The organism is Pseudomonas sp. BF-RE-21, assembly GCF_019947305.1.
GTDB lineage: Bacteria > Pseudomonadota > Gammaproteobacteria > Pseudomonadales > Pseudomonadaceae > Aquipseudomonas > Aquipseudomonas migulae.
This window is the reverse complement of the sequence record NZ_JAGYGF010000004.1, coordinates 172,663-230,333: the sequence shown is the minus strand read 5'-3', so window position 1 is coordinate 230,333 and position 57,671 is coordinate 172,663. Positions and strand designations below refer to the sequence as shown.

Genomic DNA, 57,671 nt, shown 5'->3' with positions numbered 1-57,671 from the left:
CTTAGCCAAAGGCTCTGAAATTCCAATGTCCGATCAATTCGAAATCTTCCTCACTTGCCCCAAAGGCCTCGAAGGCCTGCTCATCGAGGAAGCCGTCGGGCTTGGCCTTGAAGAAGCGCGTGAGCACACCTCTGCCGTGCGCGGCATGGCGACCATGGAAACCGCTTATCGCCTGTGCCTGTGGTCGCGTCTGGCGAACCGGGTGCTGCTGGTGCTCAAGCGTTTCCCGATGAAGGACGCCGAAGACCTGTATCACGGCGTGCTCGATATCGAGTGGCAAGACCACATGCTCAACGACGGCACCCTGGCCGTCGAGTTCAGCGGTCACGGTTCGGGCATCGATAACACGCACTTCGGCGCCCTGAAAGTCAAAGACGCCATCGTCGACAAACTGCGTACCCCGCAGGGCGACCGTCCGTCCATCGACAAACTCAACCCGGACCTGCGCATTCACCTGCGCCTGGACCGTGGCGAAGCGATCCTGTCCCTCGACCTCTCCGGCCACAGCCTGCACCAGCGCGGTTACCGCCTGCAGCAAGGCGCGGCGCCGCTGAAGGAAAACCTCGCGGCTGCCATCCTGATCCGTTCCGGCTGGCCGCGCATTGCTGCCGACGGCGGCGCGCTGGCTGACCCGATGTGCGGTGTCGGTACGTTCCTCGTCGAAGCGGCGATGATCGCCGCCGATATGGCACCGAACCTGCGTCGCGAGCAGTGGGGTTTCACCGCGTGGCTTGGCCACGTGCCGGCGCTGTGGAAAAAGCTTCACGAAGAAGCCACCGAGCGCGCTGCGGCCGGTCTGGCCAAGCCACCGCTGTGGATTCGTGGCTACGAAGCCGACCCGCGCCTGATTCAACCGGGCCGCAACAACGTCGAGCGTGCCGGCCTGAGCGAGTGGATCAAGATCTACCAGGGCGAAGTCGGTACCTTCGAGCCGCGTCCGGACCAGAACCAGAAAGGCCTGGTGATCTGCAACCCACCGTACGGCGAGCGTCTGGGCGACGAGGCGAGCTTGCTCTACCTCTACCAGAACCTCGGCGAGCGTCTGCGTCAGGCCTGCCTGAACTGGGAAGCGGCGGTGTTCACCGGCGCGCCGGACCTGGGCAAGCGCATGGGCATCCGCAGCCACAAACAGTATTCGTTCTGGAACGGCGCGCTGCCGTGCAAGCTGCTGCTGATCAAGGTCACGCCGGATCAGTTCGTCACCGGCGAGCGCCGCACCCCGGAGCAGCGTCAGGTCGAGCGCGAACAGGCGGAATACGATCAGGCACCGAACGAGCCGCAGGAACGCCAGTACAACAAAAACGGTAACCCGATCAAACCGGCCGCGGCACCCGCTCCGGTGATCGAGCAACCGCGTTTGAGCGAAGGCGGGCAGATGTTTGCCAACCGTCTGCAAAAGAACCTCAAGGCGCTGGGCAAGTGGGTCAAGCGTGAAGGCATCGACTGCTACCGCGTCTACGATGCCGACATGCCGGAATACTCGATGGCCATCGACCTGTATCAGGATTGGGTCCACGTCCAGGAATACGCCGCGCCGAAATCCATCGACCCGGAAAAAGCCTCGGCGCGTATGTTCGATGCACTGGCAGCGATTCCCCAGGCGTTGAACATCGACAAGAACCGCGTAGTGGTCAAGCGTCGCGAGCGTCAGAGCGGCACCAAGCAGTACGAACGCCAGGCGGCGCAAGGCAAATTCGTCGAGGTCAACGAAGGCGGCGTGAAGCTGCTGGTGAACCTCACCGACTACCTCGACACCGGGCTGTTCCTCGACCACCGACCAATGCGCATGCGCATCCAGAAAGAGGCGGCCGGCAAGCGCTTCCTCAATCTGTATTGCTACACCGCGACGGCCAGCGTCCACGCAGCCAAGGGCGGCGCGCGCAGCACCACCAGCGTCGACTTGTCGAAAACCTACCTCGACTGGGCGCGTCGCAACCTGTCGCTGAACGGTTTCTCCGACAAGAACCGTCTGGAGCAGAGCGACGTGATGGTCTGGCTGGATGCCTGCCGTGACGAGTTCGACCTGATCTTCATCGACCCGCCGACCTTCTCCAACTCCAAGCGCATGGAAGGGATCTTCGACGTGCAGCGCGATCAGGTGCAGTTGATCGACCTGGCCATGGCGCGACTGGCGCCGGGTGGCGTGTTGTACTTCTCCAACAACTTCCGCAAGTTCGCGCTCGAGGAAAACCTCACCGAGCGTTACGCGGTCGAGGAGATCACGACCCAGACCATCGATCCGGACTTCGCCCGCAACGGCAAGATCCACCGGGCCTGGAAAATCACTGCGCGTTGACAGTTTTTTGCATTGGATCCACAGAGCCTTGATTTTTAAAGGCTCTTGGCTTCTTTCAGTGCTGGTCAAATTGATGGCTAATAGCTATAACTCATCGCATGGCCAATGGGCTTTTCCGGCACCTGGCGTTTTGAGTTGCCTCTATGTCGTTGCACGCCGTGCGCCCAAAGATCCTGGGTTTTATCAGTGAAGACGTCTCGGCCTGGCTGGTCGCGCTGTTTGTATTGGTCGTCGGCGGGGTTCTCACCGGGTTGCTCGCCTGGTCTACCCTGAATCTGTTTCACCAACAATTACGGCAACGTTTCCAACTGCTGGCCAGTGAACGTTATAGCCGTATCGAAGAACGCTTCGAAGATCAGGAGCAGCGCCTCGATGGCCTGCGCCGGTTCTTTGTCAATTCCGATTCGGTTGCCCGCGAGGAATTCGACGGTTACACCCAACCTTTGCTGCACCGGACTCAGGCCTATTCGTTCGCCCTGCGGGTCAGTCGTGCCGAGCGGGCGGAGTTTGAGCGTCGGGTGCGGAAAGAGGGGGTACCCGATTTCAACATTCGTGAGCTCAATGCCGACGGTCAGCTGCAATTGGCGGCGGAGCGCGATGAGTATGTCGCGGTGCTGTACAGCCAGACCCAGAGCAAGCTCGGCTCACCGTTGGGTTACGACCTTGCCGCGCAGCCCCTGCGCCGTGCCACCCTGGACCGGGCGGACCAGCATGGCCAGATGGCGGTGTCGCAGCCGATGCATCTTGTCGCTATCGAGCCGGCTTATGCGCGGGGCGTGTTGTTGGTGGCGCCGGTCATGCCACGCAAAAGTCCAGACACGAAACCTTACGGTTATGTGATGGCGGTGATCAGCATGCGGCAGTTGCTGGCCGATGGCTTGCCGGAAGCGGGTCGTGATTATCTGTCAGTGCGAATCCTCGACCTGTCCATCGAAGAACAGCACGAAGTGCTTTACGAATCGCCCAACGGCCCTGCCGTCAGTGAGTTGTCCGCGACCCGGCTGCTGCGGCTGGCCGACCATGACTATCAGGTCGACATCCAGCCCAGCGAGGCTTTCCTGCAAGCCAACCACTCTTCGGTCAGCAGCCTGGTGGTGCTGGGTGGTTTGCTCAGTCTGCTGCTCAGCTCGCTGCTTTATGTGTTGGTCAGTCAGCGGCAACGCGCGCTGAAAATGGTCGAGCAGCGGACCCAGGAGTTGCGTGCCCGAGAGCAGGAGCTGCGCGGTACCCATGGTCAACTGCGTGGCGTATTGAATGCCGCGACCCAGGTGGCGATCATCGCCACCGACCTGCGCGGCGTCATCAGCACGTTCAACGCCGGGGCGGAGCAGATGCTCGGCTACTCAAGCGTGGAAGTGGTGGGGCACATGACCCTGGAAAACCTGCACCTGCCCCGGGAACTTGCCGCGCGTTCGGCCGAGTTGAGTGCACGTTATGGCAAACCGATTCCGACCTGCCAGGCGATGTTGGTCGAGGGCGGCGAGGAGGGCGGTCACGAGGCGCGGGAGTGGACGCTGGTGCGTGGCGATGGCAGCCATTTGACGGTGAACATGCTGGCGACCCCGGTGCTCGACGAGCAAGGTTTGTGGGTCGGGCACCTGGCGATCTGCATCGACGTCACCGAGCGCAAGCGCGTGTACGAAGCGCTTGCAGCACGGGATTTGCTCTTGAAGAAACTCAGCGCCCATGTGCCCGGCGGGATTTACCAGTTCAAGATGGAATTCGACGGGCGCTTCAGTGTGATCTACGCCAGCGACGGCATCCGCGATATCTACGAGCTCGAGCCGGACGTCTTGTTGCTCAACGCCGAAGCGATTTTCACCCGGATTCACCCCCAGGACACCACCCGGGTCCGCGCCTCGATCCGGGCGTCGGCGGACACGCTCAGCCCTTGGCGCGAAGAATACCGTGTGCAGTTGCCAGCGCGGGGGGTGCGCTGGGTTCGTGGCGAAGCGACCCCGGAGGAACTGCCCGGCGGCGGCGTGCTCTGGCATGGTTACATCTCGGACATCTCCGACCTCAAGCGCGTCGAAGAAGAGCTGCGGGCGCTGTCGATCACCGACTCGCTGACCGGGATCCACAACCGGCGCTACTTCCAGGAACGCCTGACCACCGAGATGGTTCGTGTGGAGCGCGGTGGCGGCGAGTTGTCGGTGATCATGCTCGACATCGACCATTTCAAACGCATCAATGACCAGCATGGTCATGCCGTGGGCGATCGGGTGTTGCAGGCGGTGTGCGAGCGCATCGGCAATCGCCTGCGTCGCACCGATGTGTTCTGTCGCCTGGGCGGTGAAGAGTTCATGGTGCTCTGCCCGGACATCGATGGCGAACAAGCCTATGGGCTGGCGCTGGAGTTGTGGCAGGGCTTGCGCAGTTCACCGATCGACGATGTCGGGGTCGTCACAGCGAGTTTCGGCATTGCCAGTTGGCGTGTCGACGAGGGCGCGGATGCGCTGCTGCTGCGGGCGGACTCGGGGGTGTATGCGGCGAAACAGGCGGGACGGGATCGGGTTCAGGGCGAGTTGGGTTAAGTCGGGGCTACACACAACCCCCTGTGGGAGCTAGCAGGCTAGCTCCCACATTGGATTTGAGGTGTGCTTACAACACTGAAGCGGTATCCGGCAGTTTCGGCTGGCGATACAGGTCCAGCAGCACCTGATCCAGCACCGACGATGCGCCAAACGGGGCCTTGTCGTTGAGGATCGCCACCACCGCCCAGGTGTTGCCATTGACGTCGCGGCTGAAGCCGGAGATCGCGCGCACGGTGTTCAGGGTGCCGGTCTTGACGTGGGCTTCGCCGCGCATCGCGGTGGTCTTCAGGCGTTTGCGCATGGTGCCGTCGGTGCCGGCAATCGGCATCGAACTGATGAACTCGGCAGCGTACGGGCTATGCCACGCGGCTTGCAGCATCGCCGCCATTTCACGGGCGCTCACGCGTTCTGCGCGGGACAGGCCGGAACCGTTTTCCATCACCAGGTGCGGCGCGGTAATGCCTTTCTTCGCCAGCCACTGACGCACCACGCGCTGGGCCGCTTTGGCGTCATCGGCGTCGGCGTCGGTGCGGAATTTCTGGCCCAGGCTCAGGAACAGCTGCTGCGCCATGGTGTTGTTACTGTATTTATTGATGTCGCGGATGACTTCCGCCAGGTCCGGCGAGAAGGCGCGAGCCAGGACCTTGGCGTCTTTCGGCGTGGCCGCCAGAACGTCCTTGCCCTGAATGCTGCCGCCCAGTTCCTTCCAGATCGCCCGGACGGCACCGGCGGTGTACGTTGCGTGGTCGAGCAGCGACAGGTAAGTCTGCGAGCTGCAGCCTTCGCCCAACTGCCCGCCGACGGTCACGGTGACGCTGCCGTCGGCCTGGGTCACCGGGTTGTAACGCACGCCACCGGTGCATTGCTTGCCGTTGACGGCCTTGACCTGGTTTTCGATGCGGATGCTGGCAATCGGCGGCTCTACCGAGATCAGCACCCGGCCGTTGTCGTTGCGCGCGACGAAGCGCAGGGCCTTGAGGTTGACCAGCAGCGAATCGGGTTTGACCAGGAACGGTTTGTTCTCGTCATTGCCGTCATCGTTGAACTCCGGCAGTTGCGGTTGCACGAAGAAGCCACGATCCAGCACCAGGTCGCCGGTGACTTGCGTCACGCCGTTGGCCCGCAGATCGCGCATCAGCAGCCAGAGTTTTTCCATGTTCAGCTTCGGATCGCCGCCACCCTTGAGGTAGAGGTTGCCGTTGAGAATGCCGCCACTGAGGGTGCCGTCGGTGTAGAACTCGGTTTTCCACTGGTGGTTCGGGCCGAGCATTTCCAGCGCTGCATAGGTGGTCACCAGTTTCATGGTGGACGCCGGGTTGACCGAGACGTCAGCGTTGAAAATGGTCGGGGTGCCAGGGCCGTTGAGCGGGATCATCACCAGCGACAGGGCGTTGTCCTGCAGCTTGCTGGCCTTGAGGGCTTTTTCGACGTTGGGCGACAGCGCGGTGTTGATGGTGGCGGCGGAAACGGGGAGGGCCAGCGGGAGAAGAAGACTGGCCAGCAGCAGTGGACGCAAAGATTTGATCATCTGAAATAAAACCCTACAGCCGAGGGGAAAAAAGACGAGGGCATGAAGATAATTTCCCTCAGTGGTCATGAAAGTGTCGGCATTATGCCCCAAGGTGTAGCGGCTTGTGCCGTGCCCGCGCCTTCTAATCCGCTATTTTTTTACCGGCGGTAACGCGTTGCGCCCAGAGAGTCGGGCAATTGGCGGCTTAAACTGCTAAAGTGCCGCCCGTTATTACTTATGAGGATTGTTCCAATGGCGACTAACCGTTCCCAGCGTCTGCGCAAAAAACTGTGCGTCGATGAATTTCAAGTTTTGCTGATTAGCACAAGATAATCAGAAAGTTGTCAAAAACTAATCCTCCGTTCTGCCCTTCGTTTCTAGTCCGCTAGCCCCCTCTCAGCATTTCTCGCTACCTGCTCAGAATTGTCCTATCCCTCTGCCTGTAGCAATCGCACCTGATACTCATCGTCATGTCTCCAAGCTGCCCGCCCCTCATGGCTACTTGCGTCGATTTTGCCAACAAACGAAGGGCCACACGTCTAGCCGCCCTGGTTGGAATTACTAATGTAGGTCTGGTATTGAAGGTGATAATACAAAGGCGAGGTGCCGATTACTTGTGACCAAGCAATGGTGATGGCGGGATAATTAGAAGCGGCCCGAGTCTTCGTGTTGAAGCTTCGTGTTATTGGATTCGTTGTGTGCTGATCGTAGGTTGCGAGAGCGGAATGTTGACGAGTCGCGGTGGCTTGGTATTTCGGCGTGAGCATATGTATCACACCGATCACATGCAATATTGGGTGGTCGTAGAAACTGAGACCAACTCAAGGGCAGTTAATATCGAAGGCGCGGCGACTAAAACAGAGGCGAGATGTAGGGGGAGTTCAATATGACAATGAGAACGTTCGCCTTGAGCTAGAAACAAAAAGGCCATCACGATGGATGGCCCTTTGAACATCAAGCTACCGGATTGATCGGTTTTTCCGGGTACCAGACGTCAAGCAGCGGGCTGACTTCAACGCTGGTTAACTCGGTGCGGCCTTTGAGCCAGGTTTCAACGGCAGCGCGCTGGTCAGCGCTGACAGAGCCACGCTTCTGCAGGCAAACCAGGCCGTAGTCGTCACCGCCTACATAGCCCAGACCGTTGGCTTCCATGGCTTCCTTCAGGAATGCATCGAGGAATGCATCGATTGCCTCGTCAGCCAAATTTTCCTTGAAATCGAGGTTCAGCTCGAAGCCCAATTCCTGGAACTCGTCTACACAGAGCTTTTTGCGCAGACGCTGGGAGCGGTTAGTGGCCATGAAGCAATCCTCTTAAGTAATAACGCGGCGCATCTTACCAGCTAAGCGGCATGCTAGGTCGTTTCAATTTCGGCAATTGATGCTCGCCTAGTTTGTTTAACGAGCGGCTACCTGCTGGCGTGTCTGTCACATGAGCAGATGGAGCATACAAATACGCCTGGAAATGGATGCTGTGATTTCTATCCTCCTCTTGTGAACAGAATCTACACGCAGAATACACACGATGATTTCTCTGACAGGACAGACTACTTCAGGCTCTCAAGCTCCTTGATGACCCTAGCTACAAGCTGATCTGAGGTTTCCGGTCCCATGTTGCTGTATACCGCCGCAAGAAGTGTCAGCGGATGGATCCCCAGACTCTTTGCTATCGCAGCCATTTTGGGCAGGGTAGGTGTTTTCTGGCCATTTTCGAGTTCGCTGATGTATCCCTGATTGATGCCAACAGCAATTTGGGGAAGCCCTTTGCTGCGACGAAGCGTCTTTACGGTAATCCCGAAGGATTCTTTGAGATCCATTTGCTGACCCGCAAAAGGCACGATAAAGCCTTGCTGCGGGATAAAGAGCTATACGCTATAGCAATATTTGCATTTTTCTCACGTTGAAATGGTTTTAGGAGCGAGTGAATAGTGCTCACCGCACCCATAGCGGGGCAAGCATTTGCGGGTACTTGTCCTCTAACAGAGTGTCGGAAGCTTTCGGTAAATGCTGTTCGAGGTGGCGAGCGGAGAACAGTATTTCTGATCGCTTTCTCTTTCGAAGATCCAGTTCGCCGAGCTTGTAGCTCGCGACCGCAGTTCGATACAGAACTGCGCTTTGATCGATGTCAACCCCGGTGAAAACCATGATGCTTTCAAGCTCTTCTAAAGCCCAGGCGCTACGCCCGCTTATAGAAGGGGGACACATCATGTGGACGTGCCTGACCACGACGTCCTTAGCTGTTAAAAGGTAGTGTCGCAGTTCATATGCACACTCGACCACGGCCGCGCGGTTTTGTTGCCCCGTTCTCATCGACGTGATGGTTGCAATGAAGCAGAGCCCTTCTATTTCACAATGTGTCCAAGTTCGTACCTCATTATGCTTACGGTCGAAAAGGAAAATCACTGAGCGCTCCGATGTGGTGCCCGAAAGGGTCCAATATTGCTGAAGGGGAAAGAGATATATGCTATAGCAATATTTCGGGTCCTGCATTTCCTTTGGTCGTCATACCGTTGGTGGGTCTATCTATCTTTCCGGTTCGCCTTGCTTTGACGGAGCCTTGTAGCTGTCTGGCAGGTGACGGTGTAAAGGCGCGGCGCAGTCAATCCAAGATGGCTACCTGCTATTAGGAGGGGTATGAGCCCGAAATCGATCCGCTGCTTCCTCAGTACATGTGGGAAATAGGCGTTTGTGACTGAAACCGAGAACCGCTATGAAAGGTAAACACAAAATCAAAACAAAAAAGTGGCAGATCGCTGAGCATTTCAAGTCTGAAGCTCAGATGGTTTTAAAGGAGCGCTCCGCACGCGCGAATCGATTCTTAGACTTAGCGCTTTCCACCGAGGGCGTTCTAGAGCCCATTGGAGCACTGGCGGGTACGCGGTCTTCCATTCTGGCGGAGCACGATTGATGTGACGTGTTGGCAAATCCACCTTCAACGCCTCTTTGAAATGCCGGATGCTGCATGGCTGGCCGAACTGTGGAGGCGACTCATGTTGGCGGAAGTGATGCGCGAGAGTGCTTACCGTGCCTATCGAGCCCGGTTTGGCGTGTTTCTCCCCATTCCCCTCGGCGCTTCAGATCAGGACATCCACGAGCTGATAGAGGCGGGCTTCTTGGCCGCTAGCGTCAAGGTGCTTAGTGATCGGGGCAAACTCAGTGTTGTCGGGCGCGACCAGATCATTCCGCTGAAAACCCTCAAAAAGCGATTGGCAAACGGTCAGCGGCTGACTGTGAATCAGAGTGATCGGCTGTTTCGTGTCGTACATATCACCGCCATGGCCGAGGTGCTCTTTGAAAACGACGAGAAGGCCAGGCGCTGGCTGTCCAAACCCAAGACACGGTTCTCAGGTAAAAGTCCCATAGCGATGCTCTCGACCAGCCCAGGCACCCGCCAAGTTGAAGAGGTGCTGATTCAGTTTGCAGAAGGGTTGGTTTTTTGATTCTGGAGCGCCAGATAGGTGCGCGACTAATGACTGCGGGTGGTGCTGATGAAAATCAAAGAAAAGCAAGCGGTGGAGGTCGTCCACGACCTCCTGTGCGATGTCTGCCTCGAAAGCACTCGCGTCGAGGGTGGTAGCCTCCAATACGCTGTGCTTCAGGCACACTGGGGATACGGTTCAGCCCACGATGGAGAGCGCTATAAGATACATTTATGTGAACGCTGCTTTTTCCAGGCCGTGGCCAGTCTTAAGCAGGAAAGGCGTATTCAAACGATGTTCAGTGCGAACGACAACGTCAGATTGACCGACAATTTCGGCTTGCTCGCAACGGACGACTACTTCAACGACGGCGGCAGCTTCGACAAATAATTCATGAATCAGACAACTCAACTGACTCCTTGATTCGGGTGCTCGCGACGGGATGGTTTGGCTGAAAACGGTCGGTCGAGAAATCTGGACTGGGCAGCGTCTTATAGTTATCCGCACTTTCCGGGAGAAGGCATAAACCATCGCCGTGAGGTCGTTACCCTTTCGTTCAAGCACTACTCCTGACATGGTCAATGGCGGCAACCTCAGCGGATTGTCATCCCTAGACGACCCCGGACACTTCTTCCTTAGCCGCTGAGAGCACGCCCGAGGGATTGGCCAAGAACACTTCCTTGGGCCGCTTGCCGCCGAGGAAGGTATTGGGCGAGGCAAACCAGAACGCCATTGCCCATCCATCCTTCATCGTGGTCAACGTCGAAATGACACTCTCCAGCACGGTAAATGGCCGAAAGCCTTGTGATGGGTCGAGTCCGTAGATCGGGAAATAATCGACGCCTTCATGGCGCAAAGCAAAAATCTTTCCCGCATGCTTCCATTTGTTGGGTTGCGAGCTGGGATTGCGCGAGCTGAACTGGGCGAGATGCGAGATCTCGTTGGCCGTCACCCAGTCATTACTTTGAAGGATCTCGGTTTTCGACTTTGCCAGCATTCGGGCCTCGCGCAGTAACGTCGACGGCACCGGCTGCTTAGGAACCATCAGGGCGACGATGGTTGAAATCGTATCGGCAGGGAGGGGGTGAAGGTGGGCGCGGAATACCTGGGTGAGCATATCCACGGAACGTACATAGGCATCGACCATTTCCTGTGATTTCGCATTTACGGTAATGACAATCTTGTGCCTAGAACCCTCCGCGTCCTGAGGTGTGGCTTCAACCTCAATCACAGGTGATTCGCGAACGAATCCAACGGTAACAGTACTGAAAGTCATACCAACCACCTCAAAGTTGTCGGTTCGATCGAAACTGCCAATGAGCAATCTATTCCCCAAGGTTGGTTGTCGCAATCACCGCCTGGCGGCTGTTACGCGAGCCTCCCCGGCTTGGCTCGGAGGAGGCGCGCGGAGTCTGAAAGCGAAATCACGCTTGAACCGTCAGAGAAGAAACCTTGCGGCGTATTAACGATTTGACCGTCAGCGCCTCGGCAAACCGGCCAAGGGCTTGATAGGTTAAGGCCAGATTGGCCATGCTCCTATGGGTATCGGGGTGATCAGCCCCTAGCGTTTGGCGCCGGAGGCGACGTCACCCAGATGAGTCAAGAAGTCTGCGTGGCGATTATTTCGTACTGCGCTATGGCCTACGTTATTACAGCTGTACAACAGGGTTGTTTACCGTTGGAAATCTGCGTATCAACAGGTTTGAGAAAGCAAGACTCTCAAACCTCAGCACGGTTTTTCCCCCGCGGGCCTTGATGGACGGTACGCCGAGGAGGACAGGGGCCTGATTCTCGAAAAGCCCGGGCCGATCCCGGCGCTAGACTCAAGGGGCCGTCTTGGTTTGGGTGTAGGCTGTAAGCGATTTACCAGGTAGAAAACCGCGTCGGACGCCAGCAAGCGCAGCGCGGCCGGACCGTGCACGGTGTGTGCGAGGAGGACACCATGACAATGCCCAACGAGCGCACGCGCGCACTGATCCAGACGCGAGATTTTCTGGTCGAGCTTGCAGAAGATTCCGCGCTTTCAGCGTCCATGCGACGTCAGGCCCGCCAGCTGCTACGGCACTATCCCCATGCAAACGAGATCCTGCGGGCCGGGCAGCTCGAAGAGCGAAGGGTCGACCGACTGACCGAGCCCTTCCTGAGCTCCAGCATCGATTGACCGCCGTGGCCACTCATCCTCGGCCCAAAGCCGCTGATCCTGAGCCATGGATAGGTAGAGGGGAATGGGCTCCCTCGCCTTATTGACCTAGGGCGTTATGGAATTCCACTGGCGCTCAATGGCGCTTCCGGTCAGACCGGCGTTAGCTCATATTCCATTGGATGGGACATCATTGGGAGGACGTTTGATGGGCACTTCACCTGCGACTCGACGTCCGGCAAAAAAGCAAGCGGTGTCTCGCGAGGAGGGCATCGCGGCCTTTTGGCGATTCAGTTCCGATCGAGAGTCGCTGACGGATTCGGAGCGGCTGTACCAAATAAAAGTCGGGTTTCCCACTGAGCTCGTCCAGGTTTTTCGCTGGGCCTTCGACCTGCAAGACCGCCAGCTGGAAACGCTGCTTAATGCCTCCATGTCGACGCTTGAACGACGGCGGCGCATACACAAGCACCTTGATCCTGTGGCCTCCGAGCGTTTGGACAGAATTGCTACGGTCAGTCACTTGGCCGAGAAGATATTAGAGACACCAGTGACGGCCGCAAATTGGATGTCGACACCGAATAAAGCGCTCGGAGGGACTGCACCGATCATGCTCTGCGAAACTGAGATAGGGGCCAAACAAGTTCGCCGTCTCCTTCAGGCCCTGGAGTGGGGCGGTGCTGCCTGATGGCACCTGGCGACGACCGCTGGTACGAAATACGCGACGGGCCTTTCGGGATGCGTCCTGGGAAATCCGACGGGTCGGTGTTGCCATGGTCGACCAACTGTAGTGGTCAACTAATCCCGGACGACCACCGTCGCCCTTCGGATAATGCGGCTCGATCAAGGCAATCAAACCCTTCCAGGGCACCACCTGATCCATCGATCAGGAAGCGCTCGCGGCGAGTCTGCTTACGTTTTCCGGCGTATTCGGCATCGGCGAAGGACATTTGTTTCATCGAGCTCAACCGTTCAGTTGTGTGAGGCGAGTATTTCACCAAATCTGGAAGTCTTTTTCAGAGTTTCCATAAGGGAAAGGAATCTTTCCTCTAAATGTATAAAACACCCGCAAGGACAAAAATTCTTTACTTAGTCCTAAAGCTCTACGCGCAGCGTAAGCTGCGCGCCCAGGTATTAAATGCGGCAACGAACTACCCGATTGCATCGGAAACTACCGGTATTCCGACAGTGAAGATCGGCAGAAAACGGCCCTGAGTGTGTAAAAAAGCTAGATCCCGTTTCGATCCTCAAGGCTGAGCGGCTGTCCGACTTCGTAGCCTGATCAAGGCACGATGTCCCTTCCTGATGAGCTAAACCGCCCCAGCAACGCGCCAGATTGTCGGCGCTGATTGACCCGCCCGCCCATTAGGCCAAGGTAATTTGAACGACATTCCTGCATGCACAACGTAATATCCCTCGGATTGGCCTGCCCCCCCGAGAAATCGGTACGAGGCTGAGGGGTGGGTCATTAATGAAGGGCGTACAGAGCGAATTAATTTTAAGACGCAGAAAGTTGTTGCCACTGCTCGATATATGTCATATCCGCCTCTATTGATGACAGCAAAGCTTCGCAGGTTTTTTTACTTTCAACAAAGTTATCTATAGTTTCTGATTTTGCGTGTGCCATAAATTGCACATCATCTAATTTTCGGTTGGCCATAGTAAGCTTTTTTTCTAGAAGCTCTTTTTCTGAAAGTAGCGCTGCGCATAAATCATCAGGAAATAACTGATACTCTAGCTTGGTGATTGCTGTAAAAATATCTTTAACTTCAGAGCTTGTTTTGGAATGAACAAAGTTTAGTCCAGTTTCATCAAATGCATGGTGCTCCTGGTTTTGACCCTTCCAGTTGATAAGATCTTTCTTTATAGTATTTAGGTGAGTGGTATCCTTGGCCACGGCTGCTTCAATCAGGTCGTACATCGACTCCAAGCTGATTTCCAATAAGTTGTTAGGCTTGAGATGTCGTTCCGTGAATACCCCAGTGATCGAGCATTTATTATTTATGCAGTACTTTACGACTATGGTTTCTAGCCATATGCGACAGTACACTAAGGCTTGCCTTACATCTGATACTGTAAGTGCTGCCTGCACTTTGCTTGAAAATCCAGAACTGTAGTCAATTATCATCAGCCCTTTATTAGTGTATTTTAAGGTTCTGCTAGTAAACGTTTCGCTGCTCTTCTCTGGTGCTCCGGTGTTGCAATACCTCTCCCAGAATAAGCGATCATGGGTTGTGATGATTTGTTGGGTGGATTTCAAGTACGGATCGTTAAACATTAGTTTGATTATATTTGCCCGGTGGTCGGAATCTATAGCATTTACAACGTCATCAAATACGATAAAGGGGTATTTATACTTTTCTGCAACTGCGAGTAAAAGTGCTAAACCCAGCGACCTGAGGTGTCCCTCGCTAAGAGAGGAAAATGCATCGTGTACTAAATCATCCGCCAAGCGGATTTTGATTCTGTATCCTGTTGTTTGTCTGTCAAATTTTATCGCGTAGATTTTTTCACAATCATCATCGTGCTCGTTGATTTTCTGATAATAGTTCGTGGCTTTGTTTTCAATGCCGGTTATTTGGCTTTCTTCAACCTCAAGCTTGTACTTTAAAAGGTCGCTATACAATATCTGATATTGGGATTGAATATCAGTGAGTAGGTGGTTATATTTGTTTTCAGTGTTTAGGTCATAGTTATATAGTTTTAGTATGCCATAGAACTCCTTCAAAGTGCCTGCAAGACCTCGAATTCGTTTCAATGAGTCTTGAACGGCGCTTTTTTTAATTTGTATGTTTAGTATTGATGCTTGCAATGCATCTATCTGTGATTGTTTTTCTAGGTGCAGGGTGTTGTTGTTTTTTCCTTGCAGTACCATTTCATGGCATTTTTCTAGGTAAGTTAATACTTCATTTTTGTTCGTTGTAAGCCATTCAATTCCGAGAGCTACAAGCGATCTATGCTCTGAAGGTAAGAGCGTAGGCATGTTGAGAGCTGCTAAATTTTCTATGTTCGTGGCAAAATCACTTAAAGCTATCCCTTTTGTATTGTTCTCTTGTGTTGCGGTGATTAGGTCTTTTATGATTTTGGTGCACGTTGTCAATTTCCCTTCGTTTACTTTAAGGCCTTCTTGCAATGCTTTCAAAGTCTCAAAGCGATTCAGTTCTTTTTTTGCGCGAATGAAAGGGTTCTCCACGGTGTCATCAACCGGCGTTAAGCAAGCGGGGCATCTTAGATTTTCATCTTGTGATCCCCCTATTTTATCAATCACCTCGAACAATTTTTGGAAGTCGATCTCTGATAGATTATCCGCAAGATCTGCGACAGAGGTGTCATAAGAGAATACGGCTTTACGTAGTGTTCGCAACACAGCTTCATATCTGTGCTTAGTGATGTACTGTGGGAGAGAAAGTGTTTTAAGGTTTCTAAGTTTATCTTCTTTATATGCTAGAAGACGTTTTTTATATTCAAACCGTTTTCCCATTTCGAATCGGTCGTAACGATCTAGTCCAAGCTCTAAACATATTTCCTTTCTGCTGTTGTATATTTCTTGGAGGTGTTGTTTCTTTGTGTCAAGATGTTCTCTATGATGGTTTTTTAAGTTTTCTATTTTTTCTTTAGTTGAATATGATTTTAGATGATCCAAATTAAAGCTTTTTGGAAGCACAAAGCGCTGTATTAGCTCCTCAATTTCCTCAAGACCAAATAGGGCTGCTAATACATCGCGTTCGACAAAGCTAGTATCTTTTGACCCTAGAAGTGAGAACTCTTGAAGTCGGTTCCGATCTATAAAACAAGTAGACCATTGGGGGCTGCTTCTGAAGTTAGAACCATCCGACGCTTTAAGAACCAGATTTACCTTTTCTTGGCCGCGGCGAATGTATTCATTAAGCTTTGTATGGCGGCGATCAGCTTCCTTTAACGACCCTGTAACGATGTACTCGATTGCCTCACAGAGAGAAGTCTTGCCGCCACCATTTGGTGCATAAAATATGTTTTTCCCCGAGGAAAACTTAATATAGGTGCCTTTGTCGTCGCTAGGAAGAGCCCCAAATCCCCGGAAATTTTTTACCCTCATCGCACCTAGAGACTTTAACTCTATTGGGTTTGCTAATGTAGAGACTTGGCGGCTATTTAAAAGTTTTGCGTATTTTTCCTTGCGGCGAGGAATATTGATTTTTAATATGTCTCTTCCCAATTTGCTCAGTTCGTCTTTTATTTTGTCACTTAGCTTGCCTTTCTCTAGTCTTCGCGAAAATACAATCCATAAAGAAATTAGATAGCCTTGTGTTTTGTCGTCGAGATTTGCTTGGGCAAACTGTTCAATATGAAGCGCCATGCTTTACTCGCTTTTTTAGTTATTGAGCGGTGCGTGTTTGTGTATCAGTCAATATTATTAAGGTTTCTGGCCGGCCAAGCTGGCAGTAATTCATCGTCTCCATCATTGGATGGTGATTTTTTATTTGGTCGATAAAGTGGCTAGGGGGTAGTGATGTCAGTTTGGCTAGCTTTTCAAGAATGTCTTCGTACCAATCCGGGTTTAGTGAGTTTATATTCTCACTTGCCTGAATGTGAATTTCATTATATTCGATGTCACTAATTAGTGCTAAGTCGTCTCTGAAGTAATGGAGCATGTCTGTCGTATAGGACATTTTCAAAAACGTACTAATCATGCTTCGCCAGGAAATTGCATTAAAGTCAAGTGCCTTTAAGACTGGCAGGAAACTGTCTATCCTAAACAAAATCCTAGCCATAAAGATTGCGGACGGAGTCGCTTCTACTGGTAAAAATGTTCCGATAACACTAAGTGCACCTGACCGAAGTAGCCCATTCGCTACAGATGCATGAGAGCCGCTTATTGGGCTAGTCAGGCATGCGCTGAGCATAACTATAGGAGGGATTCTTGCCTTTTCGTATAAGTCCCATGTATTCAATTTCTCCTCCCCAATCGCAAGCCAACTAATACCATCAGGACCGTCATGGTCGCCATGACAGTCAAAAATCACAATCGCACCACTGTAGCTATTCAATGCAGATATGGTTTCTTCGATTGTTGCGACGTCAATAAATTCTACGGAGAGGCCATGCTTGAAAGGGAAAGTTTCAGTTGCTACTTGAAGATAGTTTTTAATTGGGTCGTGTGGTCGGAATGAGCGTATTACTAATATATTCAGTAGGGAGTTTTTGTGTATGTATTTTTTCTGCCCTGCGAAGCTGAGTTGCATTAGCATGTTGCCCGGTGTTGTTGGTATCTTCGATACTTCATGACTAATCATTAGCGGAAGTTTATTGAAGTATAGCCATTCTATTGGGGCGTCGCTTATTATCTTGCAAGCACCGCTTTTCGTATTGATGTGATTGATCAGTTTTTTGTCTATATCACCGATTAAGCCTTCAGTTAATTTTCTAAAAGCTTGCTGAAATTTTTCGCTTGAATTAGGGTTCTCTTTTTTTGAAAGCTGTTCAATTTCCTTAAGCTGTTTAGATCTGAGATTTACACTATTAGGTAACCGAATTGCGGGTAAAAACTCACTGGTGGCTATGAAGGCCGCACAAAGATTCGTTATAAAAAGCTCTTTTTGTCGGGAGGTTATTATTAATCTAGCCATCGGGTCATGATATGGATTATTTTCGTCAGCCCCTTCAATAGATATTCCAGAATATTGGCGGTTTTTGAATATTCCATTTTTTATTAATTCTCGGTGCCACTTTAATTTTACTTTTCGTAAAATTTGATTCCAGTAAATGCCACTCATATCTTGGTATTTTGTAAATACAGATGGTGCGTACAACACGATTTCTTGGCGGCCGTCATATACTTGGGTATTTATTATGCTGAATATTGATTCCGCATTTTCCAGCATTGCGTCTATATAAGAGTCGGGGTCGGATGCGACCAAGGTTTCTGACTCTGTAAACTCGAAGCCCAGTGCGTGGTGTGTTAGTTCTCCAGCTACTGTGACGCCGGAAGAACGAATAGGAAAAGGAGCTTTGAGATTGTAGGTGTTCCTAGTTTTTTTGGACGGGTGTTGACCTGTTTTGTGTAAGTGAATTGATATGTATTGATCGAGTACGTGGGATGAATGAGTGGTTTGGTTTTGAAGGTTTATAACGTCATAGGTATCATGATCGATGAGGCTTACAATGAGTGGGGGATGTTTAAATTTTCTACAGGTTCGTATGACGGAATCTAAATCTACCGGGCGACAAAAGAAAATGCAAAAGCACTCGCTATGTGTATCAGGAACGGAATCTATATGCGAGGCGCTTATGGGAGTCGCATTCTTGAAAGAAGATTCGCGCCTTGACTCAAGTAGTTGTTCATATGTATGGAAAATTTCAAATGGAGTATTTGGTGCGCAGCACAGGGCATGAAATAAGAGTATTGATTCTGCTTCTGCTAACCCAGGGTGGAACCCCTGAAAGGTAGTGAACTTTTCTTCCGTGAGGGCAGGGATTACAAAAAAATAGTGAATTTCGTCCATGATGGCTCCGCTAAGCGTGTTGATCCAGCCATCAAAGCTTAGCCCGGGCAATGTCTATATGCTATTACTCGCTCATAAGGAGAACCAAACAGCCAGTTCGATGTAGCTGCTGTCTATGGGCACAATGCCATCATTCAGATACCATTCGCATCAACGGGATACAGGGACAAGCCCACGGGATTTATCGGTGTCTGAAGCTAGCACTGACAGCGTTTATTAAAAGCCAGCAGGAGCTGTGGCTGAGACGAGCTGGTTGCCAAGAAGGCACTATTGCCCTAGGCGCCGCTCGATGGGCTGCAGGTCGGCAATAGGGAAGCCATTATGCAAATCGTCGTTCGGGGCAATGGGTTGCACAAGAGCGAGACAAACGCTCTGGATCAGATGCAAAAGCACCTGCGTGAAAGCTGGTTCGGTTACGCATCGGTATTGGTTGCGGATAAGCAGGGTTCGATGGAGTTCGACCTCATTGTCGTTACGCATGACCGCGTGCTCGTAGTCGAACTCAAGGAATGGCACGGCAAGCTGACCAACTATGATGGCAACTGGATCATTACCACCCCGCGTGGCGAGCAGAACAGGGGCAAAAGTGCCTATCACCGCAAGCGAGACCAGGGGTATCGTCTGGCGGCCATACTCAAAAAAGAAATAGGACACAAGCTGTCCTACGACCCCTACGTCGAAGCGCACGTGGTGCTCTGTGGTAGCGCGACGCCTGAGCACCTGCCTGAAGGGGAGCGCAAGTACGTTCACACCCTTGAAGACTTTCTGAAGATCGCGGGCAAAGGCTACGAGAGCTTCGTTCAGCAAGTGCGAATGATCAAGTTCGACGAAGTGGGCAGGCTAAGACCCAACAAAGCCCAGCCCATTTTCGACAGCTTCTTTCGGGGTAACCGCGTAGAACTTGCTGAATTCCAATACCTGGAGTACACCGCTGCTCATGCACCAGACCGCATGCATGATCAGCATCTGTTCAGTGAGTATCCCGCCACCAACGCCGGCCCTCCTATTGGCAAGGCCATGATGCGTCGCTGGGATTTGGCAGCTTTGGGGTTGGCATTTCACGATGACGAGACGTGGCGCCGTGTGGTGACGCGAGAAGACTTTGTCTTTCGCACCGCCAGCGCTGCGAACAGCCCGCTAGAAGATTTTCTTCTCAGGCCTTTGTCCCCGATGGTTGAGGACAACATCACCAGTGACTGCGTCGAACTGTTCGAGATTCGCAAGAACACCCTGCGTCTTGAGCAGCACCTGAATCTGCATGGCCACAAATGGTCGGTTGACGATCGTCTTGACCTGACCAAGGCTCTATTGGCGCCCTTTGCCGAAATGCACAGCATGGGTTTTGCGCACCGGGACATCGACACGCAGAACCTTTGGTACTCTCAGGATTCGCGCATCGTCTTGGCCTCCAGTTTCCACGCCGCCTTCGTCCCTGACAAAGGCACGGTCAAGGATCTGGCCGAACGCCTAAAAAGCAACACGACTCTCCTGCCCGAAGATGTTTATGCCTCACAGGGTGATGTACTCAGCCCGTTTGCCAAAGACGTCTACCTGCTGGCCCTGGTCGCCCACAAGATTTGTTTTCACTGCGCCAAGTTTGTCCTGGAAGAAGGCATTTGCGTATGGCGCTCGGTGGCCAGTGATCCCTTCGATGGCAAGCTTGACGGATTTTTCGCCAAGGCAATGGATCTAGAGCAGAAGAACCGCTTTGCCAATGCTTCTGAAATGCTCGCTGAATTTAACACCCTGGCGATTGGCAAACCGCTGCAATATGACGACACTCAGGAGGTCATGCAGGAGATTGCTAAGGGCGATTTCGTCAAGGCCGATTGGAACCCCTACATGCTGATGAGCTACTTCCCGCCAGCGCCAGGGATCGTTCCTATCGGCACTGCAGAGAAAATGGTTTATCGGTGTGTGTTCGACTCTGAAGAGGCACTATTCAAGTTCTGGCCGAAGGCCGTGGTCGACCTGAAGAATCCTGGCACCAACCGCCGTATCCTGCGCATGAGAAAGCGCATTGAGCAGTCCCTTGAGGACGAATTGCCACTGCCAGCGCTGCTGACCCATGGCATGTTTGCAGGCGGCAACGGACTGTTTGTCGTCACGCGCTTCGAGCAGGGCACTGGCTGGCCTGAATTTGTTACGACCCTGGACAAACTTGAGCAAAAGCTGGAGGCCGCTTCGGCACTCTGCAATCTGCTGATCAACGTGCATGGCCGAGATTTTGCGCACGGGGATCTGCACCCAGACAACATTCTGGTTCGTACAAGCGATGAGGGTGACCCTCTTTCGCTGATGTTCATTGACGCACTCGATTTTGGCGACACCTCTGATCCCTACAATGTCGAATACGGCCCGGCAAACCCGGCCAGCACCGACAGCTTTGGTCGCGACTGCTATGCGCTCTACAAGATCGTAGGCGAGCTCCTAGGAGCTGAAGCCCCTAAATCTCTGGTCGCCGAGTTAGCTTTGGCTAAAGAGCAACCAAACGGGATTCCCGTTGCCATCGATCCGCTTAGTGAGAGCCTCAAGGCAGAGCTCGAAGCTCTTCGAAAGCCTAAGGCACCTGAATTACCTGTGCTGAAATTTGTGGCTGACGTCTTCCGGTGGCCCACAGAAGAGACATTACTTCAGGGCAGAGAGTCCGCGTATTACCTGCGGGTCGAGCGCGCTGACCGCAATCCAGAGCAGCTATACATCAGGCTGACCGCGCTGGACAAGCGTCTGGCATTCAATTTTGATCCCGTGCACCAGACGCTGTCTTCGCCTTGGCTCTCCGATGTGTCGTTCAGCGATTACATTTCGGCAGGGCACAAAGCTCAGGCTACCTTCATCCAACCCATCACCGTTCAAAAAGGTATTTCAACTAAGGCTACCGATGAGGCGTTCGTACGCTTTCTGCTGAGCCAAGAGCCCGTGCAGAGCTTCCTGAAGAAACCCGAGTCGGTGTCAGGTGAAGAGGAGGGCGGTGAAGAAAGTGATGAGTTCGCCGATCAGAGCATCAGGCCATCGGCTATCTGGAAGGCAATGCTGGAAACCGAAGGCGACCAACTGATGCGCGTCGAAATCGAGAATGCCGCCTTTGAAGAGAGCGCTAGTGGCGCACTACTCATTCCCTATGTGCCGCAAAATGGCCAGGATCTGGACTTCAACGAAGATGCCGGTGACATCGGCATCTTCCTGGAGGGCGAGAACCGCCCGTTTGGTGAGGTGGTGGCCGAAGAGTGCAGTTCAACACGAATGGCTGTGCGCATTTTTTCTGCCGGCATTCGCAGCGTTAAACAGAAGCTGACGCCGGGCACGGAGCTTATTTTTGAGTCCAAACTCAACAACGCCTCTCGCGAGCGCCGCAAGAAAGCCATGGAGCGCGTGCTCAACGGAGTGTCCCGAATTGCTCACCTCCCTGTCTACTTCGATCAAGCCGGGGCCCTGCAGTCTAAGGTGACTGGCAAGATCCCGGATGAAGTTGCAATCCGAGAGCGCTATGACTCGGATAAGGGGCAACTCAATCCACGCCAAGTCATCGCTTTCCAGCGGGTCATCTCCGAAGGGCCGATCGGTGTATTGCAGGGGCCGCCTGGCACGGGGAAAACCGCCTTCGTCACCAAGCTGATCCACTACCTGTTTGAAAATGAACTGGCGGGTAACATCCTGCTGGTGGGGCAATCACATGCCTCGGTGGACACGGTCGCGCTCAAGGCTCGCGAACTGTGCTCAGAGCTCGGCACAGACGTCAGCGTCATTCGCCTGGGCCACGAATCGGCCATTGACGATCAGATGCTCCAGTGCCATTCCAGTTCAATTCAGCGCCAGATCCGTTTCAAGTTTCAACGTGAGTACGAAAAGCGGATCAATGCCCTGGCTTCCCGGCTCATGCTCAGCCAAGATCTGGTTGAGGAGCTGGCCAAGCTGCACCGCAGCATCAGTCCGCTTCTCGATCGTATGCGCACGTACACCAAGCAGAGGGACGATATCGTTTCCAAGCGCCAAATCAGCGAAGAAATCCGAATCGAAAGGGTGATGGACTATGACAACAAGATCAAAAGCTGTGTCGAGTCACTGCAGCATCACATGGACAGCCGGGGCTATGAATTCACCCTGCCATCGCCCACCGCGCCGGAGTTCTGGCGCGAGTTGTCCAACCAGGTGGCGCGCCAGCACGGTGTGACCAATCAGCTGGCCCTGCAGCGCCTGAACAACCTGATCAGCATCAGCCAGGACTGGATCGATGTTTTGGGCTCGGGAGCGGCCAACTACGACAAGTTTCTGGTCAAGACCTCCCAACTGGTGTGCGGCACCCTGGTAGGCATTGGAGCGGGTGCCTTGCACATCGAAGAGATGGAGTTCGACTGGGTCATCGTCGACGAGGCAGGCCGTGCGCAAGCTTCGGAGCTCATGATTGCCATGCAGTGCGGGCGCCGCGTTTTGTTGGTGGGCGACCACAAGCAGTTGGCCCCCATGTACGAGAAAAAACACGTGCGCGCAGTGGCCAGGAACCTGCAGATTGATGAGCGTGAAGTGGTCAAGACCGACTTCGAGCGCGCCTTTACGGTGAACAATGGCATTACCCTCGACACTCAGTACCGAATGATTGAGCCGATTGGAAACATTGTCAGCCACTGCTTCTATAACGACGAGCTGCACAGCTACCGCAAGAAAGCGGACTCGTGGTGCGATGAACTTCCGTATCCGTTCAACAAACCTGTCAGCTGGATCGACAGTGGTTCGGGAGAACGCGCGGTCAATGAGGATGAGCCCCAGAAGGGTAAATTCGTCAACAAGCATGAGGTTGCGATTTGCTTGCACTTGCTGCGTCAGCTCGCAAGACCCGAACACATGGAAAAGCTGAATGCCAAACGTACGCCGATGAACCCTCAACCCATAGGGCTGATCACCATGTACCGAGGTCAAAAGCGCTTGATCGAGGAAGAGTTGAGTCGTGCTGAGTGGGCGGCACCGCTTCGAGATGCAGTCAGAATCGATACGGTTGACTCGTACCAAGGCAGCGAAAACACGTTATTAATTCTTAGCTTGGTGAGGAACAATGACAAAGGCCTCCAAGGCTTTCTTGTTGATCAATCGCGAATCAATGTTGCCTTGTCCCGGGCCAAAGATCGCTTAGTCATCATCGGTTCCAGGAAAATGTGGAGCGGGGTGAATACACCAACTGCACTAGGGAGTGTGGTCAGTTATGTGACCGAGCAACATGCCAAGTCACCTGATGATTACGAAATCGTAGATGGCACCACTGTGATCGAGGGTCAGCGCCATGAGTGAAGAATACCAAGCCGTTGATGCCTCAGGCTTTCGCATTTGCAACACAATCTCCCTGCTTTTGCCTGCATACCAGTATCAAATAAGCTGCTCATGGACGAAGGAAGTCTCCTTGCCTGCGGTAGAGGAGTTCACGTGTCGTCTGCTGTTGGCCTTGCACGAAGTGCTGCCTGGAGAGATTCGTGAGTATTTCGGCTTGTCCAAGCGCGAATGCGAGGTATTGATCGAAACTCTCATCCGAAACAAGCTGGCCGTCTACACGAATGACGGACATTTGACGCCTTCAGCGATGCTCACAGATCGCACCAAGGGAAGCACATCGGCCAGTCCGAGTCTCACCAAGTATGAAGAGCGGATCGAGCGCCCGATTTTTGAGTTGCTGACCAAGACCATAATGCCGGCCAGTCAGAACAATCGCACTCGCTGGGGGCTGCCTCAAATTCCGGTGCCGGCGGAAAATAAAGCTTGGTCCGTTCAGGCTGTGGCAGATGCCTTCGGCGACCAGTATCGCGCTTTTCTGGATTTCTCCAAGCTGCCCGAGTCCGAAGCTCGGAAGACCAGGCTCTATAAGGTCGGTGCATGCGATCAGGCGGCTCCAGTGAACATTCAGGTGGATCTGGAAATCGGTCTGCTGCCAACCCAGGCGGGCAATGTCGAAGTCATCAAACGCGTTGCCGAGAAAGTTGGCGGCACTCGCCAGCGCCCCTTAAGTATGGAGCTCGAAGCCAAGATTTCCGACTATCTCAATAGCTTACGGATGCCTAAGGGCGGCATGACTCCCCAAGCCTATTGCGAGGAGTTCGGGGATGAAGTGTTAACCCGCTATCTAGATGACCGAGGTCTGGATATCAACACGTGGCTGATCGATCATAAGGAACGTAGGACGGGCTACGGCAGCCAAGCCACTAGGGCTATGATCGGGCCGGTTTACGACAACAACAACCGGATTACTTTGGGGCGGATGCTCGAAGACCTCTCTCGGGACTGGCCAGAGGGTCAGGTTCACTCGGCATTGTGGCTGTCGAGCTCTGTGCCTCTGTGGGCAGCCAACGGGACATTGCTCAGCGACTTCTGCCGCAGGACCGCTGATAAGCTCAGTGAGGCGCCTCATGTCAAAGGTCGAATTACCGCTATCGTCCCATTCGATGAAAAAAGGGAGTTCGGCCAGCTGCGCAGCACGTATCACAATCGGATTCCTAACGGAATTGCTTTTGAAGGATCGGATCTTCAGGACCGGTTCGAGATCTTCCTGGTCCCTGGGCAGTTGGCCGTGGTGCAGTACCACTTTCAGCCCAGTGACGAGAGCGCAGCGACGGTCCCGATTGGTTACATCACCTGTGATCCGCAGCGTGTTGCCCACATTGACAGCTTCCTAAATTCCCGACTGTTCGGGAGAGGTGAGGGCCATGTGGTGTGGAGTGAGGATTCTGAGCGAGACATCACTAATCATATGGAAAAGGATCGCCTGGAGCTGATTCAGTCCAGTGGTCTCGGACTTCCGATGTCTAGCCAAGTGAAGCTCACAATCAAGAAGCCGACTAAAAAAATCTAGTGGGCTATAACATGCTGCTTTGGAATTTTTACAGTTCTATATGTTCAGCTCAACGGGGCGTTGTGTGCACGCGGCGCCTCGGTCGAGGCGCCATACCTAAATGCTCCATTCAATTTTAGGCTGATGGAGGCGGTTCATGCTGATCGGCTTCGTCGAGCATAGGTAGATACCAATTGATACTCGAATTCCCCGGTATACCTTGGCGCAGAGCGCCTTAGTAATGGAAGCCCTGTCCGCTGTTGATCGCGGATCATGGTTTGCCAGGTCAACTCCAAGGTGCGAAATTGATAGAAATGGTAAAGGCGAATGGCGCTCTACCGCTAGGATTCTCACGTCCGGCTACGCGCTGGATCCCTCGATTGTGCCTTCCTCAACGACGTATCTGGACAAGCCCTGGTCTCTGAATGATTTGGTGATGGCAGTTGCTAACCTGCTTCAACCTGATCGCCCCCTCGAAAAACACTAAACTGCGAAACGCCCGCTGAACGATTTAGCCAATCTGTTGCGTCGACCGGTTGAATCCACAGACCCAAAGTAGACACTTATCGGCCAATAGCAGACAGTCGAATGCGGTGAGGGCGATTAGAACGCGGGCTCAGTCGTAACGAAGTAGAGCCTCTGAAGCAAATCCCTATTGGCGCTGCAAGTGGGCTTCTGAACTTCATTGCGGACATCCACTGGTGAACAACTGCAACGGGCGATTAGCGGGTATAGCTCATTCATCGCCTACCTGTCGTTGCCAGTACGAAATTCCCGACACCGGTTAGCGGGACTGGCGTTCTCAATTTCAAAAAAAATACCAAGAAACCTTGGCGGGGAATTATTGATTAAAAATTCTTACAGTAGAATCAAATACTGTATAAAGAATTATGCAGGGTGAGTCGCATGCCCATTCATGCCCTATAAAAACAAAAATGGTACCCACGATGTCATTCTTGAAAGGCTTCTCAATCGGCGCCAAGCTTCTTGTGCTTCCCGGTTTATTTGTGCTCGCTCTACTGGTCGTCTCGGTGCTGGCCTACCGCGGGCTGGCCAAGCAACAAGCGGTGATCGAGGAGATCGACCAGTTGCGTTTTCAGCAGTACCGCCAAGTACTGGAAACCGCTGCGGCATCGCAGGCAGCGATGGTCGGCGCTTATGCCGCTGGCGCACGCATCCTCGAATCCAATGGGCAAGCGTCCGCGGAGGACCTTGAGTCGTATCTTGAAGATATGCAGGCCAGTGTCGACGACATGCGCGCAGGGCTAGATAAGGTAGCCCTTGAAACCCGTTTGGGTGACGAGGAGAAAGCGCTCTACCAGGCCGTACAGGAACAGGCCGCCGTAGTCGGCGAGGGCCTTGCCGATTTCAAGCGCACTGCCATGAATGACCAGATCCAGGCTGCATCGCTGTTGGGGCGGGTACGCGCTGACAACAATGGTTTACAAGGTCAATTCAACCGCCTGTTGGGCCTGCAGGCGGAGCTGACCTCCGGGGCATTCGCCGAGGCGGGCGCCACCCAACGGCAGGTTTCACGGATGCTCGTCGTGGTCTTGCTGGGTGGCAGCGTACTGGCGGTGTTGGTGAGTCTACTGTTGCGTGCGCAGATCATTCGGCCCATCCGGGAAATCGAGCAAGCGTCGATCGACATGCGCGATGGTGATCTGACCCGACGGGTGCGGGTCATGGGGCGAGATGAGGTTGGTCACACCGCGCTGGCATTCAACGAACTCATTGATAGCTTCCAGCAGGCCATGCGCAAGGTGGCTGGCGTCGCGGCATCGGTCGGCTTTTCCGCGGAGGAGTTAGTTGGCGCTTCGGCGCGTGTGGCGCAAAGCTCTACGGCACAGGCCGGTGCGGTGGGCGCGGTGTCGACGACCATTGAGCAAATGAGCGACGGGATTGCGGCCATCTCCAGTCATGCCGAGAGCCTGCGCAGTTGCGCCGAAGCCAGCTTGCGCGGTGCGCAGGACGGGCATTTGGCGCTGGCGCGACTGCTCGAGAAAATCGACAGCGTACGCCATGCATTCTCCGCCATCCGCGGCTCGGTGGGCGATTTCGTCGAGAGCACTACGGCGATCACCGCCAGTATCGGTCAGGTCAAGGACCTTTCCGCGCAGACCAGCATGCTGGCGCTCAACGCGGCGATCGAGGCGGCGCGGGCGGGCGAGAGCGGACGCGGCTTCAGTGTGGTGGCAGATGAAGTGCGCAACCTGGCGCAACGCTCTGCGCTGGCAGCAAACTCGATCAACCAGTTGACGGTGAAATTGGAGAGTCAGTCCGGGGTTGTTGACGAAGCCCTGCGCGCCGGTACGGTGGCATTGGACGACAGCGGGCGGCTGCTGAGTGAATTGGAAAGTACCCTGCAACAGGCGACGGAACTGGTCGGCGACTCAACGCGCGGGGTGGACAGAATTGCCGATGCGGTGAGCGTGCAAAGCGAAGGCGGGCGGGGCATCGTCGCCAACGTCGAGCACATTGCGCGGATGGCTGGCGAGGGCGATGCAATCACCCATCAGGTGTCCGGCGCCGTAGTGTCTTTGCGCGAGCTGTCCGATGAGCTGAATCTGGCGGTGGGACGTTTTCGCTTCGAAGTCTGACGGCGATTATGAGGGTTTGCTGGCTTGAAGCTTCGGCGTTCTGAAGATCAGCAACAGCGGCATGATCGCGATGGACAACAGCATCAAGAGCTTGAAGTCATCCAGATAAGCGACCCAACTGGCCTGTACGGTGACCATGCTGTCGAGCGCTGCGCGGCCGGCGGCGCTTGCTGGATTGAGATGGCTGCTGGCGGGCCAGGCATTGAGCAGGTGGTTGAACGGCGTCACATAGGCACCGATTTCGGCATGGTTGATTTGGGTGTTTTGCGCCAGCAGTACCGTCACTATCGAGATGCCGACGCTGGAGCCAACATTGCGTGAAAGGTTGTAGAGGCCGGTGGCTTCGCCGCGCAATTGTGGGGGCAAGGTGGTGAAGGCAATGGTGGTCAGGGGAACGAATAACAGGCCGAGGCTCGCGCCCTGGATAAAGCCGACGTAGATGATGGTGTCGATGGACACTTCCGGGGTCCAGCGGGTCATCATGTGCATCGACCAGGCAGACAGCGCCAGGCCGCAAAACAAGATCCAGCGGATATCCATCTTGCCCATGATTTTCCCGGCCAGGAACATGCTAAGCATCGTCCCCAGGCCCCGCGGACCCATCACCAGTCCGGCGGTGAGCACCGGGTAGCCCATCAAGGTTTGCAGGTAGGGTGTCATCAATGCCAGTGACGCCAGATACGTAATGCCGATGATGAAAATAAACACGACAGACACCGAGTAATTGCGGTCCTTGAACAGTTTCAAGCTGATAAAGGGCTTGTCGTGGGTAAACGTGTGGACGATGAAAATGTACGAAGCGATGGCGGCCACCAGCGCCTCCAGGATTATTTCCCCTGAGTCGAACCAGCCCAGTTGTTCCCCGCGGTCGAGAAACAATTGAAACGACAGGATAGCCACGCTGAGAGAACCAAAGCCCAACCAGTCCAGGCGTGCGGTTTTGTCGACCGGGGTTTCCTGGATGAAACGCATCATGCCAATAAAGGCGAGCAACCCGATAGGCAAGTTGATGAAGAACACCCAACGCCAGCTGAGATGTTCCGTCAGCCAGCCGCCGAGCATCGGACCCAGCACGGGACCGACCATGACCGATACTCCGAACAAGGCCACTGCCGCGCCTCGGTCTTTGAGCGGGTAAATGTCCAGCAGTATGCCTTGCGACAGCGGCACTAACGCCGCACCGGCCAGCCCCTGCAGCAGACGAAACAGGATGATTTCCTCCAGGGAACGGGCGACGCCACAGAGCACTGACGCCAGTACAAAACCAAAGATCGACCACAGCAAGACGCGCTTGCGACCAAAACGTCTGGCCAGGAATGCCGAAGGCGGGGTCATGATGGCGGTGGCGACGATGTAGGAGGTCAGCACCCAGTTAATCTGATCGGCACTGGCCGACACGCTGCCTTGCATATAGGGCAGGGCGACGTTGGCGATGGTGGTGTCCAGGGCTTGCATCACCACTGCCAGCACCACGCAAAGTGTGATCAATACGCGCAGCGGCGAAGGCGGCAGAGGCCCGGTCACTTCACTCATGATGGCGGGCGAGCAAGTCGGCCAATGGTTTCGGCAGGCCGCGGGCGGTGCCGGTGTCGATCTCTACCACGGCACTCATGCCGTGGCGCAACGCAGGTTTTCCCGCCGCGTCGTCAATCCGGATCCGCACCGGAATACGCTGCACGACCTTCACCCAGTTGCCGGTTGTGTTCTGCGCCGGCAGTAGCGAGAAGCTGGAGCTTGACGCCGGGCTGATGCTTTCGACGGTGCCATGCCACGTGACTCCGGGGTAGGTGTCTACTTCGATGGTTGCACCTTGGCCGGGATGAGCATGGGTCAGTTCGGTTTCTTTTGGCGAGGTGGCGACCCATAAGTGTTCGCTGGATACCAGACTGAAGCCCGATTGCGGTGGTTGCAGGTAAGCGCCCACTTGTAACGAGTCAACGTTGGTGACTACGCCGTCGAACGCAGCGGTCACCACGGAGTTGCGCAGGTTTCGTTCGGCCTCATTCAGTGCCGATTGTGCTTGCAGGTAGGCGGGGTGTTGCTCCAGAGGCCTGTCCAGCCTTCCACCCAGTTGGGCCAGAGCCGTCGCAGCCTGGGCCTTGGCTACCGCAACCTGTTGACGGGTATTGTCGAGGTCCTGACGGGCATCGTCGTAGATTGTTTTTGATACGGCGGCAACGCTGACCAGCTTTTCCAGGCGTTGAAGATTGGTCTGGTAGTAGGGCAGGCGTGCTTCAGCCTGGGCGATTTCGGCCAGTGACTGGTTGTAGCTGGCCTTGAGGTAAAGGATCTGGTTACGCGCGCTTTCCAGTTGCGCGCGGGCACTGGCCAAGGCGATTTCAAAGGGTTCTGGCTTTAAGCGAAACAACACTTGGCCCTTGCTCACGACTTGGTTGTCGCTGACCTCAATGGCCGCCACGATCCCGGCCACATCGGTCGAAACGCCCACCCGTTCGGCCTGAACGTAGGCGTTGTCGGTACTGACCACTTGGCCACCCAACACATACCAGGCGCCACAGGCCACGACGATGATCGGCGCCAGCAAAAACAGGCCGACGCGCCAGCGTTGCCGTGCCGCGCCGGAGGTTTCTGGCCCATGACGATCAAGGGCTGGAGCTTCAGGCGTCTGTGCTTCGGGTTTCGCCAGTGGGTCGAGTGGTCGTGTTTCTGCCCGTACCGCATGGCGCTGCACTGTGGACTCAGCCATGGGTCACCTCGCCCACCTCGAAGTCAGTGAACTCATCCACCGGCTGACAGCAAGCCGTCAGTAAATGTTCACGCATGCGTTCGAGGTACTGCAGCAATTGATCATGCTCCTGAGAGGAAAAATCGGCCATGGTTTCCACTCGGGTCTGCTCGCCAATGGTGCGCATGAATTGCAGCAGCGGGTGGGCTTGCGGGGTGAGAAATAACAAGGAAAAACGGCGGTCGGTGGGGTGGTTGCGACGTTCGATCAAACCGCGCTCCTGCATTTTGTCCAGCAAGCGCACCAGCGTGACTGACTCGATTTCCAGCAAGTCGGCCAGGCCCTTCTGGTGAATGCCCTCATGCGTGGACAGTTTCGCCAGAACTTGCCATTGAGAACGCGTGAGTCCGGCTGCGCGGGCCCATTGTTCGAAGCGTTTACGCATCAAGCGGGCAACGTCATGGAGGACAAAACCGAGGGTGGATTGGGTCATCGTCAGCGCACCTGAAGTAAATGAGCATGCTCATGGTGATCAGGCTTATAGGTTTTCTGTCGAACCTTTTCAAGGAATAAATGGGCATAAAATTAAATAATGTTCATATTTATGGGGGTAAATTGATTTATATGGCTCCGTATTCATTTGTTTGTAGCGTTTTTTGAGTGTTTCCTGGGCTGTTAATGTGGTTGTGTGATGATGAACATAAAACATTTAACTGTTGATTTTATGGTTGCCATCACAGCGTTGTGGCGCTACCGTTAGCGTTGCTTGCATGACAAACAACTGCCCAAAAAACACAACAACAATGAGGCAAACCGATGACAACCCCTGGCTGGTGGGCCATGGCGCTTTCCGAGGCTGTGAATGATCAAAAGCCATTGGCCGTGGCCTTTGGTGGCGAGGAACTGGTCCTGTTCCGCAACGCAGCCGGGCAGGCGCTTGCTCTGGAAGACCGTTGTCCACATCGGCGTGTGCCGTTGGCGCTGGGACGAGTGGTCGAGTCTGGTTTGCAATGTGGTTACCACGGCTGGACCTTTGATGGTGCCAGTGGCGGTTGTACAAAAATTCCCAACCTGCATGCTGATGAGCGCGTGCCGCCGCGTTATGCCGCACGGGCTTTCCAAGTGAGCGAAGCCAATGGTTTCGTCCACGTGTGGTTGGGTGAGGGCGCACCGCAGGGGGAGCTGCCCAGTAACGATTACCGGCCAAGCGGTCGCGAATTTACCGGTTCCACCATCGTCAACATGAGTCACGATCAGTATCTGGCGGCGATGCTAGACGGTCCGGAATGCTTGCTCGGCTTTACCCATGTGCGGCTCACCGATTTCTTCCTTGGCGATCTGCGCAGCGAGCAGGGGCGCGTAGTGTTGGAGCGCGGCGCGGTATGGTCCACACAATTTCTGCCGTCGCAGTTTGTAGTGGATTACCCCTTGATTGTGCGCACCGCCGTACCCCTGAGCGGCGGCAGTATTCGGGTGGATTTGCTCAACGAAGAAGAGTTGTCGCTGATTACCCTGATGATCGCAACCGGGGCTAACCGACGTGGCACCACGAGCTTGTGCTGGCGAGGTTTTGTGCATGAGCAGGTGCCGGCTCATGCACCGTTGCGTTGGCGTTTTGCCCGCGCACGCAAACAGGCACCGTTCCAGGTGAAAAACCTGATTGACGGCGTAGCCGTCGCGGCCCTGTTGCAAGCCCCGTCCCGCGACCTGCGAGCCTTGCGCCAGCCGTATTTGATTGCCGCTAGCGCCGTCGTCTAAGCACCGGAGAAATCACCATGCATGCCGTGCCTTCCTCTACCGAAACTCCATCGCGCAAAGCGCGGGGTGACTGGACACCGATCAACTACGACCTGCGTGACACCTGGTTTCCGGTATCCCACAGTCGTGACCTCAGTGCACAGCCAATCCGCCGAATCATTCATGCCCAACCCTATTACCTGTGGCGGGAAAACGGGCGGCCGATAGCTGCTGAATTTCATCCCTATCGCCTGCGTGAGAATACGCGCGTGCTGACGGAATTCACCGGAGGCAGCGGGTTTTATCCGCTGGTGGAGCGCTACGGTTACATCTGGGTCTGGTACGGCAACCCTGAGGCTGCCGATGCGCTGTTGCTGCCGCACATCCCGTTTCTACCGCGAGACGGCAGCCTTCCCGGCTACACCCAGCGGACCGTGCGGTTTGATGCAACTTCGGCGCTCTCGGTCGAAAACCTGATTGACCTGACCCACGCCGATTTCCTGCACGCCAATACCATCGGCGACGGCATCAGTGAGTCGGATGAGGTCGAGGTGCAATGGACCTCTGAAACGGTGACCCGCACCCGCACCGTCGCACAAAAATCAGTGGCACCGATCATGCGTTGGGTGGGCGGAGTGCGCGCCAAATACCAGGATTTTCGCGCGGTGTTGCACATCCATTTGCGCAGTAATGTATGCATCTCCTACCCGCGATTTCGTCCCGGTTATGACGTGCCTAACCTGCAACCGTTCTTGCCGGTGGGCAAGCATCGCTCGCGCTGTGACGTCACGTTCAATACCACCTCAGCGCCGTCCCCGTTTCGCTACGTGATGCCGCGCATCAACTACATCATCCAGCCCCAGGACAACTCGGTGGTGCGTCCACAGAATCAGCGCTATTTCGAGACCGATGAGCGACGTGACCTGCATTCACGTTTCGATACCCCGGGAACTCGTTATCGCTACCAGATGGAGCAGTTGGTCGAGCGCCAGCGCACCGGCCAATTCGTCTATGGCAGCGACGCTGAACCCGGGCGCGATATCAGTGCCTTGTTGGGCATGAACGATTGACGGCATCACACAAGGAGTACGGCTATGGATCTGGGCATTGGCGGGCGGATGGCGGTGGTATGCGCGTCCTCACGAGGGCTTGGCAAAGCCTGTGCGCTGGCATTGGCGCAAGAGGGTTGCGAGGTCCTGATCAACGGCCGCGATGCCGATGCCCTGGCGCAAACCGCGCAGGACATTTTTCTCGACACTGGCCGGCTGCCCCGCACGGTGGTGGCGGATCTTTCCACCTCTGCCGGGCGAGCGACATTATTGGTCGCGTGCCCGATAGTCGACATCCTGGTGACCAACAACGGCGGCCCTGCGCCCGGTCGTCTGGAGGATTGGGATCATGCGGCATGGCTGGCCGCGATTGAGGCCAACATGCTCTCGGGCATCCTGCTGATTCAGGCGGTGGTCGGCGGTATGCGTGCGCGAGGTTTTGGCCGCATCGTCAATATCACCTCGGCGATGGTCAAGTCGCCACGCTTGCCCTTGGGTTTGTCCACGGCGGCGCGTGCGGGGCTGACTGCGTTTTGCAAAGCCCTGTCGATCGAGGTGGCGCGGGACAATGTGACCATCAACAATCTGCTGCCGGAACGTATTGAAACCGATCGCCTGCGCTTCATGACCGAACAGTTGGCCAAGCATCGTCAGCTCAGTGTTGAAGAGGCGCGGGTGGAAATGCTCAAGCCGATCGCCGCACGACGATTTGGCCAGCCGAGCGAATTGGCCGCCGCCTGCGCATTCCTCTGTTCGGCACAGGCTGGCTACATCACCGGGCAAAATCTGCAGATCGACGGCGGCAGTTACGCCGGATTGATTTAGCCGCCCCGGCGATCTTTCCAATCGGCGGGCGGTACTTCGCTGGCGTCGAAGTCCAGTTCTACTTCAACCCCATTGGGGTCCTGCATGAACAGCTGCCACGTGCGCTCGGCGCCGGGAGCACGGATCACCTTGAAGCGCACGCCGTGCTCATCCAGGTGCGTCCACATCCTCTGCAAGCCCCGGGCGTGAAAGGCCATATGGTCGAGCACGCCACGTCGCGGCTCCGGCATTTGTGATACGCCCACCACATGCAGAACGGGCTGATCCTCGGCGTACAGCCAGAATCCGGGAAGCGGGAAAGGCGGGCGCGGCCCCTCCACCAACCCCAGTATTCCAATATAGAAATCCCGTGTCGCCTCCAGTTGGTCGGAGACGATGGTGAAGTGGTCCATGCGCAGAATCATCGCAACGCCCCTGATCGGCTTTTTAGTGATATTTAGACGAATTGTTATTTGTTGTTCATATTCATGCTTATGATTCTATATTCGGAATACTAATCTATCTATGGAATTTCGTATTGATGACTTAGGGTAACGCCATGGATTCGTTCTGCAGCTCTGCTGCAAAACGCTAAGCGCAGAACAAGGCAGGTGCTGAATGAGCCAGGCAATCCTCGAAGGTATTCGCGTCATCAGTCTGTGTTCCGGCATTGCCGGTTCCGCCGCTGGCTTGCAACTGTGCGAAGCGGGTGCGGAAGTGGTGATGATCGAGCCACCCACCAACCACGCTAGAGACAAACAGGCGCTGTTTGCTGTGCTTAACCGTGGCAAACGAAGTGTCATCCTCAGCCTGGAAAACGCCGCAGATCGCCAGCAGTTGCAATCCCTGCTGGCGGATGCCGATGTGCTGTTGCACGACTTCACGCCTGAGGTGGCACACGCGCATGGCCTGGTTGACGCGCAGCTCTGCGCAGACTTCCCTCGATTGGTGATCTCGGCGGTCAGCGGCTGGCCGCAACGGCATGCGCTGGCGAATGCCCTGTCTCGGGAAACATTGATCCTGGCGCGCCTGGGCCTGTTGGACGAGCAACCCGCGCATCGTCCCGGCCCGGCCTTCATCCGCATGCCGTTTGCCAATTGGCTGGCGAGCTGGCTGTGTGTGGTCGCGGTCATGGCGCGGTTGCTGGCGCGCGACCGTGATGGCTTCGGCGGCATTGCGCATACGAGCCTGGCTCAGGCAGCCCTTGTACCCATGACCATGCATTGGAACCGCGCGCAAACGCCAACCCCGGCCTTCGCCAAGGGCCTGGATAAACACATTCCGATTCCGTTGCACCAATGCGCCGATGGCCGCTGGTTGCATGTGCATTATTCGCCGGATAAATCACCGTGGATGGCCGCGGTGCTCAGTGAGTTGGGGGAAGTCGAAGTGGCTCGCTTGAATGCGCTGTGGCCACCCAGTCATGTGGCGCCTAACTTCGGCGCCAACAAGACAATTATTGCTACACGACCGGCGCAGGACTGGGTCGAACATTTCTGGCAGCACGATGTGGCTGCGCAAGTTGCCGCTGCGTTCGGCGATATCTACTTCGACGAGCAAGCACGCCTGAATGGCTATGTGGTTGAAGTCGACAACGTGCAATTGGGCAGGACCCTGCAACCAGGCCCGGCCTGGCAGGTGCAGCCACCCGCACGAGTTGGCGGTAGTGCACCAGTGGCAGGTGAGGGGAACGCCGGACTGCCAGGCGCCGATGCTGTGATCCTTTCGCAAGTGCCGGGATCGAGCCCGGCGCCCTTGCCGCCGCTGCACGGTCTGAAAGTGCTGGATCTGGGCGCCTATCTTGCCGGACCGTTTGCCTGCATGTTGCTGGCGGACCTGGGGGCAGAAGTCATTAAGGTGGAGGCACCCAAAGGCGATGCCATGCGCCGCCTGGAGCGGATTTTCAGCGGTACCCAGCGTGGCAAGTTGGGGGTCGCACTGCAATTGGGCGATCAGCAAACCGAGCCGGCCGTAGAAGCGTTGGCCCGTTGGGCGGATGTTGTGCATCACAACATGCGTCTGCCGGCGGCACGCAAACTCAAGGTCGACTACGAGAGCCTCAAAGCCCTTAACCCGCAGCTGGTGTATTGCCATGTCAGTGCCTACGGACCGACCGGCCCGCGCGCGGATTGGCCGGGCTTTGACCAACTGATGCAGGCCTCTTGCGGCTGGGAAGTCGAGCAGGGCGGTGAGGGCCAGGCGCCAATGTGGCTACGTTTCGGCGTGGGTGATTTTTTTGCCGGTCTGTCCTCGCTCTATGCCTTGCTCCTGGGGTTGTATGAGCGCAATCGCAGTGGCGTCGGGCAAATGGTCAGTTCGTCATTGCTGGGCGCCACGATGCTGTCGATGAGCGAAGCGGTGGTGCTGGAGGACGGCAGTCTTACGCCAATCGACCACATGGACGCGCAACAGACCGGTCTGAGTGATGCCCATCGTTTGTATCGGTGTAGCGATGCCTGGCTGGTGGTGGCAGCGCTGCAACCGGATGAGGTGCAACGTTTCGAATCGCTGGTGGGTGATCAGCCCGAAACCTGGTTTGCCAATCACACCCGGCAAGCGGCGCTCGCCTCATTGGCCGCAGCCCAGGTGCCGGCGCAGGCCGTGCTGGAAGCGCAGATGGATGCCTTTCTCGACAGCCCCGAACACGCCGAAGCGGGTCTGCACGCTCATTACTCGCATGCTGTTTACGGCGACCTGCAACAGATCGGCGCGTTCTGGGATTTCGGCAACTTGCCGTTATCGCTGCAGCGGCCGCCCCCCGCCCTCGGCCAACATACCCGGCAAGTTCTGGAAGGTCTCGGCTTTACAGGCAGCGAGCTCGAACGCCTGGCGTCGATTGGTCTGGTGGCGCTGTAACCATGGGCCTGGCGCCCGGCAGCATTCATCGACAAGCACAAGGATTACCCATGGACGAGTTGGATTTCAGCGGCAAAACCGTGCTGGTCATCGGCGGTTCCAGTGGCATCGGCAATGGCATTGCGCAGAACTTTCGCCAGCGGGGCGCCGAGGTGCATGTCTGGGGCACGCGAGCCTCGGCGGCGGCCTATCAAGATTCGGCGGATTCTAATCTTGAAGGTTTGCACTACACCCAGGTTGACGTCGCGGATGCGTCATTGATCGAGGCCGTCAGCGTGCCATTCACCCGTCTGGACGTGTTGGTACAGGCGCAAGGCACGGTGCTCTACGACCGGCAGGAGTTCCTCACTGAGGGCTTCAAGCACGTGCTCGACGTCAACCTCACCAGCCTTATGGTCTGTGCTCAGAAATTTCATCCGCTGCTCATGCAGGCAAAGGGGTCGATGATCACCGTCAGCTCGGCAGCCGCGTTCCACTCTACCCGCGGCAACCCGGCCTACAACGCCTCAAAAACCGGTGCTTTCGGCCTGACGCGCACTTTGGCCGAAGCCTGGGCTCGCGACGGAATCCGGGTGAATGGCATTGCCCCGGGGTTGGTGGAAACCAAGCTGACACGGGTGACCACTAGCAACCCGAAACGCCTGGAAGGCGCGTTGCGCGCCATTCCTCAAGGACGCCTGGGCACGCCTCAGGACATGGCCAATGTGGCCCTGTTTCTGGCCTCGCCGCTGGCCAGCTATGTGCTCGGCCAAACCCTGTTGGTCGACGGCGGCATGCTGCTGGCCTGATCGCTATTTGCTAGGAGAAACACCATGGCCTGGGACTTTCAGACCGACCCCGAGATTCAAGTGGAACTGGATTGGATCGATCAGTTCGTGCGTGAGGAAGTCGAGCCCCTCGATCACGTATTGGGCAGCCCGTGGAATATCCACGACCCGTTGTTCATAAAGCTGGTCAAACCGCTGCAAGCACGGGTGAAGGCGCGCAAGTTGTGGGCATGTCACTTGGGGCCGGAACTGGGCGGGGCAGGTTATGGCCAGGTACGCCTTGCGTTGATCAATGAAATCCTCGGCCGCTCGCTGTTTGGCCCGATCGTCTTTGGCTGTCAGGCACCGGACTCTGGCAACGGTGAAATTCTCGCCCATTACGGCACCCCAACACAGAAACAGCGGTACCTGCAACCGTTGCTCGATGGCGATATCGTCTCCTGCTTCGCCATGACTGAACCGCAAGGCGGCGCCGACCCTGCGGTGTTCACCACCGAGGCGGTGCGTGAGGGGGATGACTGGCTGTTGAGCGGCGAAAAATGGTTTGCCTCCAATGCGCGCTACGCCGCGTTCTATATCGTGATGGCGGTGACCGATAAAAGCGTGTCGGTGTATGAAGGCATGTCGATGTTTATTGTTGCTGCCGATGCTCCGGGGGTAAGCATTATCCGCAACGTCGGTATCGCCGATGACCCGGCTGCCACCCATGCTTACTTGTCATTCGACAAAGTGCGCGTGCCCGCGGCCGATATGCTCGGCGCCCCCGGTCAGGCATTTGTCGTCGCCCAGGTACGTTTGGGTGGGGGCCGTGTGCACCACGCCATGCGCGTCATCGGCCAGGCGCAAAAAGCCCTTGATGCACTGTGTGAACGGTCGTTGTCGCGCAGTACCCAAGGCAGCCGTCTGGCGGACAAGCAGATGGTCCAGGAGAAAATTGCCGATTCGTGGATCGATCTGGAGCAATTTCGTTTGCTGGTGATGCGCACGGCGTGGCGCATCGACCAGTATCAGGACTACAAACGGGTGCGCAAAGACATCGCCGCAGTGAAAGCCATCATGCCCAAGGTGCTGCATGACATCGCCGCGCGCGCCCTGCATGTGCATGGCTCGCTGGGGGTCAGCGAAGAAATGCCGTTTACCGGCTACATCGTCCGCTCCTTCCAGATGGGACTGGCCGACGGGCCCACCGAAGTGCACAAAATCACCGTCGCCAAACAGCTGCTACGCGATTACCAACCCTGCGACGAACTGTTCCCCGATTACCACCGGCCCACCGCCGCGGCCCGTGCCCGGGAAAAATACACCGATGCCCTGGCCGGCCTTGGCGAGCGCGACGCATGAACGACTGGCAGGATTTGGTCGACCTCGAGCGCCTGGCCCTATGGATGGACACCAGAGGCCTGGAAAGCGGCCCCATCGAGGCACCGCTGCGATTGACCGGAGGCACGCAGAATCTGTTGCTGCGCTTTCGCCGTGGTACGCGCGAATTCGTATTACGGCGGCCTTCCAGAGAACTGCGTGAAGTCGGCAGTAAAACCATTGCCCGTGAAGCTCGGTTGCTAAAAGCTTTGGCAGGATCAGCGGTGCCCCATGCCAGCCTGATAGCCGATTGTGTCGACCAGGACGTTCTGGGCGCCAGTTTCTATTTGATGGAACCCGTGCAGGGTTTTAATCCCAACGGCGCGGCAGGTTTGCCAGCGCCGCACGCGCAGCAGCCGGCAATGCGTCGACGTATGGGGCTGGCCATGGTGGATGCGTTATTGCGTCTGGGCGAAATCGACTACCGGGCGGTGGGTCTCGAGGATTTTGGCCGGCCCGAGGGTTTTCATCAGCGTCAGGTCTCACGTTGGTTGGCGCAACTGGACAGCGTCAAAGGCTACGCCGGCTGGCCGGGCGCGAGCGGTCTGCCGGGACTTGCACAGTTGGCCAACTGGTTGAACGAGCATTGCCCGACGCAGTTCCAGGCCGGCATCCAGCATGGCGACTTTCACCTGTCCAACGTCATGTTCCGCCAAGACAGCGCGGAACTGGCCGCAGTTGTCGATTGGGAACTGGCGACCATCGGCGATCCTTTGCTCGACCTCGCCTGGCTGGTGGTCACCTGGCCCGATGCCGAGGGTCATGGTGCCGGCACCATCGAAGTTCACCCCTGGGAAGGCTTTTGCAGCAGCGACGAACTGGTCGCCCATTACCGCGCCGGCAGCTTGCGCTCCTTGGCAGACTTCAACTGGTACCTGGTATTGGCCGGCTTCAAGCTCGGCATCTTTCTCGAAGTCAGTTACGCCCGTGCGTGTGCCGGCAAGGCTTCCATGATCACGGGTGAAAAACACCATGCCTCGGCTCTGCGGCTGTTCGCTACGGCGTTGCAGCGCATTGATCAAACCGACTGATAATCAGAGGAACAAGCCATGCAACTGGCCGGTAAACGCATCATCGTCACGGGAGGCGCCAAGGGGATCGGCGCGGCAGTGGTCAAGGCGTTTGTGGAGGAGGGGGCCCATGTCATCAGCCTGGACCTGGGCGAAGGTGCCTCGATGACAGGTGACGGTGGCGGGTGGGCGCATACACGAGTCTGCGATATTGCTGACAGCCAATCCGTGGATGCCGCTTTCGCCTGGGCCAACGAACAGCTCAACGGGCTGGATGTGCTGGTACATGCCGCGGGCATCGCACCGAATGCCAGTGCCGATAGCATCACGCTGGACGAGTGGGAAAAAGTTTTTTCGGTGAATACCCGGGGCACATTCCTGACCAATCGCGCAGCCTATGAACTGCTTAAAGGCAGCGGTGGGCGGATCATCAACTTCGCCTCTGCGGCAGGCGTCATCGGACAGCCTGGCAAAGCCCATTACGCCGCTAGCAAAGGCGCCGTGCTGGCGTGGACACGTACGGTGGCGCGGGAGTGGGGCCCCTTGGGCATTACCGTCAACGCCATCGCTCCGGCCATGTGGACGCCGATGTACGAAGCCACCCGCGCGAGCATGAGCGCCGAACAACTGCAGCAGCACGACGCGTACATGGCCGGGCAAGTGCCCATCGGCGGACAACTGGGCGAACCGGCCCGGGATCTGGCGCCAGTGCTGGTATTTCTTGCCGGAGACGGTTCGCGATTTGTCACCGGGCAGACGCTGATGATTGACGGCGGTATGTTAATGCTCAGTTGAGTGGCTGGCCGCGTGCTTGGGATGAACCAGGCACAGCGCTTAGCGGCTACGGATCAACTGCAAAAATTCCTGACGGGTGTTGTACGACTCGCGGAAGGTGCCGAGCATTACCGAAGTGGTCATGGTCGAGTTCTGCTTCTCCACGCCGCGCATCATCATGCACATGTGTTTCGCCTCGATAACCACGGCCACGCCAGCAGCACGGGTGACTTGGGCAATGGCTTCGGCAATTTGTCGGGTGAGGTTTTCCTGAATCTGCAAGCGGCGGGCAAACATGTCGACGATACGGGCCACCTTCGACAGGCCAAGCACTTTTCCGGTGGGCATGTAAGCAACGTGGGCTTTGCCGATAAACGGCAACAGATGGTGTTCGCACAGTGAGTACAACTCGATGTCCCGGACGATGATCATCTCATCATTATCGGACTCGAACAGTGCACCGTTGACGATTTCTTCCAGTGTTTGCCGGTAGCCGTGGCAGAGGTAGTGCATGGCCTTGGCCGCGCGTTTTGGCGTATCCAGCAAGCCTTCTCGCTGCGGATCTTCGCCCACGGCCTGGAGAATTCCCCGGTAGTTTTTCGCCAGTTCTTCGTTCATTGGTCGACCTTATTGTTTAGCCAACTTCCCGGGCTCACTGCATGCCGCCCGGGTTGCTGCTTACAGTTGAGTCACGGCAATTTTGCCGGTGACCTGGCTGGCATCGTGAAACATGGCACTCGTACCAGTACGCCACTGTCCAAGCAATTGCGCCTGGCGCTGTTCGGCGTGGCCGAGGAAACGCTCTTTAACCGGACCATAACCGCGAACGCTGTCTGGCAACTCCGCCAACTCCTGAGCAAGGCTCAGCTTGTCGGCAGTCAAGCCTGCCAGCACTTCGTCGAGGACGCTTTCGTAACTGGCCAGCCAGTTGCGTTCCACCTTGCGCTCGTGGGTACGGCCGAACGGATCAAGCCAGGTGTTGCGCAAGAACTTGAGCCTCGCCAACAGCTTGAAGCCTTGCAGCATCCACGGGCCGAAGCTGCGCTTTTTCGGTTCGCGGCCGAGGCCGTTATCGTTCAGCAGCGGTGGCGCCAAGTGGAAGCGCAGGCGGTAGTCGCCCTCGAAGCCCGCCTGGATTTTTTCCAGGAACTGGCCATCGGTGAACAGGCGTGCGACTTCGTACTCATCCTTGATCGCCAGCACTTTGAAGTAATAACGGGCGACGCTTGCCGACAGCTTGCCCGGTTGCCCGAGCAACGCCGTTTCCGCCTTCATGAATTGCTCGACCCGTTGTCGGTAACGTTGGGCATAGGCTTTGTTCTGGTACGCGGTGAGAAACTCCACGCGTCGTTCCAGGGTTTCTTCAAGGCTTTGCGACAACAGGCGGTCTGCGTTCTGCACGTTGCCTGCTTCCAGTTTGCGCAAGACCCGTGGCAAGTCTTCGGCGCTGCGCCGACCCCAGGCAAACGCGGCAAGGTTGAACGGTACCGCGGTGCCATTCAGTTCGATGGCTTGCAGCAGTGCCGCTTCGCCTACTGGCAGCCAGCCTTTCTGATACGCGTAACCGAGCATGAAGGTGTTGGTGGCAATCGAATCGCCCATCAGGGCCGTGGCGATTTTGCTCGCGTCGACAAAGTCAGCCTGGGCATGGCCAACCGCATCGGCGATTTGTGCCGACATGGTTTGGGTATGGAATTTCGGGTCCGGGTGCTTCAGCAAATCTCCGCTTTCCGCCTGTTGGGCGAAGGTCCGCACGAAGGCGCTGGTGATGGTTTCTTCGCTGTTGATCAGGGCATGGGTAACGCCTTGGCGCAGCTTGGACAAGGTTTCGGTGTTGGCACTGACCACCAGGTCGCAACCTAACAGCAGGGCCGCTTCACCTTCGGCAATACGGGGTGCGAACAACTGATCCTGGCGCGCGGCAATGCGAATGTGCGACCACACCGCGCCACCTTTTTGCGCCATGCCGGCCATGTCCAGGTTGAGCGTGCCTTTACCTTCGATAAATGCTGCCATTCCCAGCAAAGCGCCGATGGTCACCACGCCGGTGCCACCCACACCGGTCACCAGAATGCTGTAAGGCTCATCCAGTGCAACGGTTGGCGGCGTCGGCAGTTCCCACACTTCATCGGCTTTGGCTGCAAGCGCTTTGGGTTTGCGCAAGGAACCGCCTTCGACCGTGACAAAACTCGGGCAAAAGCCGTTGAGGCAGGTGAAGTCCTTGTTGCAGGAGGACTGGTCGATTTCCCGCTTGCGGCCGTACTCGGTTTCCACCGCCACCACCGACATGCAGTTGGACTTGCTGCTGCAATCGCCGCAGCCTTCACACACCGCTTCGTTGATCACGACCCGGCGTGCCGGATCCGGGAACTTGCCGCGTTTACGGCGCCGACGTTTTTCCGCAGCGCAGGTCTGGTCGTAAATGATTGCGGAGACACCCTGGAACTGGCGCAGCTGTTCCTGCACTTCGTCCATCTTGTCGCGACGCAGCACCGGCACGCCGTCGGCCAGGTCATGGATGTGTTGGTATTTCTCGACATCGTCGCTGACCACCACGACACGTTGCACGCCTTCGGCAGCCAATTGACGGCTGATTTGCGAGACGCTGAGCGTGCCGTCCACCGGTTGTCCGCCAGTCATGGCCACGGCGTCGTTGTAGAGAATCTTGTAAGTGATCTGCACCTTGGCAGCGATGGCGGCCCGAATCGCGAGAATGCCAGAGTGGAAATAGGTTCCGTCACCGAGGTTGGCGAAGACATGTTGAGTGGTGGTGAACGGTGCCTGGCCGATCCACGCCACGCCTTCGCCGCCCATCTGACTGAACGTCTGGGTCTGCGGGTAGATCCAGGCGGCCATGTAATGGCAGCCTATTCCGGCCAGTGCGCGACTGCCTTGCGGGACTTTGGTCGAGGTGTTGTGCGGGCAACCGGAACAATAGTGGGGCACGCGTTCCATCAGGTTGCTGAACTGGTCTTTACTGGCCAACTGCGCATCCAGCACCGCCAGACGCACTTGCAGCGGTCCGTTTTGATGCAGGCGCAAAATGCGTTTGGCCAGCGCCCGGGCGATCATCGCCGGGGTCAGGTCGTTGATGGCTGGCAGCAACCAACCCGTGTGCGGCAGGCTCCACTCACCCTTGTCGTCAAACTTGCCGACGATGCGCGGGCGTACGTCCTCGCGCCAGTTGTAGAGTTCTTCCTTGAGCTGGTATTCGATCATGTGGCGTTTTTCTTCCACCACCACGATTTCTTCCAGACCCTCGGCAAACTGCCGCACGCCTTCCGCTTCCAGCGGCCAAACCATGCCAACCTTGTACACGCGCAGGCCGATTTGCTGGGCGAGTGTTTCGTCGATGCCGAGGATTTTCAGTGCCTGGCAAACGTCGAGGTACGATTTGCCGGACGTGATGATGCCGATGCGCGCTTTCGGCGAATCCATCACGATGCGGTCAAGGCGATTGGCACGGGCGTAGGCGAGGGCGGCATACAATTTGTGTTCCAGCAGCCGCTGTTCCTGCGCCAGGGGCGGGTCTGGCCAGCGAATATTCAAGCCGCCTTCGGGCAGCGCAATATCGGGAATGATCGGTTGTACGCGATGAATGTCGATGTCGACGACGGCCGCGCTCTCGACAGTATCAGCCACCGCTTTGAGGGCGACCCAGCAGCCGGAATAGCGCGACATGGCCCAACCGTGCATGCCGTAGTCGAGGTATTCCTGCACACCGGATGGCGCCAGCACCGGCATCATCACCGCTTTGAAAATGTGCTCGGTCTGGTGTGGCAGCGAAGAGGAGCGTGCGCCATGGTCATCGCCGGCAATGGCCAGCACACCACCAAATTTCGAGGTGCCGGCGGCATTGGCGTGACGGAACACATCGCCGCAGCGATCGACGCCCGGCCCCTTGCCGTACCACATGCCGAACACGCCGTCGTAAGTGGCGCCTTCGAAGAGATTGACCTGTTGCGTGCCCCAGATCGAGGTGGCGGCGAGGTCTTCGTTCATGCCTGGATGGAACACCGTGTGGTGTTCCTTGAGGTAGTCGCGCGCCTTCCACAATGCCTGGTCGAAACCACCCAGCGGCGAGCCACGGTACCCGGAAATAAACCCGGCGGTGTTCAGACCATTGGCCAGATCGCGTTGGCGCTGCATCAGCGGCAGACGCACCAGCGCCTGAATGCCGGTGAGCAAAACGTTGCCGCTGTGCTTGACGTATTTGTCATCCAGAGACGGGGGCGCACTCATGTTCATCCTCCAGGCTTTATTGTCATGGCGGCGCCAGGAGAGCGGCGTTGCCTAGTTATTGGCTGGAGTCTAGGGAGCGGTTTTGCCATCGTAAAATCACAAAAACAGGGCATCGGTATCGGTTATTCAAATACCTGGATGCACAATGTTCTTTACGCCGTTGTGGATAAAGCCTGTTAGCGGTCTGGTGTCACTTTCACCTTGTTTCGGGCTTGATATCGCCACAGAAAATATCCACGTTGCCATCGGCTGGTGTGGTCCTTACCACTAAGTAGTATCCACCGGAAAGCAGCTCTGACAGCGCCACTGGCGCAATTCGTGAATAGGTCCAGCCGCGCGTTGCAGAAATGCGATTGGTGTTGATCCGGTCATTCATTGCATAGGCGACAGGCCCGGGCCGCACGCAGCTGCCTTTGTTGATAAACGTGTAGAGATTCAAGGGCCGAAGGGTGCCGCTTGGAACTCCACTGACGACGAAGGAAAGCGCTGTCTCATTGCCCTGAACGGCCAGCGTTGTATTGGCGATCTGACCGCCGTTGCGCGGTGTAGCGTTCAACGGAACGGTCACTGTCTGGCTTGATGAAGTCGTACAGCCGACGATCATCGCAGCGGCTACGAATGCCGCTGTCTGGGTTCCCGATTTCATGGTCACCTCCTGTACTCAAAAAGTACGATCCAGGACCTTTGAGTATAGGTCGGGAGTATTTGACCAATACCGAAATGCATTTCAGCAATACTCCCAATCGTTGTCTCAAACCTCCCCGTCCCGTCTACTTCAGTCCATACCGAAAGCCCACGGATCAGCGCTCATAGGCGCGGTCCAGACGGCCCAAAGCTTCGGCTGCCAACAACAATAAAAAAGTAATGGGAGTGTCGATGATCGACGCAAAGCTAAAGCCGTTAAGCCTGGCTGTCTGGTTCAGCGTGACCGGGTGTGCCTTAACCGTTGGCGCTGTGCAGGCCGCCGAGTTTGATACCGGTAATCCGGACTGGACCGCGCGCTGGGACAACACCGTGCGTTACAACCTCGGGATCAGGGCCGAAGGGCGCGACAGCGCATTGGCCAACAACGCCAGCTACGACGAGTCCGATGCCAAGTTTGATCGCGGCGATGTGGTGACCAATCGGGTCGATGTGATGAGCGAAATGGAGGTCGCGTACAAGCAGTACAACGGCTTTCGCATCAGCGGCGCGGGCTGGTACGACCAGGCTTACGAAAACACCGAAGTCGAAACCAGCCCGGGGAATGTTTACTACCCCGGTGCGTTTCCCGGTACCAGCACGCCGAGCTACACCAATGGTAAATACTCCAGCTTCACCAAACGCTATCACCGTGGCCCGAGCGGCGAGTTACTGGACGCCTTTGCGTTTACCCGTTTCGATCTCGGCGAGATTCCGGTTAGCGTACGTGCCGGCCGCCACACTGTGTACTGGGGCAACGGCCTGCTGATTGCCGGGCATGCGGTGTCCTACTCGCAAGCACCGCTGGATGGGCGCAAGGCGGTGAGCAACCCCGGTACCGAAACCCGCGAAATCTTCCTGCCGCTGACGCAGATTTCAACCCAGGCTCAGGTCACCGACAAGTTATCGCTGGCGGCGCAATATTTCTTCGAATGGGACACCACGCGCGCCCCTGAAGGCGGCACGTATCTGGCCTCCGCCGACGTCGCCCTGGAAGGACCGGACCGTTTGCCGTTGTTCAGCGGTGTTTCGCGGCCTTTGATTGACCCCGTCAAACCCAAGGACAGGGGCAACTGGGGCGTGATGGGCACCTACAGCTTCGACTTCCTGCATTCGGAGGTCAGCGCGTTCTATCGCGAGTTCGATGACTACAACCCGTGGGGCCTGCAAGTGGCGCCGAGCTTTGCCCGTTACGTGTACGCCGAGAACGTCAAGCTCTATGGCCTGGGTTACTCCGCGGGCCCGGTACTGGGCGGCGGCTCCCTCGGCGTCGATCTGTCGTATCGCCAGAACACCTCGCTGGTCTCCAGCAACATCAGCACCACCGATAATCAGGGCGCTCGCGGTGACACCTGGCACATGGTGGTCAATGGCCTGTGGTTGCTGCCGCGCACCGATTACTTCGACACCGGCAGCCTGATCACCGAAATGGCATTCAGTCATGTGCAACGGGTGACCAAGCACGAAGAACTGTTCAAAGGTGAAGGCTATGGCGGCTGCCCGGCGGGGCAGGACAAGCATTACGGCTGCGCCACCAAGAACTATGTCGGCCTGGCCGTGAGCTTTGCGCCGCAATGGCTTGGGGTGTTCCCCGGCTGGAATATTTCCACGCCCATGAGTGTGGATTATGGCGTCAACGGCAATGCCGCCACGGGCGGTGGCAACGAAGGGAAATACACCTGGAAGGCCGGCGTCAAAGGCACCTACGACGAGCGCGTCGACGTGACCCTGTCGTACATCGGCTACGGCAGCGAACGTAAATATGCAGACGTCGCCGGCGTCGGAAAAACCGTGGTCGGGGGCACCGGCGACGTCGGCCTGACCGACCGCAACTGGGTGTCGCTCACCCTCAGCACAGCGTTCTGAACCGCGCCTGAACTGCAATGCAGTGATCACCGGACTCGGCGATCACCCATCTGAATGGAGAACGTTATGACGGTTAATGCATATGCGATGGGCCTTGTGGCCATTGCTTTGGCGGGGTCGGCCGTGGCCGATGAGGGCGCTACCACCGCCGACCTGGGCGGCAAGCTGACGACCTTTGGTGCGATTGTTGCGGGCAACGCGGCAGGCACTATTCCGGCCTACGACGGTGGCCTGAAAGTGCCCGCAGGGCTGGTGCCCGGCGACGGCAACTGGCCCAACCCGTTTGCCAATGAAAAACCCCGCTTGCGCATTACGGCGGCCAACGCCGACCAGTACGCCGACCAATTGGCGGCCGGGCAGCTGCAACTGCTCAAGCAGAACCCCGACACTTATTATCTTGAGGTGTACCCCACCCACAGGACGGCGACCTTTCCGGCGAATTTCCTAGCAGCCACCCAGCGCAACGCCAGCCGCAAGGACTGCAAAACCGAGAACGACGGCCTGTCGATCAGCGAAGGCTGCCGGGGCGGTCTGCCATTCCCGCTGCCGCGAGATGGCCGGGAGTTGATGTGGAACTACATCCTCAACTATCAGGGCGTGAATGGCTGGGACTGGAACCACAGTGCCTATGTGGTCAACGAGGGCCACGCGACGCTGACCAACACCAACCGGTCCACCGGCGAAAAACCTTTCTACCAGATGGATGTTCCTGGGCGTGATCCGAAAATCGCCCAGCGCATCTGGTCGCGCATCGTCGCGCCGGCCCGTACGGCCGGGCAGGCATCCGGGTATTGGGATTATCTCGACCCGGTCGCCGACTCCCGCTACGCCTGGAGCTACAGCACCGGTCAGCGCCGCGTCCGCAAGGCTCCGGAATTCAACTACGACACCCCCAACTCGGCGTTCGGCGGGGTGGCGTTCTACGACGAAATCTTCCTGTTTTCCGGAAAGATGGACCGCTTCGACTGGAAGCTGGTGGGCAAGAAGGAAATGTTCATCCCCTACAGCAACTACACGCTGAAATGGGGTTGCGACATGGACAAGAAACTCATGCCAAAACACATCAACCCCGCGTGTGAGCGCTGGGAGCTGCACCGTGTCTGGGTGGTGGAAGCGACGCGCAAGGACGGCGTACGTCATGCGCAGAAAAAACGTCGCTACTACATCGACGAAGACACCTTCGGCGCTGCGGTCTACGACGCCTGGGACGACAGCGGCGCGCTGTTCCGTACCGGCTCGCAATACAACATCGAGGCGTACGGCATTCCCAATAATCCGCAACAGGATTCCTACTCGTTGTACGACTTCACCCGTGACCAATACGGCATGTTCGGCAACGGCCCGACGCGCTACCGGCAGGAACCGGTCGCTGAGCGTGAAGCCAATCCGCAGACCATCGCCGGTGGCCAGACCCGCTGACCGCTTGCTCCTTTTCGGCGCTCGCCACGGGCGCCGATTTTTTTCCGTCCCGAGACCCTTTTATGAGCGAGATACTGCAACGTTTAGACGGCAAGGTCTGCGTGATCACCGGCGCCGGCAGTGGCATCGGCCGCGCCTCGGCCCTGCGTTTTGCCCGGGAGGGCGCCACGGTGGTGGTCACCGACCTTTTCGCCGAATCGGCGCAGGCCGTGGCGACTGAAATCGGCACCAGGGCACTGGCCATGCAAGTGGATGTCGGCGATGAAGACGCTTTGCGGCAGATGGTCGAGCAGACCGTCGAGACCTTCGGGCGTATCGATGTGTTGTTCAATAACGCCGTGTACAGAAACCCGGCCACCACCCGCGATATCGACTTCATCAACTTCAACACCGAGCTGTTCCACAACTGCATGCGGGTCAATGTGCTGGGCGGTGTGTTGGCGTGCAAGTACGCCTTGCCGCACATGCTGGCCCAGGGCAGCGGTTCGATTCTGTTCACCTCGTCCACCAGCTCGATTGCCGGGGAAATTTCTCAGTTCAGCTACGGCGCCTCCAAGGCCGCACTCAACTGGTACGTGCAAAGCATTGCCGCCACCTTTGGTAAACGCGGCATTCGTTGCAACGGGATTTTGCCGGGGGTGATTCGCACGCCGGCCATGGAAAGCTGGGCTAACGAGGCGATGAAGGCGGCCTTTCTCGACCTGCAAAACGTGCCGCAACTGGGCGAGCCGGAGGACATCGCGGCCATGGCCGCTTTCCTCGCCAGCGATGACGCCGCCTACGTCAACGGCACGCTGATGCGCGTGGACGGCGGCATGAGTTGCGGCACGCCGATGGTGCCGGTGGTGCGCAATTTCCTGTTGCCCCAGGCCTCGGTCTGATCCCGATCCATTCACTGCACTGGAGCCCGTTTTATGGCACTCGAACAGGAACGCTTCATCCTCGACATGCTCGCCGCCTGGGGCGACGGCAGCGATGGCTGCCGGCCGGACCTCGAACGCATCATGGCCACCTTCGCAGACGACGCCGTCTGGCAACTGTGGGTGCCCGGTGGCCCGGTGATTCGTGGGCGAGATGCGTTGCGCCGCGAAATCGAGCGGCAGATGAGTTATGTCACACACAACCGCTGTACCACGCGTCACATCGTCTCTTCGGAGCGCGTGGTGATGACCGAACGCGACGATTACTGCGTCAGCAATGGCGTACCCATGCCGCACTCAATGGTGGCGGTGTATGAGCTGGACGAACACGGCCTGATCTGTGCGTGGCGCGAGTACCTGGACACTGCCGATCTGGCGAAGAAAAAGGGCGTGCCGCTGGAGCAGGTAGGCGGGCCGAACGCTGGTAGCACCAGCACCCATTAAGAGCGGCGCTGGACATCAGCGCCTGAGGAAGACCCCGTATGCCAACAACAATAAATGCGACTGTTGATCCGGTCGAAGAAAAGCTGCGCAACTTTGTCGAAGGGCTGCTGGGTGGGAACATCACGGCGATGCAACGTCTGCTGCGCTGGCGTCCGGCGTGGAACCTTGAACTGCAACGCGATGGCGAAACCCTCCAATTGCATATTCGTGGCGAGCGAGGTGGTGATGTCAGCCCATTCCCGGAGCTGCGTCGGGAGGCGGATATTCTCACCTTGCTTGGTCAGCAGGGCGTACCGGTGCCGCGTATCTACGGCTTCTGCGAAGACCCGCAAGCCATCTTGATGGAGTTGGTGCCGGGGAGTCGTGATGTCAGCACGGCGAACACTGATACCGAGCGCCATGCCGTCGCACGTCAGTGGGTCGACGCCATGGCGCGCATGCACCAACTGCCGTTGCAACCCTTCATTGAACAGGGCATTCATCTGCCGACCAGTGCCGAGGGCATTACCCTTGCAGGTCTGGAAGCTTATTACCCGCTGTATGCGCGCAATAAAACCAGGCCTCAGCCGCTGGCCGAATTCGCCCTCGGCTGGTTGCGCCGCAATGTGCCGCAGCACCGTACCCGGCCTGCTTTCGTGCAGTACGATTCTGGGCAATACCTGTTCGAGAACGGACAGGTGAAGGGCCTCTACGATTTTGAATTCGCCATGATTGGTGATCCGTTGGCTGACCTGGCGTCGGCGCGGATGCGCGACAATTACGAGCCGCTCGGAGACAGTTTCGCGGACCTGTATCGCTACTATCAGCAAGTGACCGGCGAGCCGGCGGACCCCGATGTCGTGCGTTACCACACCGCGCTGTTTGCCACCGTCAGCACCATGCAGTTCTCGGCATCGGTGGCCACGCCACAACCGGGCGACCCCCACGACACCTACACCGAGTTCGACATCGCCCTGCGCCGGGTGGTGGTGCACGCGCTGGCCGAAGCCATGGGGGTGCCGCTGCAAACGCCAACACTGGAGATAGTCAGCAGCGGCCCGAATGCACAGTTGCTGACCATGCTCGCCGATGCCTTGGCGCAGGTGGAGGTCGGCAGTGACTTCCTGAAAACCAAGCTGCGCGCCGTGAGCAAACTGGTGGAGTACCTGGGCCGTGGCGATGCCATGGAATTGCACTTGCGCGAGTTGGAGCAGCAGGAGGCGCAAGTCCTGCTGGACCGCACCTTCAATGATTACAGCGAGATTGATGCAGCGCTGGAAGCCTTCGTCAAAAGCGCGGGGCCCGAATACGACGAACCCTTGCTGCGCCTGTTCATGGCGCACATCGAGCGGCGCGTTCTGGTTTACGGCAGCACCGCCATTGGCGCCTCCGCCAGCCACATCGACCTGCCACCCGTCGCCTGACAGGGTGAAACTTTTCTCGCCCGGTGGCTGGTCGCCGGGCCTTCGTTTTCGGAGTGTTTATGTCTGTTCCTGATAATGCGTTCCAGCATCGGTATGGCCCGTGGGCGGTGATTGCCGGAGCCTCCCATGGCGTGGGCGCGGCGTTTGCCCACGCCCTCGCCGAGCGTGGCCTCAGCTGCGTGCTGGTGGCGCGCCGTGGCGACGCCCTGGCGCAACTGAAAAGCGAATTGGAGCAACGTTACGCCATCGAGGTGCTGGTGGTGATCCAGGATCTTTCTCAGCCCGATGCCTGTGAGCGCTTGCTCGCAGCTGTCGGTGAACGCCAAATCGGTCTGTTTATCTACAACGCGGGCGGCGACCCTTACATCACGCGCTTTCTCGATACCTCGGTCGAGGACTGGGGCGCCTTACTGCGCCTCAATTGCTTGACGGTGATGCAATGCAGCCACGCCTTTGGCGCTGCAATGCTGGAGCGCGGGCAGGGCGGCTTGCTGTTGGTGGGTTCACAGGCAGCCTTGGGGGGAATTCGCAAACTGGCGATGTACACCGCGACCAAGGGCTTTGCCCTGAACCTCGGTGAATCGCTATGGGCCGAGTGGAAAGACCGTGGCGTCGATGTGCTCAACCTGCTCATCGGCACTGTCGACACACCCACCATGCGCGCTGCCATGGTCAAACTGAACATTTCCGACGCCCTGACCATGACCTTGCCCAAAGCAGAAGACCTCGCGCTTATGGCGCTTGAACAACTGGGTAATGGTCCGACGCTGATTCACCCCGAAGACACCCTTGTCGAGGTCGTGAACGCACCTGGCCCGGTACGCCGTGCCCAGGTGCTGAGCAAGAGCGCGGAAGCGGCTGTATTTATCGGCAATGACTGAGGTCACCCACCATGAAAGGCTTTGATAACGCAGAATTCAAACGCGGCTGGCGAGTGCTGATTCTGGCGTTGGTCGGCGTTGCCACCAGTTCCAGTTCGTTGCTGCTGTACAGCTTCAGCTCCATGGTGATTCCGCTGGAACAGGCCATGGGCTGGGGCAGGGCGGAGTTGCAGGCGGCGATCACCGCGCTGTCGCTGGGCACCATCGTCGCATCGCAATTGGCTGGCTGGCTCAACTCGCGCTACGGCTTGCGCCGGGTCACGTTGCTGTCGCTGCTGGCGTTGTCCCTGAGTGTCTTCACCCTGACCTGTATCAATGGTTCGATCTGGACCCTCTACCTTGGCTTTTTCCTGGTGCCGCTAGCCGGGCTGGGTACGTTGCAGGTGACCTGGTCGCACCTGGTGAACTTGTGGTTCGAGGAAAATCGTGGTCTGGCGCTGGCGATCATCCTCAGTGGCTCCGGACTGGCGGCCATCATGCTGCCGCTGATCACCGCCTGGTCGATCAGCCGGTGGAATTGGCAGGCGGGATTCCTCGCGCTGGGTGTATTGCCGGTGCTGCTGGCGTTGCCCTTGGCCTTACGCTGGTTGTTGCCGACCGCCAATGTCAGCCACAACTCGACGCAACTCCCCGCCGCCAGTGAACAAGCCCGCGGGCTATTGCTGCGCGAGGCGCTGCGCTCTTGGCGTTTCTGGGTGTGCAACCTGTCGATGACGTTGGTGGTGTCGTGCGTGGTGGGCATGGTCACCAACATTGTGCCGTTGCTGCAGGACCGTGGCCTCAGCGCCCTGCAGGCCAGTCAGATTTTCGCCAGCTTCGGCGTGTCGCTGATCCTTGGCCGACTATTGGTGGGCTACCTGATTGACCGGTTGTGGGCGCCCGGTGTTGCCTCTGTGGCGCTGCTGATGCCGGCATTTGCCTGCGGCATTTTTGCCTATGGGGATTCCAGTATTGCGATGTACACCCTCGCCACGTTGCTTGTCGGCGTGGGTGCCGGTGCCGAGTTCGATATCGCGGCCTTCCTGATTGCCCGTTACTTCGGCATGCGCGACTACGGCCGCTTGTTTGGCGCGCACCTGGGCTTGATTACCGCAGGTGCGGCGATCTCTCCGTTACTGTTCGCCGGGTTGTTCAAGCTCACCGGTGGCTACTCGGCCATGCTGCTGTTCAGTTTTACCTGCTTTGTCGTCGGCCCCTTGCTACTCCTGACGTTGGGTGGGTATCCGCGATATCAGTCCGAGCCATTAGTGGCCAATTAGAGAAGCTGTCGAAGTAAATATAGACAAATAACAGAATAATGTTCAATTATTGCCTCAAGTGCAGCCTGACAATAAAACAGACAAGGAGAATGCCATGCGTGCAGCAATCATTTCCGAGCGCAATGCGCCGCCGGTAGTGGGCGAGTTTCGTGATCCGCAGCCGCAAGACGGCTCGGTGCTGATCGATGTCGATACCGCTGGTCTTGGGGGCTGGGATGTACTCGGCGCCTACCGTCTGGGTGTTGAATATCCCTGTGTCATTCGCGGGGAAGGCGTCGGCCGTGCGCCGGATGGCCGTCGGGTGTATTTCGGCGAGCGCTCGGTGTTGCCGTTTGGTGCTTGGGCAGAGCGCACCCTGGTGCCGCAAGCCGAAGTATGGAATGTGCCGGACGACGTGGACGATAAAACCGCGATCAGCATGGGCATCGCTGCGACCGGCGCCATCGTGCCCCTGGAAAAAGCCGCGATTCAGAAGGGTGAGAAGGTGCTGATCTTGGGCGCCACCGGCACTCTCGGCCAGATCGCCCTGCAACTGGCGCGCGGTCTGGGTGCGGGCAAGGTGGTCGGTGCTGCGCGGTCCGCTGAAGCACTGGGCCGGTTGAAATCGCGAGGCCTTGCCGATGAAGTGGTGACTTTGGGTGGCAGCGATGATGTCGCTGCCCTCAAGGATGCAGCTGATGGCGGATTTGATGTGGTGCTCGACCTCGTGTGCGGTCAACCAATGTTGACGTCCCTGAAAGCCACCAATTGGGGAGCACGGATCATGACCATTGGCACGGGCGCCGGTCGTCAGCTCAATCTGGATATTGCCGATCTGTTGTTTCGCAACTTGTCGTGCATTGGCACTGGCCAGCGCCCGCCTGCAGACCGTGAACAGATCTGGCTGCGTCTGCTGAAAATCGCCAAAGAGCAGCAGATACAGGTGGATTACCTGGATTTCACCCTCGATCAGGCGGCTGAAGCCTGGGCCGCGCAGGTCAATGGGCCACACGCCAAAATCACCGCCACGATTCGTCGTTAAGGCCTGTATTAGAAGATCGGTCCGTGGCGAGGGAGCAAGCTCCCTCGCCACAGGTTCAGTGTCAGCGTTGGCGCTGATGGCGAAATTCCTCGGGTGTGACGCCGAGTTCTTTACGGAAGGCCGCACTGAAAGCGGCGGCGTTGTTGAAGCCGGCCTGATAGGCCACCTGTTTGATCAGCAACCGTGGGTCAGCCAACAGCGCCACGGCTTTTTGCAATCGGGTATGCGCGGCGTACTGGCGCAAGGTCATGCCGGTGGTGTTTTTGCAGCGACTGGACAGTGTCCGCAACGGCAGCTCGCAGGCCCGCGCCAGGTGGCCGAGAGAGCGGCCTTCATCACTGGCGCTGTCGAGCAGTTCACGCAGGATGTTGAGTTGACGAGGGCTGAGTTTTTCTGAGTTGTGTGAGGCACTGATTGCCTCGTCGGGCGCATCGATAAATTCGCGGCGCAGGTCCAGGGCAATACTGGTGAGCAGGCACTCGGTGTGCAGTTCGCTGGCAAAGCCGGGGTTGGCGACTTCTTCGGCCAGCCGTTGCAACGAGGCGTGCAGGTAACCGCTTTGCAGATTGAGCATGGCTGCGCTGACGTTGTCCTGCCAGTTCCAGCGATAGCTGCCGAGGACGCCGAGTGATGAGGGATCGAACAGACACACCAGGGCCTTTTGCTCACCGGCATCGTGGCGCAGGTGGAATTCGGTGCCATGGGGAATGAACAACAGCTTGCCCAGAGGCTGGAATTGAGGCGCGCCGTGGCTGGAAAAACCGCCGCAGTTAGGCTTGATCTGCGAACTGGCAGGCAGCATCAGGCGTAACAGGCAACTGTCGCCGGTTTCGATCAAGGCTGTGCCGGTGTTGGACCATTGCGCATGTTCAACCCGGATGTCAAAGCCTTGTCTGGCCAATGAAGCTTCAGTCAGGAAATTGCCCGACGCTTCACAGTCGTACTCGCTGTAGTGGATCGCGTTCATTTTTCAACCTTCAGCCATTTTTATTATTGGCGCTGAAATTCGAAGGATAACGATACGTCAGGGCAGCTACCCGGTCTCGAGTGTAACCAGCGTGAGGACCAAGCTGTTTCATATATTCAGGCGCTAGGTATCAGAAAATCAGATGACAAAAGGCAAAGATATTTCGATGCGTCAACTGCGCTATTTCGTTGCCGCCGCCGACGCAGGCCAGTTTTCCCAGGCGGCGCTGAAGGCGCATGTATCGCAGTCGGCGATTACGGCGGCGGTGTTGCATCTTGAACAGTCCATGGGCGTCAGCCTGTTCGATCGCCTGCCCCATGGCGTGACACTGACCGCTGAAGGCAACAAGTTTTCCCAGCATGCCCGCCACATTCTCGACACCCTGCAGGATGCGCTCAGTGAACCGCTGTTCCTCGGCCATGCGATGCAGGGCACCGTGCGGGTAGGCGCCTCCTACACTGTGCTGGGCTATTTTCTGCCCGCGCTGCTGGCACGCTTCAAACGCAGCTACCCTCAGGTCGAGATCGACCTGATCGACATGGACCGCCAGAGCATCGAAGAAGCCCTGAGCAATGGCGATCTCGATCTCGGGCTGGCGATTGTCTCCAATACGCAGAACCTGCACGGTTTTGCTCACCATGTGCTGATTCGTTCGCGCCGCCAGCTCTGGTTAGCTAGTCAGCACCCTTTGATGTCCGCCACTTCGATCAATCTTGAAGACGTCGCCGAGCATGCCTATATCCTTGCTACGGTCGATGAGGGGGAGACCTCGACCTTGCGCTATTGGGAATCCCGCGGACTGGCACCCAAGGTGGCTTTTCGCACCTCATCCATGGAGGCATTGCGCGGGCTGGTGGGGCATGGATTCGGCGTGACCATTCTCTCGGACATGCTGTACCGGGCCTGGTCCCTGGAAGGCAAAAAGATTGAAATCCGTCCGTTGGTGGACGTGATTCCACCCATGGAACTGGGGCTGATCTGGCTGCCGGAGAACTGTTTGTCGGCGCCGGCGCAGGAATTCCGGCAGTTTCTGATCATGGCCTGTGCCTCCTAGCGTCGCTACTGGCGCACGCTGTTCTCAGGCGGCCAGGTGCCGTTGTTCATCAGGCTGTCGAAGGTTTCGGTCATTTCCCTTGCCGGGTTCGGATAATCGTGGCGCACCCACCACAGCCACAGCCCCACCAGGGCACCGACGAAACAGCGCACGGCGGCTTCGCCGCGTAGTTGATCGACTTGGTACAGACCCTGTTTCCGATAATGCTCCCGGACCTGGATGATCAGGATATTTTCCAGGTGCGCGAGAATCACGTTTTGTCCCGGGCCGCTGAAAAACGCCGTCGTCAGTGCCGCATGGCGTTCGGTGGCGCTGAACAGCCAGGCCGAAACATCCAGCAGGACACGGCGGTCGCCATCGACTTCGGTGACCTTGGTCGAGGGGATGCCAATGGCTTCGTACCCGGCAACGATCAGATCCTCCTTGTCGCGAAAGTGCGCGTAGAAGGTGGAGCGCGCCACCCCCGTACTGTCCAGTAATTGCTGGACGGTGATCCCCTCGTAGCCCTTTTCCAGCGCCAGGCGATACATGTGGTCCAGCAGCAGTTCCCGGGTGCGTTGGGAACGCAAGGCGTGGCGTTGGCTGGAGTGGTTTTTATCGGCTGTTTGCACGGAAGCTAAGTGAGACATTCTGAACCTCGGCAGCGCTTTTTATTGGTTTCATGACGTCGGGCACAGGGGCTTCCCGGC

Annotated in this window: 42 protein-coding genes and 3 pseudogenes; 28 read left to right on the top strand and 17 right to left on the bottom strand. The window is 56.9% G+C overall.

The features are described from left to right. Positions 1-25: 25 nt before the first annotated feature. Both rlmKL and KGB25_RS05380 read left to right on the top strand, forming a co-directional pair. On the top strand, positions 26-2,296 hold the full coding sequence (rlmKL, locus tag KGB25_RS05385; protein ID WP_008027386.1) for a bifunctional 23S rRNA (guanine(2069)-N(7))-methyltransferase RlmK/23S rRNA (guanine(2445)-N(2))-methyltransferase RlmL: 2,271 nt from the start codon (positions 26-28) through the stop codon (positions 2,294-2,296). A 143-nt stretch (positions 2,297-2,439) separates the two neighbouring features. Continuing rightward, positions 2,440-4,830, top strand: coding sequence for a GGDEF domain-containing protein (locus tag KGB25_RS05380; protein ID WP_223434513.1), 2,391 nt, complete (start codon positions 2,440-2,442; stop codon positions 4,828-4,830). A gap of 67 nt (positions 4,831-4,897) precedes the next feature. Here the strand turns inward: KGB25_RS05380 and dacB are convergent, their stop codons facing one another. The 3 genes from dacB to KGB25_RS05365 all read right to left on the bottom strand — a co-directional run bounded on the left by dacB (position 4,898) and on the right by KGB25_RS05365 (position 8,154). Continuing rightward, positions 4,898-6,358, bottom strand: a complete 1,461-nt coding sequence (gene dacB / locus KGB25_RS05375; protein WP_192226236.1) for a D-alanyl-D-alanine carboxypeptidase/D-alanyl-D-alanine-endopeptidase — start codon at positions 6,356-6,358, stop codon at positions 4,898-4,900. A gap of 936 nt (positions 6,359-7,294) precedes the next feature. Beyond that, entirely contained in the window at positions 7,295-7,639 is a 345-nt protein-coding gene (locus KGB25_RS05370; protein ID WP_223434512.1) for a YggL family protein, read from the bottom strand. Between the two features lie 245 nt (positions 7,640-7,884). Then, positions 7,885-8,154, bottom strand: coding sequence for a helix-turn-helix domain-containing protein (locus tag KGB25_RS05365; RefSeq protein WP_223434510.1), 270 nt, complete (start codon positions 8,152-8,154; stop codon positions 7,885-7,887). An 893-nt stretch (positions 8,155-9,047) separates the two neighbouring features. Here KGB25_RS05365 and KGB25_RS05360 point away from each other — a divergent pair. The 3 genes from KGB25_RS05360 (at position 9,048) to KGB25_RS05350 (ending at position 10,146) form a co-directional block, all read left to right on the top strand. After that, positions 9,048-9,245, top strand: coding sequence for a hypothetical protein (locus KGB25_RS05360; RefSeq protein ID WP_223434508.1), 198 nt, complete (start codon positions 9,048-9,050; stop codon positions 9,243-9,245). Between the two features lie 82 nt (positions 9,246-9,327). Further along, the gene (locus tag KGB25_RS05355) at positions 9,328-9,777 is read left to right on the top strand and encodes an antitoxin Xre/MbcA/ParS toxin-binding domain-containing protein (protein ID WP_223434505.1); all 450 of its coding nucleotides are present in this window, start codon (positions 9,328-9,330) and stop codon (positions 9,775-9,777) included. Between the two features lie 48 nt (positions 9,778-9,825). Then, positions 9,826-10,146: a hypothetical protein gene (locus tag KGB25_RS05350; protein WP_223434502.1), complete on the top strand. Its 321-nt coding sequence runs from the start codon at positions 9,826-9,828 to the stop codon at positions 10,144-10,146. A 220-nt stretch (positions 10,147-10,366) separates the two neighbouring features. On the opposite strand, the gene KGB25_RS05345 is transcribed toward KGB25_RS05350, so the two are convergent. Together KGB25_RS05345 and KGB25_RS30505 are read right to left on the bottom strand one after the other, a co-directional pair. Continuing rightward, positions 10,367-11,032: a hypothetical protein gene (locus KGB25_RS05345; RefSeq protein ID WP_223434500.1), complete on the bottom strand. Its 666-nt coding sequence runs from the start codon at positions 11,030-11,032 to the stop codon at positions 10,367-10,369. 148 nt (positions 11,033-11,180) lie between these two features. Beyond that, positions 11,181-11,327 (bottom strand): annotated as a pseudogene (locus KGB25_RS30505) (tetratricopeptide repeat protein); the annotation flags it as partial. A 371-nt stretch (positions 11,328-11,698) separates the two neighbouring features. Between KGB25_RS30505 and KGB25_RS05335 the strand changes: the two are divergent. Then, positions 11,699-11,917, top strand: coding sequence for a BPSL0761 family protein (locus KGB25_RS05335; protein WP_223434498.1), 219 nt, complete (start codon positions 11,699-11,701; stop codon positions 11,915-11,917). 187 nt (positions 11,918-12,104) lie between these two features. Next, positions 12,105-12,581: an antitoxin Xre/MbcA/ParS toxin-binding domain-containing protein gene (locus KGB25_RS05330; RefSeq protein WP_223434496.1), complete on the top strand. Its 477-nt coding sequence runs from the start codon at positions 12,105-12,107 to the stop codon at positions 12,579-12,581. A gap of 117 nt (positions 12,582-12,698) precedes the next feature. Here the strand turns inward: KGB25_RS05330 and KGB25_RS05325 are convergent. From KGB25_RS05325 to KGB25_RS05315, 3 genes and pseudogenes are all read right to left on the bottom strand, one after another. Then, positions 12,699-12,852 (bottom strand): annotated as a pseudogene (locus KGB25_RS05325) (IS5/IS1182 family transposase); the annotation flags it as partial. Between the two features lie 539 nt (positions 12,853-13,391). After that, positions 13,392-16,229, bottom strand: a complete 2,838-nt coding sequence (locus KGB25_RS05320) for an ATP-binding protein (RefSeq protein ID WP_223434494.1) — start codon at positions 16,227-16,229, stop codon at positions 13,392-13,394. Between the two features lie 19 nt (positions 16,230-16,248). After that, on the bottom strand, positions 16,249-18,375 hold the full coding sequence (locus KGB25_RS05315; RefSeq protein WP_223434492.1) for a CHAT domain-containing protein: 2,127 nt from the start codon (positions 18,373-18,375) through the stop codon (positions 16,249-16,251). A 321-nt stretch (positions 18,376-18,696) separates the two neighbouring features. Here KGB25_RS05315 and KGB25_RS05310 point away from each other — a divergent pair, with 321 nt between their 5' ends. The 4 genes and pseudogenes from KGB25_RS05310 (at position 18,697) to KGB25_RS30495 (ending at position 27,783) form a co-directional block, all read left to right on the top strand. Then, a complete protein-coding gene (locus KGB25_RS05310; RefSeq protein WP_223434490.1) occupies positions 18,697-23,655 on the top strand; it encodes an AAA domain-containing protein in 4,959 nt (1,652 codons plus the stop codon). Next, positions 23,648-25,204 carry a hypothetical protein gene (locus KGB25_RS05305; protein WP_223434488.1) on the top strand — a complete coding sequence of 519 codons (1,557 nt, stop codon included), beginning with the start codon at positions 23,648-23,650 and terminating at the stop codon, positions 25,202-25,204. The genes KGB25_RS05310 and KGB25_RS05305 overlap by 8 nt, the downstream gene beginning before the upstream one ends. Before the next feature lie 869 nt (positions 25,205-26,073). After that, a pseudogene (locus tag KGB25_RS30500) lies at positions 26,074-26,919 on the top strand (HAMP domain-containing protein); the annotation flags it as partial. An 18-nt stretch (positions 26,920-26,937) separates the two neighbouring features. Further along, positions 26,938-27,783: a methyl-accepting chemotaxis protein gene (locus tag KGB25_RS30495; RefSeq protein WP_411740525.1), complete on the top strand. Its 846-nt coding sequence runs from the start codon at positions 26,938-26,940 to the stop codon at positions 27,781-27,783. Positions 27,784-27,789: 6 nt separating this feature from the next. Here KGB25_RS30495 and KGB25_RS05295 read toward each other — a convergent pair whose 3' ends face one another. The 3 genes from KGB25_RS05295 to KGB25_RS05285 are packed head-to-tail and all read right to left on the bottom strand — an operon-like array spanning position 27,790 to position 30,962. After that, the gene (locus tag KGB25_RS05295; protein WP_223434483.1) at positions 27,790-29,316 is read right to left on the bottom strand and encodes a DHA2 family efflux MFS transporter permease subunit; all 1,527 of its coding nucleotides are present in this window, start codon (positions 29,314-29,316) and stop codon (positions 27,790-27,792) included. Further along, positions 29,309-30,490 carry an HlyD family secretion protein gene (locus KGB25_RS05290; RefSeq protein ID WP_223434482.1) on the bottom strand — a complete coding sequence of 394 codons (1,182 nt, stop codon included), beginning with the start codon at positions 30,488-30,490 and terminating at the stop codon, positions 29,309-29,311. Before KGB25_RS05290 ends, KGB25_RS05295 begins: the two co-directional genes overlap by 8 nt. Then, complete coding sequence (locus tag KGB25_RS05285) at positions 30,483-30,962, bottom strand: MarR family winged helix-turn-helix transcriptional regulator (RefSeq protein ID WP_223434481.1); 480 nt, start codon at positions 30,960-30,962, stop codon at positions 30,483-30,485. Before KGB25_RS05285 ends, KGB25_RS05290 begins: the two co-directional genes overlap by 8 nt. 323 nt (positions 30,963-31,285) lie before the next feature. Here KGB25_RS05285 and KGB25_RS05280 point away from each other — a divergent pair, with 323 nt between their 5' ends. From KGB25_RS05280 to KGB25_RS05270, 3 genes are read left to right on the top strand one after another with little or no spacing between them, the layout of a single operon-like run. Further along, entirely contained in the window at positions 31,286-32,227 is a 942-nt protein-coding gene (locus KGB25_RS05280; protein WP_223434479.1) for a Rieske 2Fe-2S domain-containing protein, read from the top strand. A gap of 17 nt (positions 32,228-32,244) precedes the next feature. After that, positions 32,245-33,276 carry an oxygenase gene (locus KGB25_RS05275; RefSeq protein ID WP_223434476.1) on the top strand — a complete coding sequence of 344 codons (1,032 nt, stop codon included), beginning with the start codon at positions 32,245-32,247 and terminating at the stop codon, positions 33,274-33,276. Positions 33,277-33,300: 24 nt separating this feature from the next. After that, entirely contained in the window at positions 33,301-34,080 is a 780-nt protein-coding gene (locus KGB25_RS05270) for an SDR family oxidoreductase (protein WP_223434474.1), read from the top strand. Here the strand turns inward: KGB25_RS05270 and KGB25_RS05265 are convergent. Next, positions 34,077-34,484, bottom strand: coding sequence for a VOC family protein (locus KGB25_RS05265; RefSeq protein ID WP_223434473.1), 408 nt, complete (start codon positions 34,482-34,484; stop codon positions 34,077-34,079). The two genes, KGB25_RS05270 and KGB25_RS05265, sit on opposite strands and share 4 nt — an antisense overlap. Before the next feature lie 193 nt (positions 34,485-34,677). Between KGB25_RS05265 and KGB25_RS05260 the strand changes: the two genes are divergently transcribed. From KGB25_RS05260 to KGB25_RS05240, 5 genes are read left to right on the top strand one after another with little or no spacing between them, the layout of a single operon-like run. Beyond that, entirely contained in the window at positions 34,678-36,915 is a 2,238-nt protein-coding gene (locus KGB25_RS05260; protein ID WP_223434472.1) for a CoA transferase, read from the top strand. A gap of 50 nt (positions 36,916-36,965) precedes the next feature. Then, positions 36,966-37,703: an SDR family NAD(P)-dependent oxidoreductase gene (locus KGB25_RS05255; protein WP_223434471.1), complete on the top strand. Its 738-nt coding sequence runs from the start codon at positions 36,966-36,968 to the stop codon at positions 37,701-37,703. Positions 37,704-37,727: 24 nt separating this feature from the next. Next, positions 37,728-39,023 carry an acyl-CoA dehydrogenase family protein gene (locus KGB25_RS05250; RefSeq protein WP_223434470.1) on the top strand — a complete coding sequence of 432 codons (1,296 nt, stop codon included), beginning with the start codon at positions 37,728-37,730 and terminating at the stop codon, positions 39,021-39,023. Then, entirely contained in the window at positions 39,020-40,072 is a 1,053-nt protein-coding gene (locus tag KGB25_RS05245) for a phosphotransferase family protein (protein ID WP_223434462.1), read from the top strand. The genes KGB25_RS05250 and KGB25_RS05245 overlap by 4 nt, the downstream gene beginning before the upstream one ends. A gap of 18 nt (positions 40,073-40,090) precedes the next feature. Continuing rightward, positions 40,091-40,846, top strand: coding sequence for an SDR family NAD(P)-dependent oxidoreductase (locus KGB25_RS05240; RefSeq protein ID WP_223434460.1), 756 nt, complete (start codon positions 40,091-40,093; stop codon positions 40,844-40,846). 39 nt (positions 40,847-40,885) lie between these two features. Here KGB25_RS05240 and folE read toward each other — a convergent pair whose 3' ends face one another. From folE to KGB25_RS05225, 3 genes are all read right to left on the bottom strand, one after another. After that, positions 40,886-41,443, bottom strand: coding sequence for a GTP cyclohydrolase I FolE (gene folE / locus KGB25_RS05235; protein ID WP_223434459.1), 558 nt, complete (start codon positions 41,441-41,443; stop codon positions 40,886-40,888). A 60-nt stretch (positions 41,444-41,503) separates the two neighbouring features. Further along, a complete protein-coding gene (locus KGB25_RS05230; RefSeq protein WP_223434457.1) occupies positions 41,504-45,067 on the bottom strand; it encodes an indolepyruvate ferredoxin oxidoreductase family protein in 3,564 nt (1,187 codons plus the stop codon). A gap of 196 nt (positions 45,068-45,263) precedes the next feature. Beyond that, a complete protein-coding gene (locus KGB25_RS05225) occupies positions 45,264-45,713 on the bottom strand; it encodes a hypothetical protein (protein ID WP_223434455.1) in 450 nt (149 codons plus the stop codon). A 230-nt stretch (positions 45,714-45,943) separates the two neighbouring features. Here KGB25_RS05225 and KGB25_RS05220 point away from each other — a divergent pair, with 230 nt between their 5' ends. The 8 genes from KGB25_RS05220 (at position 45,944) to KGB25_RS05185 (ending at position 54,961) form a co-directional block, all read left to right on the top strand. Then, on the top strand, positions 45,944-47,614 hold the full coding sequence (locus KGB25_RS05220; protein WP_223434453.1) for a DUF1302 domain-containing protein: 1,671 nt from the start codon (positions 45,944-45,946) through the stop codon (positions 47,612-47,614). Between the two features lie 66 nt (positions 47,615-47,680). Further along, positions 47,681-49,033: a DUF1329 domain-containing protein gene (locus KGB25_RS05215; RefSeq protein WP_223434451.1), complete on the top strand. Its 1,353-nt coding sequence runs from the start codon at positions 47,681-47,683 to the stop codon at positions 49,031-49,033. Between the two features lie 62 nt (positions 49,034-49,095). Beyond that, positions 49,096-49,914, top strand: a complete 819-nt coding sequence (locus KGB25_RS05210; RefSeq protein WP_083376093.1) for an SDR family NAD(P)-dependent oxidoreductase — start codon at positions 49,096-49,098, stop codon at positions 49,912-49,914. A 33-nt stretch (positions 49,915-49,947) separates the two neighbouring features. Beyond that, the gene (locus KGB25_RS05205) at positions 49,948-50,397 is read left to right on the top strand and encodes a nuclear transport factor 2 family protein (RefSeq protein ID WP_223434449.1); all 450 of its coding nucleotides are present in this window, start codon (positions 49,948-49,950) and stop codon (positions 50,395-50,397) included. A 38-nt stretch (positions 50,398-50,435) separates the two neighbouring features. After that, positions 50,436-51,800 (top strand): phosphotransferase family protein, encoded by a 1,365-nt coding sequence (locus KGB25_RS05200; RefSeq protein WP_223434448.1) that lies wholly within the window; start codon positions 50,436-50,438, stop codon positions 51,798-51,800. Positions 51,801-51,859: 59 nt separating this feature from the next. Beyond that, complete coding sequence (locus KGB25_RS05195; RefSeq protein WP_223434445.1) at positions 51,860-52,681, top strand: SDR family NAD(P)-dependent oxidoreductase; 822 nt, start codon at positions 51,860-51,862, stop codon at positions 52,679-52,681. A gap of 11 nt (positions 52,682-52,692) precedes the next feature. Next, a complete protein-coding gene (locus KGB25_RS05190; protein ID WP_223434443.1) occupies positions 52,693-53,940 on the top strand; it encodes an MFS transporter in 1,248 nt (415 codons plus the stop codon). Between the two features lie 94 nt (positions 53,941-54,034). Then, entirely contained in the window at positions 54,035-54,961 is a 927-nt protein-coding gene (locus KGB25_RS05185) for a zinc-binding alcohol dehydrogenase family protein (RefSeq protein ID WP_083376098.1), read from the top strand. A 61-nt stretch (positions 54,962-55,022) separates the two neighbouring features. Here KGB25_RS05185 and KGB25_RS05180 read toward each other — a convergent pair whose 3' ends face one another. Beyond that, positions 55,023-55,928, bottom strand: a complete 906-nt coding sequence (locus KGB25_RS05180; protein ID WP_223434442.1) for a helix-turn-helix domain-containing protein — start codon at positions 55,926-55,928, stop codon at positions 55,023-55,025. A 142-nt stretch (positions 55,929-56,070) separates the two neighbouring features. On the opposite strand from KGB25_RS05180, the gene KGB25_RS05175 reads away from it, so the two are divergent. Next, positions 56,071-56,982, top strand: coding sequence for a LysR family transcriptional regulator (locus tag KGB25_RS05175; RefSeq protein ID WP_223434441.1), 912 nt, complete (start codon positions 56,071-56,073; stop codon positions 56,980-56,982). 5 nt (positions 56,983-56,987) lie between these two features. On the opposite strand, the gene KGB25_RS05170 is transcribed toward KGB25_RS05175, so the two are convergent. Continuing rightward, entirely contained in the window at positions 56,988-57,611 is a 624-nt protein-coding gene (locus KGB25_RS05170; RefSeq protein ID WP_223434439.1) for a TetR/AcrR family transcriptional regulator, read from the bottom strand. Positions 57,612-57,671 lie beyond the last annotated feature (60 nt).

Bases quoted from the DNA above. Each gene is read 5' to 3' on its own strand.
- KGB25_RS05185 (WP_083376098.1), top strand. From the start codon at position 54,035: ATGCGTGCAGCAATCATTTCCGAGCGCAATGCGCCGCCGGTAGTGGGC.
- KGB25_RS05310 (WP_223434490.1), top strand. From the start codon at position 18,697: ATGCAAATCGTCGTTCGGGGCAATGGGTTGCACAAGAGCGAGACAAAC.
- KGB25_RS05285 (WP_223434481.1), bottom strand. From the start codon at position 30,962: ATGACCCAATCCACCCTCGGTTTTGTCCTCCATGACGTTGCCCGCTTG.
- KGB25_RS05335 (WP_223434498.1), top strand. From the start codon at position 11,699: ATGACAATGCCCAACGAGCGCACGCGCGCACTGATCCAGACGCGAGAT.
- KGB25_RS05360 (WP_223434508.1), top strand. From the start codon at position 9,048: ATGAAAGGTAAACACAAAATCAAAACAAAAAAGTGGCAGATCGCTGAG.
- KGB25_RS05250 (WP_223434470.1), top strand. From the start codon at position 37,728: ATGGCCTGGGACTTTCAGACCGACCCCGAGATTCAAGTGGAACTGGAT.
- KGB25_RS05170 (WP_223434439.1), bottom strand. From the start codon at position 57,611: ATGTCTCACTTAGCTTCCGTGCAAACAGCCGATAAAAACCACTCCAGC.
- KGB25_RS05215 (WP_223434451.1), top strand. From the start codon at position 47,681: ATGACGGTTAATGCATATGCGATGGGCCTTGTGGCCATTGCTTTGGCG.
- KGB25_RS05175 (WP_223434441.1), top strand. From the start codon at position 56,071: ATGACAAAAGGCAAAGATATTTCGATGCGTCAACTGCGCTATTTCGTT.
- folE (WP_223434459.1), bottom strand. From the start codon at position 41,443: ATGAACGAAGAACTGGCGAAAAACTACCGGGGAATTCTCCAGGCCGTG.
- KGB25_RS05355 (WP_223434505.1), top strand. From the start codon at position 9,328: ATGTTGGCGGAAGTGATGCGCGAGAGTGCTTACCGTGCCTATCGAGCC.
- KGB25_RS05315 (WP_223434492.1), bottom strand. From the start codon at position 18,375: ATGGACGAAATTCACTATTTTTTTGTAATCCCTGCCCTCACGGAAGAA.
- KGB25_RS05365 (WP_223434510.1), bottom strand. From the start codon at position 8,154: ATGGATCTCAAAGAATCCTTCGGGATTACCGTAAAGACGCTTCGTCGC.
- KGB25_RS05275 (WP_223434476.1), top strand. From the start codon at position 32,245: ATGCATGCCGTGCCTTCCTCTACCGAAACTCCATCGCGCAAAGCGCGG.
- KGB25_RS05350 (WP_223434502.1), top strand. From the start codon at position 9,826: ATGAAAATCAAAGAAAAGCAAGCGGTGGAGGTCGTCCACGACCTCCTG.
- KGB25_RS05330 (WP_223434496.1), top strand. From the start codon at position 12,105: ATGGGCACTTCACCTGCGACTCGACGTCCGGCAAAAAAGCAAGCGGTG.
- KGB25_RS05240 (WP_223434460.1), top strand. From the start codon at position 40,091: ATGCAACTGGCCGGTAAACGCATCATCGTCACGGGAGGCGCCAAGGGG.
- KGB25_RS05200 (WP_223434448.1), top strand. From the start codon at position 50,436: ATGCCAACAACAATAAATGCGACTGTTGATCCGGTCGAAGAAAAGCTG.
- KGB25_RS05180 (WP_223434442.1), bottom strand. From the start codon at position 55,928: ATGAACGCGATCCACTACAGCGAGTACGACTGTGAAGCGTCGGGCAAT.
- KGB25_RS05305 (WP_223434488.1), top strand. From the start codon at position 23,648: ATGAGTGAAGAATACCAAGCCGTTGATGCCTCAGGCTTTCGCATTTGC.
- KGB25_RS30495 (WP_411740525.1), top strand. From the start codon at position 26,938: ATGCGCAAGGTGGCTGGCGTCGCGGCATCGGTCGGCTTTTCCGCGGAG.
- KGB25_RS05320 (WP_223434494.1), bottom strand. From the start codon at position 16,229: ATGGCGCTTCATATTGAACAGTTTGCCCAAGCAAATCTCGACGACAAA.
- KGB25_RS05280 (WP_223434479.1), top strand. From the start codon at position 31,286: ATGACAACCCCTGGCTGGTGGGCCATGGCGCTTTCCGAGGCTGTGAAT.
- KGB25_RS05345 (WP_223434500.1), bottom strand. From the start codon at position 11,032: ATGACTTTCAGTACTGTTACCGTTGGATTCGTTCGCGAATCACCTGTG.
- KGB25_RS05190 (WP_223434443.1), top strand. From the start codon at position 52,693: ATGAAAGGCTTTGATAACGCAGAATTCAAACGCGGCTGGCGAGTGCTG.
- KGB25_RS05205 (WP_223434449.1), top strand. From the start codon at position 49,948: ATGGCACTCGAACAGGAACGCTTCATCCTCGACATGCTCGCCGCCTGG.
- KGB25_RS05270 (WP_223434474.1), top strand. From the start codon at position 33,301: ATGGATCTGGGCATTGGCGGGCGGATGGCGGTGGTATGCGCGTCCTCA.
- KGB25_RS05245 (WP_223434462.1), top strand. From the start codon at position 39,020: ATGAACGACTGGCAGGATTTGGTCGACCTCGAGCGCCTGGCCCTATGG.
- KGB25_RS05220 (WP_223434453.1), top strand. From the start codon at position 45,944: ATGATCGACGCAAAGCTAAAGCCGTTAAGCCTGGCTGTCTGGTTCAGC.
- rlmKL (WP_008027386.1), top strand. From the start codon at position 26: ATGTCCGATCAATTCGAAATCTTCCTCACTTGCCCCAAAGGCCTCGAA.
- KGB25_RS05255 (WP_223434471.1), top strand. From the start codon at position 36,966: ATGGACGAGTTGGATTTCAGCGGCAAAACCGTGCTGGTCATCGGCGGT.
- KGB25_RS05260 (WP_223434472.1), top strand. From the start codon at position 34,678: ATGAGCCAGGCAATCCTCGAAGGTATTCGCGTCATCAGTCTGTGTTCC.
- KGB25_RS05195 (WP_223434445.1), top strand. From the start codon at position 51,860: ATGTCTGTTCCTGATAATGCGTTCCAGCATCGGTATGGCCCGTGGGCG.
- KGB25_RS05225 (WP_223434455.1), bottom strand. From the start codon at position 45,713: ATGAAATCGGGAACCCAGACAGCGGCATTCGTAGCCGCTGCGATGATC.
- KGB25_RS05380 (WP_223434513.1), top strand. From the start codon at position 2,440: ATGTCGTTGCACGCCGTGCGCCCAAAGATCCTGGGTTTTATCAGTGAA.
- KGB25_RS05370 (WP_223434512.1), bottom strand. From the start codon at position 7,639: ATGGCCACTAACCGCTCCCAGCGTCTGCGCAAAAAGCTCTGTGTAGAC.
- KGB25_RS05290 (WP_223434482.1), bottom strand. From the start codon at position 30,490: ATGGCTGAGTCCACAGTGCAGCGCCATGCGGTACGGGCAGAAACACGA.
- KGB25_RS05265 (WP_223434473.1), bottom strand. From the start codon at position 34,484: ATGATTCTGCGCATGGACCACTTCACCATCGTCTCCGACCAACTGGAG.
- KGB25_RS05295 (WP_223434483.1), bottom strand. From the start codon at position 29,316: ATGAGTGAAGTGACCGGGCCTCTGCCGCCTTCGCCGCTGCGCGTATTG.
- dacB (WP_192226236.1), bottom strand. From the start codon at position 6,358: ATGATCAAATCTTTGCGTCCACTGCTGCTGGCCAGTCTTCTTCTCCCG.
- KGB25_RS05210 (WP_083376093.1), top strand. From the start codon at position 49,096: ATGAGCGAGATACTGCAACGTTTAGACGGCAAGGTCTGCGTGATCACC.
- KGB25_RS05230 (WP_223434457.1), bottom strand. From the start codon at position 45,067: ATGAGTGCGCCCCCGTCTCTGGATGACAAATACGTCAAGCACAGCGGC.